The 57,671-nt window shown below is 37.1% G+C and carries 57 protein-coding genes and 1 pseudogene; 19 read left to right on the top strand and 39 right to left on the bottom strand.

The genetic code is table 11. From position 1 onward, the window contains the following. The first annotated feature begins 264 nt into the window (after positions 1-264). Complete coding sequence (locus tag ABH968_RS18705) at positions 265-762, top strand: RNA polymerase sigma factor (protein WP_370046369.1); 498 nt, start codon at positions 265-267, stop codon at positions 760-762. Next, complete coding sequence (locus ABH968_RS18700) at positions 749-1,681, top strand: hypothetical protein (protein WP_370046367.1); 933 nt, start codon at positions 749-751, stop codon at positions 1,679-1,681. Before ABH968_RS18705 ends, ABH968_RS18700 begins: the two co-directional genes overlap by 14 nt. A 95-nt stretch (positions 1,682-1,776) precedes the next feature. Here ABH968_RS18700 and ABH968_RS18695 read toward each other — a convergent pair whose 3' ends face one another. The 20 genes from ABH968_RS18695 to ABH968_RS18600 form a co-directional block, all read right to left on the bottom strand. Further along, the gene (locus tag ABH968_RS18695) at positions 1,777-3,252 is read right to left on the bottom strand and encodes an aldehyde dehydrogenase (protein WP_370046365.1); all 1,476 of its coding nucleotides are present in this window, start codon (positions 3,250-3,252) and stop codon (positions 1,777-1,779) included. Positions 3,253-3,267: 15 nt separating this feature from the next. Further along, entirely contained in the window at positions 3,268-3,462 is a 195-nt protein-coding gene (locus ABH968_RS18690) for a 2-hydroxymuconate tautomerase family protein (RefSeq protein ID WP_370046363.1), read from the bottom strand. 20 nt (positions 3,463-3,482) lie between these two features. Continuing rightward, positions 3,483-4,271: a 2-keto-4-pentenoate hydratase gene (locus tag ABH968_RS18685; protein WP_370046361.1), complete on the bottom strand. Its 789-nt coding sequence runs from the start codon at positions 4,269-4,271 to the stop codon at positions 3,483-3,485. A 20-nt stretch (positions 4,272-4,291) separates the two neighbouring features. Next, positions 4,292-5,293, bottom strand: coding sequence for a 4-hydroxy-2-oxovalerate aldolase (gene dmpG / locus ABH968_RS18680; protein WP_370046360.1), 1,002 nt, complete (start codon positions 5,291-5,293; stop codon positions 4,292-4,294). A gap of 14 nt (positions 5,294-5,307) precedes the next feature. Then, positions 5,308-6,192, bottom strand: a complete 885-nt coding sequence (locus tag ABH968_RS18675) for an acetaldehyde dehydrogenase (acetylating) (protein WP_370046358.1) — start codon at positions 6,190-6,192, stop codon at positions 5,308-5,310. A gap of 2 nt (positions 6,193-6,194) precedes the next feature. Next, on the bottom strand, positions 6,195-6,983 hold the full coding sequence (locus ABH968_RS18670; protein WP_370046356.1) for a 2-keto-4-pentenoate hydratase: 789 nt from the start codon (positions 6,981-6,983) through the stop codon (positions 6,195-6,197). 10 nt (positions 6,984-6,993) lie between these two features. Continuing rightward, the gene (locus ABH968_RS18665; RefSeq protein WP_370046354.1) at positions 6,994-7,473 is read right to left on the bottom strand and encodes a flavin reductase family protein; all 480 of its coding nucleotides are present in this window, start codon (positions 7,471-7,473) and stop codon (positions 6,994-6,996) included. 372 nt (positions 7,474-7,845) lie between these two features. Next, entirely contained in the window at positions 7,846-8,811 is a 966-nt protein-coding gene (locus tag ABH968_RS18660) for a catechol 2,3-dioxygenase (protein WP_370046352.1), read from the bottom strand. Positions 8,812-8,836: 25 nt separating this feature from the next. After that, positions 8,837-10,375 carry a 4-hydroxyphenylacetate 3-hydroxylase N-terminal domain-containing protein gene (locus ABH968_RS18655; protein WP_370046351.1) on the bottom strand — a complete coding sequence of 513 codons (1,539 nt, stop codon included), beginning with the start codon at positions 10,373-10,375 and terminating at the stop codon, positions 8,837-8,839. A gap of 428 nt (positions 10,376-10,803) precedes the next feature. After that, the gene (locus tag ABH968_RS18650; RefSeq protein ID WP_370046349.1) at positions 10,804-12,588 is read right to left on the bottom strand and encodes a XylR N-terminal domain-containing protein; all 1,785 of its coding nucleotides are present in this window, start codon (positions 12,586-12,588) and stop codon (positions 10,804-10,806) included. 580 nt (positions 12,589-13,168) lie between these two features. Next, the gene (locus ABH968_RS18645) at positions 13,169-13,957 is read right to left on the bottom strand and encodes an HAD family hydrolase (protein ID WP_370046347.1); all 789 of its coding nucleotides are present in this window, start codon (positions 13,955-13,957) and stop codon (positions 13,169-13,171) included. Between the two features lie 242 nt (positions 13,958-14,199). Further along, the gene (locus ABH968_RS18640) at positions 14,200-14,448 is read right to left on the bottom strand and encodes a DUF3006 family protein (RefSeq protein ID WP_370046345.1); all 249 of its coding nucleotides are present in this window, start codon (positions 14,446-14,448) and stop codon (positions 14,200-14,202) included. Then, positions 14,435-15,634 (bottom strand): MBL fold metallo-hydrolase, encoded by a 1,200-nt coding sequence (locus ABH968_RS18635; protein WP_370046343.1) that lies wholly within the window; start codon positions 15,632-15,634, stop codon positions 14,435-14,437. Before ABH968_RS18635 ends, ABH968_RS18640 begins: the two co-directional genes overlap by 14 nt. A gap of 156 nt (positions 15,635-15,790) precedes the next feature. After that, complete coding sequence (locus ABH968_RS18630; RefSeq protein ID WP_370046341.1) at positions 15,791-16,942, bottom strand: glycerate kinase; 1,152 nt, start codon at positions 16,940-16,942, stop codon at positions 15,791-15,793. A gap of 206 nt (positions 16,943-17,148) precedes the next feature. Continuing rightward, positions 17,149-18,654, bottom strand: a complete 1,506-nt coding sequence (locus tag ABH968_RS18625; RefSeq protein ID WP_370046340.1) for a coproporphyrinogen III oxidase — start codon at positions 18,652-18,654, stop codon at positions 17,149-17,151. 265 nt (positions 18,655-18,919) lie between these two features. Further along, positions 18,920-19,960, bottom strand: a complete 1,041-nt coding sequence (locus ABH968_RS18620) for an LCP family protein (protein ID WP_370046338.1) — start codon at positions 19,958-19,960, stop codon at positions 18,920-18,922. A 161-nt stretch (positions 19,961-20,121) separates the two neighbouring features. Then, complete coding sequence (locus ABH968_RS18615; RefSeq protein WP_370046336.1) at positions 20,122-21,042, bottom strand: stalk domain-containing protein; 921 nt, start codon at positions 21,040-21,042, stop codon at positions 20,122-20,124. A gap of 438 nt (positions 21,043-21,480) precedes the next feature. Then, positions 21,481-22,143: a ribonuclease H family protein gene (locus tag ABH968_RS18610; RefSeq protein WP_370046334.1), complete on the bottom strand. Its 663-nt coding sequence runs from the start codon at positions 22,141-22,143 to the stop codon at positions 21,481-21,483. A 299-nt stretch (positions 22,144-22,442) separates the two neighbouring features. Further along, entirely contained in the window at positions 22,443-22,787 is a 345-nt protein-coding gene (locus ABH968_RS18605; RefSeq protein ID WP_370046333.1) for a YlbF family regulator, read from the bottom strand. 17 nt (positions 22,788-22,804) lie between these two features. Continuing rightward, positions 22,805-23,947 carry a DUF445 domain-containing protein gene (locus ABH968_RS18600; RefSeq protein ID WP_370046331.1) on the bottom strand — a complete coding sequence of 381 codons (1,143 nt, stop codon included), beginning with the start codon at positions 23,945-23,947 and terminating at the stop codon, positions 22,805-22,807. A gap of 315 nt (positions 23,948-24,262) precedes the next feature. On the opposite strand from ABH968_RS18600, the gene ABH968_RS18595 reads away from it, so the two are divergent. From ABH968_RS18595 to ABH968_RS18575, 5 genes are all read left to right on the top strand, one after another. Further along, positions 24,263-24,466: a YheE family protein gene (locus ABH968_RS18595; RefSeq protein ID WP_370046329.1), complete on the top strand. Its 204-nt coding sequence runs from the start codon at positions 24,263-24,265 to the stop codon at positions 24,464-24,466. A 259-nt stretch (positions 24,467-24,725) separates the two neighbouring features. Then, positions 24,726-25,142 carry a hypothetical protein gene (locus ABH968_RS18590; protein ID WP_370046327.1) on the top strand — a complete coding sequence of 139 codons (417 nt, stop codon included), beginning with the start codon at positions 24,726-24,728 and terminating at the stop codon, positions 25,140-25,142. A 323-nt stretch (positions 25,143-25,465) separates the two neighbouring features. Further along, on the top strand, positions 25,466-25,606 hold the full coding sequence (locus ABH968_RS18585; protein WP_370046325.1) for a hypothetical protein: 141 nt from the start codon (positions 25,466-25,468) through the stop codon (positions 25,604-25,606). Between the two features lie 253 nt (positions 25,607-25,859). Continuing rightward, entirely contained in the window at positions 25,860-27,197 is a 1,338-nt protein-coding gene (locus ABH968_RS18580) for a hemolysin family protein (protein WP_370046323.1), read from the top strand. Between the two features lie 295 nt (positions 27,198-27,492). Further along, the gene (locus tag ABH968_RS18575) at positions 27,493-28,401 is read left to right on the top strand and encodes a cation diffusion facilitator family transporter (RefSeq protein ID WP_370046322.1); all 909 of its coding nucleotides are present in this window, start codon (positions 27,493-27,495) and stop codon (positions 28,399-28,401) included. A gap of 161 nt (positions 28,402-28,562) precedes the next feature. Here the strand turns inward: ABH968_RS18575 and ABH968_RS18570 are convergent, their stop codons facing one another. Both ABH968_RS18570 and ABH968_RS18565 read right to left on the bottom strand, forming a co-directional pair. After that, positions 28,563-29,303, bottom strand: a complete 741-nt coding sequence (locus ABH968_RS18570; protein ID WP_370046320.1) for an effector binding domain-containing protein — start codon at positions 29,301-29,303, stop codon at positions 28,563-28,565. Between the two features lie 70 nt (positions 29,304-29,373). Then, positions 29,374-30,294 carry a helix-turn-helix transcriptional regulator gene (locus ABH968_RS18565; protein ID WP_370046318.1) on the bottom strand — a complete coding sequence of 307 codons (921 nt, stop codon included), beginning with the start codon at positions 30,292-30,294 and terminating at the stop codon, positions 29,374-29,376. A 595-nt stretch (positions 30,295-30,889) separates the two neighbouring features. Between ABH968_RS18565 and ABH968_RS18560 the strand changes: the two genes are divergently transcribed. Continuing rightward, on the top strand, positions 30,890-32,008 hold the full coding sequence (locus ABH968_RS18560; protein ID WP_370046316.1) for a response regulator: 1,119 nt from the start codon (positions 30,890-30,892) through the stop codon (positions 32,006-32,008). 136 nt (positions 32,009-32,144) lie between these two features. On the opposite strand, the gene ABH968_RS18555 is transcribed toward ABH968_RS18560, so the two are convergent. Both ABH968_RS18555 and ABH968_RS18550 read right to left on the bottom strand, forming a co-directional pair. Continuing rightward, a complete protein-coding gene (locus ABH968_RS18555) occupies positions 32,145-32,792 on the bottom strand; it encodes a response regulator (RefSeq protein WP_132364071.1) in 648 nt (215 codons plus the stop codon). A gap of 11 nt (positions 32,793-32,803) precedes the next feature. Further along, positions 32,804-33,919 (bottom strand): GAF domain-containing sensor histidine kinase, encoded by a 1,116-nt coding sequence (locus ABH968_RS18550; protein ID WP_370046315.1) that lies wholly within the window; start codon positions 33,917-33,919, stop codon positions 32,804-32,806. A 194-nt stretch (positions 33,920-34,113) separates the two neighbouring features. On the opposite strand from ABH968_RS18550, the gene ABH968_RS18545 reads away from it, so the two are divergent. The 3 genes from ABH968_RS18545 to ABH968_RS18535 all read left to right on the top strand — a co-directional run bounded on the left by ABH968_RS18545 (position 34,114) and on the right by ABH968_RS18535 (position 37,993). Further along, positions 34,114-34,539 (top strand): disulfide oxidoreductase, encoded by a 426-nt coding sequence (locus ABH968_RS18545; protein ID WP_370046313.1) that lies wholly within the window; start codon positions 34,114-34,116, stop codon positions 34,537-34,539. Positions 34,540-34,593: 54 nt separating this feature from the next. Beyond that, positions 34,594-35,433 carry an RluA family pseudouridine synthase gene (locus ABH968_RS18540; protein ID WP_370046311.1) on the top strand — a complete coding sequence of 280 codons (840 nt, stop codon included), beginning with the start codon at positions 34,594-34,596 and terminating at the stop codon, positions 35,431-35,433. Between the two features lie 385 nt (positions 35,434-35,818). After that, entirely contained in the window at positions 35,819-37,993 is a 2,175-nt protein-coding gene (locus tag ABH968_RS18535) for a 5'-nucleotidase C-terminal domain-containing protein (protein ID WP_370046310.1), read from the top strand. A gap of 50 nt (positions 37,994-38,043) precedes the next feature. Here the strand turns inward: ABH968_RS18535 and ABH968_RS18530 are convergent, their stop codons facing one another. Further along, positions 38,044-38,874 (bottom strand): aldo/keto reductase, encoded by an 831-nt coding sequence (locus ABH968_RS18530; protein ID WP_370046308.1) that lies wholly within the window; start codon positions 38,872-38,874, stop codon positions 38,044-38,046. An 83-nt stretch (positions 38,875-38,957) separates the two neighbouring features. Beyond that, positions 38,958-39,134 carry a hypothetical protein gene (locus ABH968_RS18525; RefSeq protein ID WP_370046307.1) on the bottom strand — a complete coding sequence of 59 codons (177 nt, stop codon included), beginning with the start codon at positions 39,132-39,134 and terminating at the stop codon, positions 38,958-38,960. A 533-nt stretch (positions 39,135-39,667) separates the two neighbouring features. Between ABH968_RS18525 and ABH968_RS18520 the strand changes: the two genes are divergently transcribed. Next, positions 39,668-40,513, top strand: coding sequence for a VOC family protein (locus ABH968_RS18520; RefSeq protein ID WP_370046305.1), 846 nt, complete (start codon positions 39,668-39,670; stop codon positions 40,511-40,513). Positions 40,514-40,731: 218 nt separating this feature from the next. On the opposite strand, the gene trmL is transcribed toward ABH968_RS18520, so the two are convergent. Together trmL and queG are read right to left on the bottom strand one after the other, a co-directional pair. Beyond that, entirely contained in the window at positions 40,732-41,205 is a 474-nt protein-coding gene (gene trmL / locus ABH968_RS18515) for a tRNA (uridine(34)/cytosine(34)/5-carboxymethylaminomethyluridine(34)-2'-O)-methyltransferase TrmL (protein ID WP_053485736.1), read from the bottom strand. A gap of 14 nt (positions 41,206-41,219) precedes the next feature. Further along, positions 41,220-42,350: a tRNA epoxyqueuosine(34) reductase QueG gene (gene queG / locus ABH968_RS18510; RefSeq protein WP_370046303.1), complete on the bottom strand. Its 1,131-nt coding sequence runs from the start codon at positions 42,348-42,350 to the stop codon at positions 41,220-41,222. Between the two features lie 59 nt (positions 42,351-42,409). Here queG and ABH968_RS18505 point away from each other — a divergent pair, with 59 nt between their 5' ends. Beyond that, positions 42,410-43,099, top strand: a complete 690-nt coding sequence (locus ABH968_RS18505) for a B3/B4 domain-containing protein (RefSeq protein WP_370046301.1) — start codon at positions 42,410-42,412, stop codon at positions 43,097-43,099. 14 nt (positions 43,100-43,113) lie between these two features. Further along, positions 43,114-43,623: a hypothetical protein gene (locus ABH968_RS18500; protein WP_370046300.1), complete on the top strand. Its 510-nt coding sequence runs from the start codon at positions 43,114-43,116 to the stop codon at positions 43,621-43,623. 104 nt (positions 43,624-43,727) lie between these two features. On the opposite strand, the gene ABH968_RS18495 is transcribed toward ABH968_RS18500, so the two are convergent. Together ABH968_RS18495 and ABH968_RS18490 are read right to left on the bottom strand one after the other, a co-directional pair. Further along, positions 43,728-44,393, bottom strand: coding sequence for a hypothetical protein (locus ABH968_RS18495; RefSeq protein ID WP_370046298.1), 666 nt, complete (start codon positions 44,391-44,393; stop codon positions 43,728-43,730). Between the two features lie 756 nt (positions 44,394-45,149). Then, on the bottom strand, positions 45,150-45,317 hold the full coding sequence (locus ABH968_RS18490) for a hypothetical protein (RefSeq protein ID WP_370046296.1): 168 nt from the start codon (positions 45,315-45,317) through the stop codon (positions 45,150-45,152). A 474-nt stretch (positions 45,318-45,791) separates the two neighbouring features. Between ABH968_RS18490 and ABH968_RS18485 the strand changes: the two genes are divergently transcribed. Continuing rightward, complete coding sequence (locus ABH968_RS18485; RefSeq protein WP_370046295.1) at positions 45,792-47,378, top strand: catalase; 1,587 nt, start codon at positions 45,792-45,794, stop codon at positions 47,376-47,378. Between the two features lie 89 nt (positions 47,379-47,467). Here ABH968_RS18485 and ABH968_RS18480 read toward each other — a convergent pair whose 3' ends face one another. From ABH968_RS18480 to nagB, 3 genes are all read right to left on the bottom strand, one after another. Continuing rightward, positions 47,468-47,869, bottom strand: coding sequence for a cytidine deaminase (locus ABH968_RS18480; protein WP_370046293.1), 402 nt, complete (start codon positions 47,867-47,869; stop codon positions 47,468-47,470). A 50-nt stretch (positions 47,870-47,919) separates the two neighbouring features. Next, on the bottom strand, positions 47,920-48,822 hold the full coding sequence (locus ABH968_RS18475) for a S66 peptidase family protein (protein WP_370046291.1): 903 nt from the start codon (positions 48,820-48,822) through the stop codon (positions 47,920-47,922). A gap of 390 nt (positions 48,823-49,212) precedes the next feature. Continuing rightward, the gene (nagB, locus tag ABH968_RS18470; RefSeq protein ID WP_370046407.1) at positions 49,213-49,926 is read right to left on the bottom strand and encodes a glucosamine-6-phosphate deaminase; all 714 of its coding nucleotides are present in this window, start codon (positions 49,924-49,926) and stop codon (positions 49,213-49,215) included. A 188-nt stretch (positions 49,927-50,114) separates the two neighbouring features. Here nagB and ABH968_RS18465 point away from each other — a divergent pair, with 188 nt between their 5' ends. After that, positions 50,115-50,858 carry an arylamine N-acetyltransferase family protein gene (locus ABH968_RS18465; RefSeq protein ID WP_370046289.1) on the top strand — a complete coding sequence of 248 codons (744 nt, stop codon included), beginning with the start codon at positions 50,115-50,117 and terminating at the stop codon, positions 50,856-50,858. Positions 50,859-50,921: 63 nt separating this feature from the next. Here ABH968_RS18465 and ABH968_RS18460 read toward each other — a convergent pair whose 3' ends face one another. Together ABH968_RS18460 and ABH968_RS18455 are read right to left on the bottom strand one after the other, a co-directional pair. Continuing rightward, the gene (locus tag ABH968_RS18460) at positions 50,922-52,013 is read right to left on the bottom strand and encodes an S-layer homology domain-containing protein (protein WP_370046287.1); all 1,092 of its coding nucleotides are present in this window, start codon (positions 52,011-52,013) and stop codon (positions 50,922-50,924) included. Between the two features lie 113 nt (positions 52,014-52,126). Further along, on the bottom strand, positions 52,127-52,477 hold the full coding sequence (locus ABH968_RS18455) for a VOC family protein (protein WP_370046286.1): 351 nt from the start codon (positions 52,475-52,477) through the stop codon (positions 52,127-52,129). A 116-nt stretch (positions 52,478-52,593) separates the two neighbouring features. Between ABH968_RS18455 and ABH968_RS18450 the strand changes: the two genes are divergently transcribed. Further along, positions 52,594-53,154 carry an SGNH/GDSL hydrolase family protein gene (locus ABH968_RS18450; RefSeq protein ID WP_370046405.1) on the top strand — a complete coding sequence of 187 codons (561 nt, stop codon included), beginning with the start codon at positions 52,594-52,596 and terminating at the stop codon, positions 53,152-53,154. Continuing rightward, a pseudogene (locus tag ABH968_RS18445) lies at positions 53,150-53,705 on the top strand (SDR family NAD(P)-dependent oxidoreductase); the annotation flags it as partial. The gene ABH968_RS18450 and the pseudogene ABH968_RS18445, both read left to right, overlap by 5 nt. 228 nt (positions 53,706-53,933) lie before the next feature. Here the strand turns inward: ABH968_RS18445 and ABH968_RS18440 are convergent. The 4 genes from ABH968_RS18440 to thpR form a co-directional block, all read right to left on the bottom strand. Then, positions 53,934-54,218 (bottom strand): hypothetical protein, encoded by a 285-nt coding sequence (locus ABH968_RS18440; RefSeq protein ID WP_370046285.1) that lies wholly within the window; start codon positions 54,216-54,218, stop codon positions 53,934-53,936. Between the two features lie 213 nt (positions 54,219-54,431). Next, positions 54,432-55,106, bottom strand: coding sequence for an ABC transporter ATP-binding protein (locus tag ABH968_RS18435; RefSeq protein ID WP_370046283.1), 675 nt, complete (start codon positions 55,104-55,106; stop codon positions 54,432-54,434). Between the two features lies 1 nt (position 55,107). Then, on the bottom strand, positions 55,108-56,142 hold the full coding sequence (locus tag ABH968_RS18430; RefSeq protein WP_370046281.1) for an ABC transporter permease: 1,035 nt from the start codon (positions 56,140-56,142) through the stop codon (positions 55,108-55,110). Positions 56,143-56,286: 144 nt separating this feature from the next. After that, entirely contained in the window at positions 56,287-56,847 is a 561-nt protein-coding gene (gene thpR / locus ABH968_RS18425) for an RNA 2',3'-cyclic phosphodiesterase (RefSeq protein WP_370046279.1), read from the bottom strand. A gap of 229 nt (positions 56,848-57,076) precedes the next feature. Between thpR and ABH968_RS18420 the strand changes: the two genes are divergently transcribed. Continuing rightward, positions 57,077-57,397 carry a hypothetical protein gene (locus tag ABH968_RS18420; RefSeq protein WP_370046277.1) on the top strand — a complete coding sequence of 107 codons (321 nt, stop codon included), beginning with the start codon at positions 57,077-57,079 and terminating at the stop codon, positions 57,395-57,397. Positions 57,398-57,671 lie beyond the last annotated feature (274 nt).

Raw genomic sequence — 57,671 nt, 5'->3', positions numbered from 1 at the left:
ATCATCTTAACGTAGGGTTGATTTCCGTTCCGACTGGGCGCTTTCCTGGGGGCGTCCGATGAGCCGCTTCACTCGCGTTGCTCGCTCCAGGGTCTCATCTGTGACGCTGATCCCCAAGGAGTCGCCCAGCCTCCACTCCAATCAACTTATATACATAGTATACGTTTCAACAATGTCATACCTAATTTTTAATGAGGAGCTTTTTTTGGTAAAATGATACTTTTCAGAAAGTCACTCGTCTTTAAGAGAAAGGAGGTGCACATTTTGACGATTGAAGAGCTGTTTTACTTACATAATCAAACCATTTTTAAATATTTATACTACTTACTCAATGATGAGAAATTAGCGGAGGATTTCACACAGGAGACATTTGCCCGCTATTTAAAATATCAGCAGACAATCAAAGAAGATGCAGAGCTCGCTTGGCTTAGGAGTACTGCACGTAATCTAGCTTACGATCATTACCGCAGGAAAAGACTTATTCAATTTGTACCGTTTTTAAACGTCCATGAAGAGCTTGAGCCAACTTCACCACACCAATGGCTCATCCAGCAAGAAGATGCAAAGACCCTTTATCTTGCAATTAGTAGACTTAAGCTCACTTATCGAGATGTCATTATTTTACGTAAAATTGAGGGTTTATCCATTCAGGAAACTTGTGATGTACTAGGCTGGAATGAAGGAAAAGTAAAAAACACATTAAAACGTGCACTTGTCGCATTGAAAAAGCAACTTGGAGGTGAATTTGATGAGGAACAATGAGGAATCCTGGCAACATTTACGCGACCTCAAATTAACTAAGCAGCAGCAGGAAAAAATACTGCACAATATTACTACACCTACTACAATAGCAAAACGACCAATTAAAAAGTCTTGGAAAATGCCTGCAGTATCTTTGTTATTTATCACAGTTCTTTCTATTTTAATGTTGTCCTTTATCCAAGGGCCTGCTAACTCTCCACTGACAACAGATACAAACAAAACAATTTCTAAAGTTTATGTTCACAGCAATGAAAACAAAGAAACGTTCATCGCAAAAGCTTCATGCCTTTATGTACCTCAGGAATGCTATACAAATAAGCAACTTTTAAGTCAGCTACAAGAACAAATGGAACATGCACCTTCAGTTGCAGTAACAGCTCAACAGTGGGAAGCTAATGGTTACTTTACACCTCAAGATGTGTTGATTATCTATTCTGATGGAACTCAAGAGAAATGGAAGGTGCTTAATAATGATACTTTCTTTAATGTCGTAACAGAACAAGCAATTCAATCCGACAATGCATTTGATTCACTGGAGTACTACTATGATAATAAACTTTCCATCAAGATTCTTATTGCAAATATCTTCTTATTGCTTATGCATTTCACACTATGGCTTGCAAAAAAAAGAATGCCTCATATTGAACGACGTTTTGTTGCGGCTACAGTTGAACATGCAATCGCCAACGCTATTATGCTAGTCTTGTTTGCAGGTATTTTATTTGCTATCTATTTACTGATGCATTCTATACACGCTACGATTATATACGGCTTATTTACACTCTACTCTATTATGCAAATTTATTATCGTAAAAAAGCAGGTGAGCCCCGAGGTTACCTAGTAGCAAGTGCCGTTGTTCAACTATGTATTACAATAGCTTTTTCATTGTTATATTTTGCAAATTATATACACTTCTAGCTGTTCAATAAGTTATTGGACAGCTTTTTCACACCAAAAAAGTATCCCAGAAACACTTCTGAGATACCACCTCCGAATTAGACCAATGCTAGCCCTCACTTCAACGCTATACAAATATTTTTGGCTTCCGTGAAGAATTCTAAGCTATGGTGACCGCCCTCACGCCCTACGCCACTCTTTTTAAAGCCTCCAAACGGGGCACGTAAGTCACGCACAAACCAGCAATTTACCCAAATCGTACCTGCACGTACATTATGTGAAATACGGTGTGCACGCTGTAAGTTTTCGGTCCAAACAACTGCATTTAAACCGTACTCTGTTCCGTTTGCTATCGCAAGTGCCTCTTCCTCCGTATCAAACGGTATAATTGTAACGATAGGACCGAAAATCTCCTCTTGGCAAATGCGGGCTTGCGGATTTTCTTGTAAATAGATAGTCGGTTGTAAATAATAACCCGTACTTAAATGCACTGGTAATTCAGGACGTTCACCACCGTAAATAAGTGTAGAATTTTCATATTCAGCTATACTTAAATAGCTTGTTACCTTATTATAATGTGTTTCACTTACGACTGGTCCCATATTCGTTTTTGAGTCTTGCGGATCGCCAACGACTAAAGCTGCAGCCGCTTCTTTAAAGCGTGTAAGGAATTCATCTAAGATTGTACGTTGCACTAATATACGTGACCCTGCTAGACAAACTTGACCAGAATTCATAAATGCTGCTTGAATCGATACCGTGATAGCTTTTTCTAAATTCGCATCTTCAAAAATAATGTTTGCTGCCTTACCACCTAATTCAAAGGAAACTTTTTTCAATGAATCAGCACCGTTTTTCATGATCGCTTTCCCTGTTGTTGTTTCCCCCGTGAAGGAAACTAAATCGACTTCAGGATGAGTCGTCATAAATTCACCTGCTGATTGTACCCCAAAGCCATGAACAACGTTAACTACACCGTCTGGAATACCTGCCTGTTGTGCAATCTCACCGAGTAACGATACGGTTAAAGGTGTAATTTCTGCCGGCTTTATGACCGCCGTATTCCCTGAAGCTAAGCATGGACCAAGCTTCCACGTTGTTAGCATGAACGGTAAATTCCAAGGGGTAATTAACGCAGCAACCCCTACTGGCTCATAGCGTGTATAATTTAAATAAGCATCATCCATCGGGTATACTTCGCCGCCTTGCTGTTCCATAAAATCAGCAAAAAACTTCAAATTTTCTGCGGCACGAGGGATTTCACGTTCTAATGCTACTTGATAAGGTTTACCAACATCTAATGCTTCTAAGCGCGCTAACTCCTCTTTGCGTTCTAGAATAATTTCTGCCATCCGACGAATTTTCGCCAAACGCTCAGATAAAGGCATTGTACGCCATGGTCCTTCTTCAAAAGCTCGCCTTGCTGCTTCACACGCCCGATCCACGTCTTCAAAGCTTGCTTCATGGACTTTTGCAATAATCTCCTGAGTCGCAGGATTTTTTACCTCGAATAATGTTTGAGAAGAAGATTCAACATATTCCCCATTAATAAATAGCTTAACTTCTTTCAATTTCGTTTGTGTATTCCCCATAGTAGACACTCCTTATTATTCATTTTGTCGACGTTGGATGGACTTCCCTGCAATTCCCCAATGAGTGCTTGGGATTTCATTTAAGCACACACGAACCGTTTCAAGTGGTGCGTCTAATACAGATGACACGGTTTTGCTTAGTTCTTCAATTAACCGCTCCTTTTGTTCTGGTGTACGTCCCTCAATAAATGTTACTTGAATAAATGGCATTCCACCTTCCTCCTTCTCTATTACTCTACTTCAACTGTTAATGACTCCATTCCGTCAAAGCTTACAGTAAAGCAATCTCCTGCATGCATTGTTGCAGCGCCTGTTAACGCGCCACTTAGCACAACATCTCCAGCTCGAATGTGTTGTCCACGAGCGATTAATTTATTTGCCATCCATGCAATGGCACGTGCTGGATGCCCCATTACTGAACCTGCTGTACTCGTCGCAAAGATTTCATCATTGTGCGTGAAAATGCAGCCCATATTCACAAGATCCACTTCGTTCACCGCATACTTTTGTGAACTCACTATGTAACGCGAAGAAGAAGAGTTATCAGCAATTACATCTGGTAAGGTAAAATTGAAATTTAAATAACGACTATCGATCATTTCCATGGCAGGTGTAATATAATCAGTTGCTTTCAAAACTTGCGCAACGGTTGCAATTGGACCCCGTAAATCCTCTTTAAATACAAAGGCAATCTCTGGCTCAATTTTCGGATGAATTAAAGATTTTAAGGAAATCGGCAGTTGTGGATTTAACGCCATATTCGCTAATAGCACGCCGTAAGATGGCTCATGTACACCCATCATTTGTTGCTTAGCCTTACTCGTTAAGCCAAGCTTTAACCCTGAAATGGTTGTTTGCTCATGCATACGCTTGAGTTCAATTAGTTTGGATTGAATGTCATAGGCTGTTTCCACCGTCAGCTCTGGATATTGATCGACAAACTTCGTGACCTCAGACACATCTCGCTCTGCTTTATACAACTCATACGCAATTTGATCTAGCGTATCGGTTTTCATCATGGCTTATCCCTCCGTTTCTCCTAGACTGTCTTGGCTATCTTACGAGCAATTTCTGCAATTAAATCCTCTTGCCCACCTACCGCTTTCATTTTGCCGAGCTCCACTAAAATTTCACGTTCATCTACGTTATATTTTTTCGCTGCTTCTTGCGTAAATAATAAAAAGCTAGAGTAGACACCAGTGTAGCCCATCATTAAACTAGAGCCTGTTATTTCTTGCGGACGTGGCATAATTGGGGCAACTACTTCATTAGCAACATCGATTACACTATATAAATCAATCCCAGTTTCATAGCCAAGACGATCAAAAACTGCAACCATTACTTCCGTTTGTGTATTACCACTACCAGCACCTAAACAACGTAAACTACCATCCACATACGTAGCACCTGTTTCGATAGCAGCTATCGTATTTGCCAAGGCAAGCGATAAATTATTATGAGCATGGAAGCCAATTTCACAAGAGACATGCGACTTTAATGCAGCTACACGTTCCTTGACCTCATGAGGGAGCATGGCACCTGCTGAATCTGTCACATAAATAATTTCAGCACCGTATCTCTCAAATAACTTCGCTTGTTCTACTATTACGGACGTTGGAGCCATATGCGCCATCATTAAAAATCCGACTGTTTTCAACCCTAGCTCTCTACTTAAATAAATATGTTGTCCTGCAACATCGGCCTCAGTAACATGTGTTGCCACACGAGCCATTTTAGCCCCAGCCTTCACTGCATTTTTTAAATCTTCCTTTACACCTATACCAGGTAAAATTAAGACCGAAATAGCCGAATCACCACATTCTTCTCGTGCCGCTTCAATTAACTTCAGTTCATCTACTTTTGAAAAGCCATACTGCAGAGAAGAACCCCCTAATCCATCGCCATGTGATACCTCAAAATATTTCACCTTTGCTTTCCTTAAACCACGAGCTACATCTCTCACTTGCTGCTCTGTAAATGCATGGCGCATTGAATGACTACCGTCACGCAATGTGACATCTAAAACTGTTAATTTTGTCATTTACTCACCTCCGCTTAGTTCGCCTTCACTGTTTCATGATGCTGTTTAGCAATTTCATTTCCTACTTGTACTGCTGCAGCCGTCATAATATCGAGATTTCCTGAATAGGTTGGGAAAAAATCTCCTGCTCCCTTCACTTCTAAAAAGATTGATACTTGTTTACCATTAAAAATAGGAGCACTCGTCATGCGATATCCAGGTACATATTGCTGAACAGCTAGCACTATATCTTCAATTGCTTCGATAATTTCGTGTTCCTTGTCACCTTCATTCACTAAAACATGCACAGTATCACGCATGATAATCGGCGGATCAGCTGGATTTAAAATGATAATAGCCTTTCCCCTATTCGCTCCGCCTACATCCTCTATTGCATTGGCTGTTGTTCGTGTAAATTCATCAATATTAGCCCGTGTTCCAGGTCCTGCGCTTTTACTCGCTACCGTTGCAACGATTTCCGCATATTCAACATCAGCTACTTGGTTAATCGCATAGACAATTGGAATAGTCGCTTGACCACCACATGTCACCATATTGACATTATCGGCCGTCGCGAATTTTTCCAAATTAGCACACGGCACAACAAATGGGCCAATAGCTGCCGGCGTTAAATCAATGATCTTTTTACCCAGAGCAAGCACTCTCTCACTGTGCATAGAATGTGCCTTTGCCGTTGTAGCATCAAACACAATGTCAAAAAGCTCAGGACATGCCACTAAGCCATCAATTCCATTCGTGATTGTATGATAGCCACGAGCCTTTGCACGTTGAATCCCCTCTGAAGCAGGGTCAATTCCTACCATGACACTCATCGTTAAGTAATCACTACGCTCAATTTTGTACATTAAATCTGTACCAATATTACCGGAGCCTAAAATCGCAACTTTCAACTTTGCCATCTTCATTTCTCCTCCTTCAACCTAAACGTAGCCGACACAGCACCTAGATGGGCAAACTCTGCCGTGAACGTATCTCCATCCTCAATTGTGACTGCTGCTGTTAATGCGCCTGCTAATATAAATTCACCTGCCTGCAAACTGATATGATATTTACTAAGTTTATTAGCTAACCATGCAACTGCACGTAATGGATCACCCATGACAGCGGCAGCGGCTGCACTATCAAACAATTCACCATTGCGGTAAACATTCATGCCAATATGCGGTAAGTCTACATCTTTCAATTTTGTAGGTGTTCCACCAATAATCACCATGGCAGAGGAACCATTGTCTGCGACTGTATCTTCAAAACGAATTTTCCAATCCACTATGCGACTATCAATTACTTCTAATGCAGGGACAATGTAATCTGTCGCCTCCATAACATCCTCCACTGTAATATTTGGTCCATTTAAGTCCTTCTTCAAAACAAACGCAATCTCAAATTCCAACTTTGGTTGAATGAAATGGTCGAGTGAGATCGTTGCACCGTCGACTTCTACCATATCCGATAAAATATGGCCGTAGTCTGGCTCCGAAACTTTAAATTGCTGTTGCATCGCTTTACTCGTTAAACCAATCTTTTTACCGACAATTTGCTTCCCCTCTTGTTGCTTTGTAGCAATTTGAAGTAATTGAATAGCATAAGCGTCATCTACAGTTATGTCTGGGACAGTAGATGATAGTGGATCGATCGGTTGCTTCGTTGCCTCAGCTTCCTGTAATTTCTCTGCATAAAGTTGTCTATCCATACCTAACCTCCTAGACCTGTAGCGTTGTCGCTGCTGATAATGCACCATACTGCCCATTAAAGAATAGCAATGGCTCCCCATCTTCTAGATGAATGTTTTTCACTCGTCCGATAAATAACGTATGATCACCTTCTATATAAGTGCTAGCTACCTCACAGCTCACCTGTGCAATAGCGCCTTCAATTGTAGGGGCACCTTGTAAATCGCCGAATGTTACTTGACGCTTATCTTTTATTTGTCCGGCAAATAGCATTGATAGCTCTTGCTGCTGTGCTGATAAAAAATTAACAGTAAATGTTCCGCTTTGTTGGATATACTTCAGCATAGAAGCTTTTTCACCGATAGAGATGACAACTAATTTCGGATCAAGTGAAACAGACATGAACGCATTTGCAGTCATACCATGGATACTGCCATTTACTTTTGTTGTAATTACTGTGACACCTGTTGCAAATTTCCCCATCGCAGTTCTAAACAGACGATCCTCCATTACATAACCCCCTCATAATATAGTGCTGTCTCAAATACTCTGAAGTAGTATTTAAGACAGCGATTTGGATTTTTTTACAGATAAAAATACTGACTAGCTTATCACCATAACGTGGGGTTGATTTCCGTTCCGACTGGGCGCTTTGTAGTTGCTGTCGCTTCGCTTTCGCACAGAGCAAAGCTTCCTAGGGGCGTCGGGCTAACACGATGTTAGTCACGAAGGCGTTATCACAGGACGTGATGCTTTTAGCCTTCGTTCCTCTATTGCTAATCCCCAAGGAGTCGCCCAGTCTCCACTCCAATCAACTTATATAAATTGCATACGTTTTAACAAATGTCATCGCTAACTTTTGGTGATGAGCCCTACTATTGTTTATTTCACTGGAACCTTCACTGCTCGATCTGGGGTACCATATAAGAAATACTCATTTGGTAGTGGAGAGCCATACCAAATAATCGCTTCATCTAATTCATTTTCACGCCATGTTATTGGCTTCCAATCAGGATCGAAAATTAGGTAACCTGAATCGCCAAATAATTCAACTCGGTTGCCACCAGGCTCCATCACGTACATGAAGTACGCTTGACTCACACCATGCTTGCCAGGTCCCGCTTCTATTTGAATACCGTTTTCTACAAAAATATCTGCTGTATCCATCAGGTGCTGTGGATAGCCGTACCAAAATGCAATATGATGGAAGCGGCCACTGTTGCCAGTTTGATCGTTCATTAACGCTACCTCATGTACAAGTGGGCTAACACTCATCCATGCACCAATTTCTTCATCATTGTTTAAAACAATTTGTTCACGTAATTTGAAGCCTAAATGCTCGGACATAAACTCACGGTTTTTTGCCACATCCTTACACATTAAGTTGATATGATCTAAACGGCGTGCCGGAACACCCATTATTGGCCGCTTTTGTGGACGACTTTTTAATAATGTTTTTTGGTCTTCAGCTGGCTGGAAATAATCTACTTCCCACAAAATCTCTTGATTATGTCCATCTGGTGTGACGAATTGGTAAGCACGACCATGACCTAAATCACCATCAATCCAACCTTTTCCGTAACCGCTTTTTTCTAAAGATGCGACACGACGCTCTAGCGCTTCAGGTGAACTTGCTCGCCATGCAGAATGTCCAAGACCAGCTTCTTTTCCTTCCGTAAGCTTTAGAGTGTGATGATAAAAATCTTCATAGCCTCGTAAATAAACAGATTGCCCCTCGCGTGCAGTAATTTGTAGTCCCATATAATCTGTGAAGAACTTTAAAGATTCTTCTGGCTTTGGTGTAAAAAGCTCCACATGCGCTAATTGTGCTACATCAAAATTTGACATCAAACATTCCCCCTAATTGTTTTCATTATTTATTGGTAAAATAATTCACATCATCTGGATTAACCCACGTAGGGTCTGTCCACCCTGTTAAATCGTAATCTGCCATACATTGCTCAGCAAACGCTATAAACTCATCTGTTTTACCGCTGCCTTGTGCTCCAAACAATGTCTGTAATCGAATATCTTCATGATTTCCAGCATAATTACGTTCGTATAATTCACCTCGGCCGCCAAACTCAGTACCAATCGCATCCCAAAGTAGCTTAATTGTTTTAATTTTTTCAAGGGCTTCAATACCATTTGAACCACGATAGAGCTTATCTAATGTCGGACGGAATTCTTCGTTTAAAAAATCTCTTGCACTAGATGGCTGAACGATTAAATTCCCTGCCACAATCTGCTGAATGATGCCTTTAATCTTCGGCCAACCTTCCTGTAAAAATACGCGATATGCTAATCCACCATTTAAATTCGGAATAACGATGCCATTTTCTTTTTTCTCAGGATTCAGTGCCATCGCATCACTTAATGACCAGAACATATGACGCCAAGCTATAATTTCCCCGATATGCACCTGTACGCCACGGAATTGATCAGTGCCCGCTGTCTTTAATGCTTTCAACAATACACCAATAATAAAATCTAATTTTACCGCTAAGCGCGTGACACCTTGGAAAGTAAAGCGATTAATGAAACCGCTTTCTACAAAGAATGAAGTTGTCTTTTGCATATCTTCATAAATTAAAATATTTTCCCATGGAATAAGTGCTTGCTCGAATACTAGTACTGCATCATTTTCATCGAAACGGCTACTTAGCGGATAATCAAATGGACTCCCCATAATGGCAGAAGTCATTTCATACGATGCACGACTAATAAGCTTCACACCAGGTGCATCCATTGGTGCAATAAAGACAACAGCAAATTTTTTATCTTTGATTGGTAATCCATATGTGCCAACAAAATTGTAATTAGTAATAGCTGAACCAGTAGCCACCATCTTTGAACCACTAATAATCAAACCTTCGTCCGTTTCACGTTCCACTTGGATAAAAACATCGCCTACTTCATGGACATCTTTATGTCGATCTACAGGTGGATTCACAATTGCATGATTAAAGAACCAATTGCGCTCCTGTGATTCTTTGTACCAACGCTTTGCATTTTCTTGGTAAGGTGAATAGTATTCAGGATTCCCACCGAGAGTTGCAAGGAATGAAGCTTTGTAGTCTGGTGTCCGACCCATCTGCCCATATGTAAGGCGGGCCCAAGCAACAATAGCATCTCGTCCTTTAATTAAATCATCCGCGCTACGTGCTGCTCGGAAATAACTATGGGTATAACCACCACTACCCGTATCCGTTTCACAAGTTAAAATATCTTTGTATTTTGGGTCATGCATGGCATCATATAAACGTGAAATCGATCGTGCCGAATTTCGAAAAGCTGGGTGGGTCGTGACATCTTTTACACGTTCACCATGTAACCAAATTTCCCGACTATCCTTTAAACTTTCTAAATATTCCTGCCCTGTCAATGGCTTCGTACCTTGCTTTACAACCATCCTCTTCCCTCCTACAATTATTTTTTCTTGTTTGACATGTCTATTTAACTGTAATAGTTTTTGAATTTTTAGATAATTTATAAAAAGTATGGTATTCTGTTTCTTTTCTTTAAAATTTGAAAGGAAAATATGCGAAGAATCAATTATGCCTCGGCATAATTGCGTCCGGAATCGGCTTTGTGCTTAGGCCTGCGTGATGCAGGTCAGTTAGCCGTTATCGCATGGATGCGATGATTTTAGGCTAACATCCTTTAAGAACTCCTTTCCGATTCCGTGACATCCGCCGGAGGCTTTGGGCCAACGTGATGTTGGTCACTCAGTCGTTGCCACAGGACGTGGCGTTCTTAGACTGAGTTCCTCTATTTCAGCGGATGTTTGGATACCCGCTGAAAGAAGTTAAAAAAAGCCAGCAATTCCGCTGACTTTTCTTACTTCTTATTTTCTAATGTTTTAATTACATAATAGATTTTCAAGGCTAACTGGCATCGGAAACGCCCATCTCCTGTCCGCAAATCTTCTTGCAATAAAGATTCAATTTTTTCCATTCGATAACGAAAACCAGGAATGGATAGATTCAAAGCCTTCGCTGTTTTATTGACGTTCCCACTGTGGTTTAAAAAAACTTCTAATGTATGGACAAGTATTGCATTATTTTGCTCATCATATTTTAATAGATGACCAAGTACATCTTCATAAAACTGTAAAAGCTCCTTTGGATTTGTCGTCTTTAAAAATAGCATAATGTGCTGAAAGTTTTCGTAAATAGCAGATTGTGTTTGTTCAGGTGCTGCATATCGCAAAAATTGACAAATCAGTCTTGCCTCATTGTGACTGCTCCCTATTTCCTCTAACTTCTCAGCATTTTTCCCAACACCAATTTGAAATATAGATTGTTTAAATCGCTCTTTTAAGCGTTTCGATAATACGCTAACAAAGTCTGACATATATTCGATATCTTTCTCACAATCCTCTAGAATAAGTAGAACCTCTTGATTTTTAATAAAGCACTCCACATTTAAATACTCTGTCATTAAAAAGCTGTGCAATATTTCCGGGTCCTCATGCTCAGTTGTTATGACAATTACACGATTGTTTTTACTCGGATCAAAGTAGAAAATACTACGTGCCTTTTTAATGAGTTCCTCTGAGGAAGATTGTTTACTCATGACTTCATCTAAAAAATCAGACTTTCGTTGCCACTGCGATTGAGCAATTTGCATCTGCGTATATAAATAAATTGAGAAGACCGTTACAGCGCGTTCTATAATCATTTCCTGCTCACGCGTTAGATCATTATGACTAAGAATCACTAAAGTCCCCAATTGTTTTTTCATGGTCATAATCTCATATTCATGTCGAAACTCTTTTTTCTTACGATTTCCTTCTATATAAAGTTGCTCATCTTCCTTATGCATAAAATAATAGCCAATTGGCTTCATTAAATATCTACGTTCTATCGTTACACTACATTGCAAAGCATCACTTAATAGATGTAAAAGTTGATTCAACGTATAGCCTTCAAGCATAGCATGTGTCATTTGCTTATGGATGGTGTCAGAATGTAGGATAGAATTATTCAATGTTTTTAACTCATTATAAGTAGCGTCTAATTCGTCAGCTAAGGAGGTTTCTTGAAAATATCGTATTATATCGAGTTGCTCTGCTGTAGCATGCTCCTTTGTTCGTACGACAAATTTACAATAGTCATCGCATTTACCACGACACTTTTCTTCAAAAACGACAATCTCCTTTGGATAGGTTTTTGCTAGAAAACCCGCTACATAACCGACCAGTGTCCAACATACACTTTCGTCACTAAAACCAAAATGGCGGACATGCTCCTCCGCCTCATAAGAATGAAACCACTTACCTTCCATTTCAAATTTCTCGTCACTTATTTCTAATACATCAATTTCTACACTAACAACGCCCTCTAATGTATGGATCGCTGCGCCAGCTCTTATCAACTCTTTTAACTCTTTCCAATTGTACATCTTCTCAATAGAGCCACCAGCACTATAACCACATGCCCAACCATAGCGTAATAAAAAGCCTTTTGCTCGCTCCATATTCAACGTTTGAATAATATCACGCCTAAAAAGCCCAAGTGCCTCAGCTGATTTTAAGATCATTCGATTCCCATTGAACTTGATGATGCCTGAACGTGGATTAATATCAATTGAATTTTCAAACACTAAACGATTTGCTTTCATCATATACACCCCTATAAACATGAAGTCCTATATATTTTTTCTTACAACAACAAGGCTTGTACATTTTCCCCAAATCGAAATCACTAGATTGAAAGTATTTACTTTTATTTGCAATAATAGTATAAAATATTTTTTCTGATAATTCACTTAATTGCAACAACAAAATGTTTCGACATATTACTTCGATAAAATAAAAAAATGTACTGACCCTTGATGAATCAGTACATTTCAGACTGTAGACAAACACTATTTTGTTGGTATAAAACTGTAGAGAAAATTAATTGAAAGACACCGTTTAGCATTATTTTACTCCAGAAGTCTATGCAGTGAAGCCTGTCTTGCGTAGTATTTTAATCATAGCTATTATACTATTTTGTTTCAGCTTGTCTTCTCACACTAATGATGAGGAACCGTTGATTTTTCACGGAGAGTGGCGACTCCTGCGGGATGAGCTTGAGCTGAAAGCCCCGCAGGAACGTAGTGACGAGGAGATTGAAGCCAAGCCCGCGGAAAGCGCCAACTCGGAGTGAAAATCAACCCTTGTTTATTGATACGCCTTAATTTATATTTATCCTTTTGCTTATAGCTTATTTACAAGTTCTAATAATGCAGTTAAAGAATCAACCTCATATGTTGGAGTGACAACGCCATTTGGTACATTGTTTTCACGGTTTATCCAAACGTTGCGCATACCAACACGAGATGAGCCTAAAATATCAGTATTTAAGTTATCTCCAACCATAATCGCATCGTCTGCTGTACTACCTGCTTTCTCCATTACATGCTCGAAAATAGAGGCATCTGGTTTTCCTTTACCAAAGTCCCCAGAGATAATAATATGGTCAAAATATGGTGCGATTTCTGGTGTTATTTCTAGCTTTAAATTTTGTAAACTTGGTGCTCCGTTTGTTAGTAATACGAGTTGATACTTTCCTTTCAGCTTATCTAGCACATCAAAAGTATCTTCATATAAGAATGGAGATACTTTACGCTCTGCCACAAAGCGCTCCCCTAGCTCCGCCCCTAGTTGTGCATCCTTAATACCAAGAGCTGCTAAGCCATTTGTCCATGCTTCTGTACGGTAGCCTGGTACGATATTTTTCATTTTTTGGAAAGAATCTGTTGGATCATCGAATGTTCCCCAAAGTCCTTCGAATGGGTTAATGCCGATTAACACCGTATAATCATATGTTTCATAGCCTTCGTAAAGTGCACGGGCTTCTTTACGCACAGCTTCCTCAAGCTCAGCCGGATTCACATTATGTATTGTTGCTACGTATTCACATGTTTTTTCAAATGCTGTTTTGACGGATTTTTTATCCCATAATAGCGTATCATCTAAATCAAAAATAATTGTGTTAATTGACATTGTGTCAGCTCCTAGCTTCCTATTAGTATAATTATTTTAGCATATATTCAAAATATTTAGCATAGCGTTTTAGGCATTTTCGTGCTCAATTTGGCCAATTAAATAAAGGCTCATCACATAACGTGGGGTTAATTTCCGTTCCGGCCGGGCGCATTCCTGAGGGCGTCCCTGTCGCAACGGAAATCATAGCAAACGAATGCCGTCCCCAACTTCTAGTGATGAGCCTATTCTTCATTTTGTGACTACTGATTTTTCCTACGTAATCTATCCATTAAGCTTTGTATTTCTTCCTTTTTCTGTTCGGTCTCTTCTTTTAAAATTTCAATTTGGTAGATGCCGTCCATTTCTTCAATTAGCACACGATCGCCAACCTGTACTGGTTTATTCATAGCTGATTGTAAAATGATTAGCTGTTCCTCTTCCTCTGGGTACTTCAAAAAAACTGCATATCCATCTTCAATACGGTCTAAGGTGTATTTAGTCGAGTTCACTAACGATATCCCCTTTCGCATTACGTAATTGCGCAGCATCCCCATCATTCAACCAAATCTGTTTCTTTGTCCACTTTAAATAATTTTGACCTTCTCGTGCATTTGAGCCACTTGTGACATACATCGTTTTCCCTGGCTGTAATGTCACATTTGGGAAATTAAAAACTTGATGCCCTTCAATTGATATAAGCTGCCAATCCTTTAAGGACACTGCTTCATTACCATTGTTTTTAATACCTACAATTTCTTCTATTAAATCCTTACTAACAATTTCAATACTTGCACTAGTTGTTGCTGGTGCTGAGGCACTTGTTTGTGGTGTTGAGACACTTGGTGGAGACCATTCCTTCGAATTCACTTCATAGTTTACCCCATCTGTTGATACGATAATAGTTCCCGCTTCTGCAGTAGAGTAAATTTCACTGCCAATTGCTTGTAATCGCTCAACTACTTCAGCATGAGGATGACCGTACTTATTGCCCTCTCCATAGCTTAAAATTGTCACTTCAGGATGTACTTTCTGAATGAACTCCGCAGAGCTACTCGTGTTAGAGCCATGATGGCCTGCCTTTAAGATCGTTGCTTTCACATCGTCCTGCATCATCTCTTTTTCTAACGCTATTCCCGCGTCGGCTGTTAATAAAAATGATACATTACCATAAGCAAGTTTTAAGACAATGGAGGCATCATTATTATCTGTTGCATTTTCATTGGCGTTTAACACCTTCACATTAATATCATCATCAAACGCTATACGATCGCCTGTTTTTGGAACATTATAAGAAATATTCTTCGTATCAATAAGTGTCAGCATCTCTTCAAAAGTTTGAGATGTATGTACCTTCCCTGAATCATAAAATTGTCCAATATCTACCGAATTTAACACAGGGATTAAACCACCAATATGGTCTGCATCAGGATGGGTTGCGACCACTATATCAAGCTTGTTCACACCGAGCTCCTTCAAATACGAAACAACCTTTTGACCGGCTCCTTTAACGCCTCCATCAACAAGCATTGTTTTACCGTTTGGCGATTCAATAAAAATCGAATCTCCTTGTCCTACATCAATAAAATGTACGCGCATTTCATGTCCCGCAGTGACAGATACTTTCTTCGTATTTGACGTCTCCGTACAGCCTGCTAGTAAAAAAATACAAAGGAGCATTACTAATAATTTTTTCATCTCTAACTTCCTTTCTTTTTCTATTATACAAAAAAGATAGCTAACCATGGGCTGAGCGCTTTCCTGTCTTTGGCCAAAAGGATGTTGGTCTCGAAGACGTTATTATCTGTGGCGCTGTGATCCCCAAGGAGTCGCCCAGCCGGAACGAAGATCAACTTATGATGGGGCAAAGTTATATCCATTTTGTATATAATTCTCAAACATTTTCTTTGTTTTCATGCGAATAAAATAATAAGGTTCCTGCATTGCCTGCTGAATACTAATATTTTCATCTACTAATGATTCAACAACAGTAAAGTAATTGAGTAATTCAGGTTTATCATTTTCTTCTATTGCACCTGACAATAAGATAGCTTGTACATTCGCCGATGTTGCAGCCTTCGCTACCCCTAATGGTGCTTTCCCATGTAATGTTTGACGATCCGATTTACCTTCACCTGTCATAACAAACCCGGCACCTTCTAAATGCTTTTTTAACTGTACTGCATTCATCACAATCTCAATACCTACATTAAAAGTTCCGTTTAAAAATGCTATTAATGCGCCTCCCATTCCACCTGCAGCGCCTGCCCCTTTGTAGTCGTGCAGTCGAATGCCAATTTGCATTTCAACAATGTCTGCAAACTGCTTTAAGCAGCTATCAAAATAAGCAATTTGATGTTCTTTTACACCTTTTTGACGTCCAAAAATAGCTGTTGCCCCACGCTCTCCAATCAATGGATTATCAACATCACATGCAATAATAAATGTTGCTTCAGCCAATCGGGGATCTAGCTGACTAACATCAATTGAAGCTAAATCTAATAGTGCCGAAACCTCATCAGCAATTAATGTGCCATCTTCTTTTTTCAATTGCAGTCCAAGTGCCTTTAACATGCCAATACCAGCATCATTTGTAGCACTACCGCCAATTCCGATAATAAATTTCCTAAACCCTTCATCAAGAGCAGCCTTGATTAGCTGCCCCGTCCCATACGTCGATGCAAGCTCAGGATTTTTTTCCTTATCCTGTAGCAGCATAATACCGGATGCCTGAGCCATTTCAATAACGCATGTTTCATTATCACCAAGCACACCATATCTCGCTTCAATTTCTCTCCCCAATGGGTCCAACACATGTTGTGAAATATATTGACCATCTGTTGAGGCAACCAGTGATTCTAAAGTACCTTCTCCACCGTCTGCAACTGGTAAAATGACTGTTTCAATCGATGGATTAGCATCCAAGATTCCTGCTTGCATTGCATTAGCCACCTCGATGGCCGACAAAGTCCCCTTATAGGAGTCTGGACTAATAACGACTTTCATGTTATACCTCCACTCATTTAAGTTAGGTTCTTACAATCATTATAATTCAGACTAAAAACATTCCTGAGATTTTATCGGAATGTTTTTTAATTTTATCGGAACATTTTGTAGTTTTATCGGAATGTTTTCCAACTTTATCGGAACATTATCGAGATTTATCGGAATAAAAGAGGCAATCTGAACATCACGTCAGATTGCCATCTTTTTTATGCCTTATATAATTCATCTAAAAACTCAATCTTTTTACCGATAGCCTCTTCAAACGTCATGATGTAGGCAGCCGGATCCTTGGGATTATGGAACTGCGTAATCTTCCCTGTTTCAGGATGCACAAATTTAGAGGAGGCTCCACAGCCAATTCCTAAAATAGTCTGTACTTCTTCCATTATGACAATATTATAGATGCTTTCTTCTCCAGCTTTACTGTAGCCTACATTTTCTAAATTGCCTAAAATATTTTTTTGACGATATAAATAGTATGGTGCATAATTATTTTCCTTCGTCCATACTTGTGCCATATGCATCATTTTTGCAACAGTATCACGGTCTGCTACCTTGTACTTATCTTTATTACGTGTCATTTCCGATGCACGCTTAAATGATAATGTGTGTACCGTTAGCGATTCTGGCTGCATTTTTGCAGATTCATCTAATGAATGCTGGAACTCCTCAATCCCTTCATTCGGTAAACCAATAATTAAATCCATATTAATATTATTCATGCCTGATTCACGTGCTAACCAAAACTTATCAATTGTTTCTTGTACCGTATGATGACGACCAATTGCTTTAAGTGTTTCATCTGTATACGATTGTGGATTAACACTTATTCGGTCAATGCCCCATTTTTTTAACACTTCTAGTTTTTCAGGCGTAATCGTATCAGGTCTGCCCGCTTCGACAGTTACTTCACGGATTGTCTCAGGATGCGGGAAGGAGTCATACATCGTCTGATACAATGCATCCATTTCATGTGCCTCAATAGATGTTGGTGTACCACCACCCCAATAAATGGACGTGATTTTCATATTATTTTCCTTCAGCCATTTCCCCATTTCACGTAATTCAATATGCAGCCCATCTAAAAAAGTAGCAACACGCCCTTGCTTTCGATTGCTGCCAATCGCATACGCTGGGAACGTGCAATAAGCACATTTAGTCGGGCAAAAAGGGATACCGATATAAATACTCATTTCTTTACCGATTTCATCTATATCAGGAATCGTCACTAACTGACGAGCAACTATTTCTTTTAGTAACGCTACCTTTTCCTCTGACAAGCGGAAATCACGAATAAGAATATCAGTAATTTCTTCCTCGCTCTTACCCGCCTTTCGGAATTTATGGTAAAGCTTAGTTGGACGCACACCCGTTAAAATTCCCCATTGCTGATGCATTCCCGTATGTTGCTCTAACACATCTAAAAATACGTGAGACAAAGCACGCTTCATACGAATATTTAGCTCACGTCCTTCAGCCTCAGATTCGTATTGAATACGATAGTCATTCGTATAACGCTTACCGTCTACCTCAAGTGCAGCTTTTGTAGAAATCGAGAAATCATCCCCAACGTTATATTCGAATGATACTGCCATATCTGTTCCTTCAGACTCTACTTTTAGCTTGGAATCCTCAAAAAATAAATTCGCAATATGATTTAATACGCGAATCCAATCCTCAGGATATTTTTGATCTATGTGAATAAATTTCATTTTCTTCGCTCTTTTCTCTCAATAATTACAGCACCAATAGTTTAACAAATTTTCATAACGTTAAGCAAAGCTACAATGAATAATAGAACATTCTGTTTAATTTTTTTCAGCGGGTGTCCAAACATCCGCTGTAATAGAAGAATTCAGTCTAAAAGCGCCACGTCCTATAGCGAAAGCAAAGCGGCAGCGACAATTATGCCGAGGCATAATTGCTTAATATAAAAAATCCATTTTGAAAAAATTTATCAAAATGGATTCTTATTTATTAATTTTCTATTGCCGCATTTGTTTTGAAATTTTCTTCTTTTAATTTAAGAATTTTTCTTAATTCCATGCTTACTTTCTCCAAGCCTTCCATATCGGGTATAAAATAAGAAACATCGCCGATATACCGATCTTCTCCTTTTATTTCTAACGTTTTCGTAGATATATTTTTGGAATTCAAATATTGCTTTTGGAGTGCGTAGATTTCATTAGGGTTTAAATCTGTTTCTACGTTTTTTCCTAAAATATCTGCAATTTGACCAATTTTAAATATTGTATTCGTCGATTTTGCTTGATTAATTGTTGCAGTCAAAAATTGTCTTTGTCTCTCTTCGCGTGAGTATGAAGCATTAACAGGTCTGTATCTCATTCTTACAAATGCAAGTGCCTCTTCCCCGTTTAAATGTGCCTCTCCTTTATGAAATTCTATCCTTTGTTTTCTATCGTAAATATTATCTTCCCAGAAATCCTCTTTTACATCTACTGTTACTCCACCTAAAGCATCGACAATATCTCTAAAGCCATCAAAGTTTACTGCAATAAAGTTATCTATCGGTATATTAAGGAATTTTTCAACTGTCTCTAATTGAAGCTTAATTGCCCCATAGCCTGTAATAGATCCGTAATTATAAGCAGCATTGATTTTATGTATACCTGTATATTCCCCTGCATTTTCTATTTTAACCCTTGCATCTCGAGGCACTGTAATTAAGTTAATTTCAGATGTATCCGGATCCAAAGTAATGACCATTTGAGTATCTGCCCGACCATCCTTCGCCTTACTAGAATAATTTTCAACACCTAATAATAGAATTGAGATTGGATCTTTTGTAAATGAAACATCCTCTTCCCTAAGTTCTGATTTATTTCCATCTCTATTTAAATCGACCTTTGAACTATCATAGGCATTTTTAAATTTAACAAACGCATAAGCTCCGTAACTAGTTGCGGTTAATAGTAAAATTACAATTACTAGTAAGGTTATTTTTATTACTTTATTTTTAGGTTTCGCTTTTTTAGAGCTTCTTGTTTTTCTTTCCAAATTAAATCCTCTCTTCTGTTTGAATTCCTGAAGTAAAGTCATTCTCTCTGTTAATTAAGACGTTGTTTGTTCTTTAAAGTTTCCTGTAATGAATATATTTGGAAATAAAATTTAAAAAAATCCCTGTAAAGGTTAATCTACCTTTACAGGGATTTTTAGAATTATTTTAAGTATTCCTCTACAAATTCAACTGGTACATAGGTTTTATTACCTTCTAACAAAGCAGGGGATGCATGAAGTGGGCGTAATGCTTTGTTATAACCAAACATTTTTTCTCCACGAGTAATTGTGTAAGATAAATTACCTTTTGATACAATTGCACCTTTACCTGTTGACTCCACTTTATAGCCAAGCTTTTCGGCAATCAAACGCAACGGAACCATCTTTGTTCCATCGACTTCATAATAATCTGTCGCGATTATTTTTGCTATTTCCGCATCTACAGTATTTTCTGTTGTATTTTCTGATTCGTCATCAAGAACAATTACTTTCGAAGGGGTTGTTTGAGCTGGGATACTTTTTGTTGAAGCTGTATAGAAGACAACTAAGTTCTTCTCTGTTAAATCTTTAGCTGCAACTTTCTCTCCCTTCGTATTTAAAAGCTCCGTATTTTCACCAATGATTAATTTTAACATATCATAAGTATTTGTTAGGTTTTCAAAGAAGTAATCAACTTCAACAAATCCAGCTTCCTTAGTTTCAACAATAACAACATCGGGACCGAATTGTGGTGGATAAATTAATTTTTGTGGCTTGTTCGCAAATGTATAAGCTACTATTTTATCCCCTTCTTTAAGATCCACTTTTTTACCTGTATTATCGAAAACAAGTGTATCTTTTGTTATCTCTAAAATGTTTGTTTGATCGCCATCTTTTACTGTGAAATATGTAATTTTTTCACTAGAATTGACTTTTTCAACTGTTCCATAAGTAGTATTGAAAATGTGAACAGGATCAATTTGAATTTGTGGTACTTGTTGTTCTGTCTCTGTCGGATTTTCTTTTGCCGAAGCAGCTGGTATTACTACACTTCCGAATAATAATGCTGTCATTGCTGCAGGCGCAAATTTTTTCATGTTCATAAAATCTCTCCTTATTATTAGGTTCATAGTAGTAGTAGTTTTAAAATGGTAAAAGTTTCATTGAAAATAAGAAAATTTGTGATAAAAACCATTTACCAGTAAATATTTCTTATGATTAGCAATCAAGAACGGAATAATTATTTTATCGATAAGTTAATAATTCGGACCAACACCAGAGCGTAAGGGAGATTTTCGTACCGGCTGGGCATCTTTCTGGGGTGTCGAGGCAATAGATATTTTTTGTGCGAAAGCGTAGTGCAACGTAACGGCAGCAACAAATGTTTTTTTTCGAAGCGAAGCGGTAAGATCCTTGGTCAAAAAATTTAACATAAGAAAAGTGCGAGAAATCAATGTTTCTAAAATTGATTTCTCGCACTTTTTAAAGTTTTGACTAGTTTTGTCCTAGCCTCTTTTCTTTTGGAGCGTCTAATACCGTACCTACTCCTTTACCATTTCCCTTAATCCTGTAATATCGATACCGTTTAATGCTTGAGTTGCAAGGCGATCAGCTTCTGAATTTTCTTTACGTGATATAAGCTTGTACTCTGGCTGGATACTGAGCTCCTCTAGCTTTGCATCAATTTTATCTGCCCAGCTAGATAAATTCTTTTCAAGTGCTGGCCATTCCCCACTCAATTGATTGATAACGACTTGGGAATCGCCAGTGAAACAAACTGGCAAATGGTGAACGTTCATTAGCTCAAGCTCGACTAACCCTAAATAAAGCGCTGCGTATTCTGCCTCATTGTTAGATTTTAGCTCTGCCGAAAAAGAATTTTGTCTTAATCGATATGGTTTGCCATTTTGCTCATAATAAATCGCACAGCCTAGCCCCGATTGTTTTGTTGCAAGATCAAAGCCACCATCGAAATAGACTGTAATATTGTGTGGTTCAGTGTCAATTTCCTTTAAATATGCCTTGAGTTCCTTCAAAGACCAATTTGTATCTTGTCGATCGATACAATGCAGTGATTTTACTCTCCCTGTTCGCTCCATGTCCTCTGCAAGTAGTAATGCTTGAGCTGCTGGCATTTCTTCTGAACGTAAAACAGTTTCCGCACCCTTTTTCGCTTTATAGGTCCATTCAATGATTACATGCATAGTATAACCTCCAATAGATATTGAGCCATAAATTGAAAACGTGCTCCGGCTTGCGGAAACACGTTTTTCTTCTTACTTGTTATATGTGCAACTATTAGTATTTTTATGCCTAAGAATGCGGTTTGATCAGCTCGATGATAGCATCTGCTTTTTCGGGACTCTCGTTTGCAACGCTAGAACCTGTTGTTCTGCTGCTTGGATGCTGAACTTCGCCGCTAAATCATGCTTTTCCGCCGCTTGGGTGCTGAACTTCGCCGCTAGATTATGCTTTTCCGCTGCTTGGATGCTCTTCTTCGCTGTTAAAATTCTTCATACAATGCTTGAATAGGTTTTATTAAAATGCGGTTTACTTCTTCAATTATCTTACTTACATTCATTTCTGCCTCAAGCATTGCAGAAATTTTTGCATTTTGCTGTGCAAGCTGTGCCGCTTTTTGTGCGTATACAAGCTCATCTTCCAATATATCTTCGCCATTTAATTGCTTTTTCTGTAAGTCAATTTGAACCTTACGGAAATTTTTGAATAGATTTAATGCTTCTTCATCTTCCTTAACCACTGTCACAGCTTTATTTAACGCTTCAAATTCAGGTGTTTTACGAAAAGTTGCCTCTAACGTATTAATTTCATTGTAAATATTAATCATAAACATAATTCTCCTTTTTAAATAAAGTAAACTATTAACCCTTGCACAATCCCAATCAATCCACCAAGAACTGCACCAAGTACTGTAATCATTTTAAACTCACGCTTAGAAATACCTAGTACAAGTTCCTCTAATTTCTCTACAGGGAAAGAATCAACCTGCTCACGTACTATTTCTTGTAAATTTAAGCGTTTCAACACATCTTCTAATTTCTCTTCAGCTTTTACAAAAGCTTTTTCAATGGCTTGTGGAATCACTGTTTCCTTCATCCATGAATTACCTTCTGGCCAGTAATGTGAAATGGGATAATTTAAGCGCTCTTCAACTGCTAATTGTTCTTTTACGTAAGTTTGCAATCTCGATAATATTTGTTCAAAACGAATATCCTGTAAGAAATCCATTGCTGGGCGATCTTTTAATTTCTCCAATTCCTGAGTAAAAATTTTCGTTAATAATGCTGATGTTCCTGGTTTCTGTAAAAATTTTATTAGCTCACGCTGAACCTTTGTCATGAGCGACGAAGAATCACCTAAAAACATATTAATCATTCCACCAAGTGATCCTTTTGACGATAAGAAGTCATCAATCATCGCCTTAATTGTCAGTTCTCCTTCAGGTGATAAAAAATAATCCTCACCTTTTTCTAAAATATGATCTACCGCTACTGGAATCTTTGCATCAATAGTATTTTGAATATCTGCTGATAATAGTGTACGAATTGATTTCGTTGATAGTGTATTCTTAACTGACTCAAATTGTCCCTCAACAATTGCGTCTACCTTCTGTTCAATTGTTGCTGGCATATTGGAGAATCCAGCTAATGATAGCCAATCCTGAATTGTTTTATCATTTGTAAAAACCGTTTCTTCTACCTTTGCTTGTACAAACTGTTCTACCTTTTCCTGAATATCCTTTGAGAAAAATTTCTTTCTAAAAGTTTCAGGTGTTAATAAATAATTCACAACCGTTAGCCCAAGTTGCTTTGCTAATTCGTCACGTCGTTTCGGAATAAGACCTGGTGTGAATGGCACGCGCCAATTTTTAATATATATAGCTTCATGTGGTCGGAAAAGCATTTTAATAGCTAGGTGATTCGTTACACCACCGATTGCAGCACCGATAACGGCCATAAATATTAATGTCACTAGAAAATTATCCATTAGTATCCTCTCATTTCAATTGTATTCACTATTGGCGTATTTTGTCGCCTGCTGCACTAATTATAGCAGAGCAATGATTTTCTACGAAAGAAATATCCTCTATTAGATTAACTATTTTTATCCATCTTTATTAATTTAAAAATACTAATTTCCGCTAAGGGCTACGCGCTTTAATGCGGGATTCGAGTAGTATAAGCAAAATATCAACAAAAAATCCTTCTTCATCTCATTACGATAGGAATGATATTTGGAGTTGCAAAATTACCACTATCCTTGAATAATATTAACTACATATATAAGAAATGGGGTTTGGTTATGATTCAGCATTTTAGCTTTAAGCCTTTATTTGAAAATTCTCAGCTTCCAGGTTGGTCTATTTCGTTCTTTTATCAACGTGAACGTTATTCAGCGGAGTACTTAAAAGATGGCGTTATACAATGGAATGGACCTATCCCTCCAAACGAAGAGGATGTAAAAAAAATGATTCACGAGCTAATGTTGTACCATGTTTACGATTGATCAATTTCACCTCAGCGTAATTGTAGCTGTCGCCTTGCTTTCGCTACAGAAAAAATTACTGCTGTCGCCACAAAACATTTTCTGAATAAAGATAAAAGTAGTATTTTTCTGTGCTAACATTGCATAAAAACACCTATTTTTTACTAATTTCAGCACTGCTATTAGCTTAAAATTGTTTATGTATATTGAAATTCCCTTATTTTTCTTATACATTTATGTTATTAAGTATTAAGGTTTTTTTATGCAGGAGGCTATTTCAATGAGTAAAGTCACTCTTTCTGATGACTTAAACAGTTATAATTCAAAAGCATTAATTCGTGCAAAAGTAAAAGAAGTTTTTTCCGAATTTTCGGCTGAAATTTTTGAGTTAGCGAATGAGGCTGAAGCTATTGATAGTAAAAAATTCGAGGCTCTTTCTGGCTTTAAAAGCGATTTCTACAATGAATACTGCAGTCAATTAAAAGGATTTTTCAATTCATCTACTAGTACTTTCGGAAAAAGATCTGTAAAAAATATGTATTTAACGTATAAGGGCAAAAATTATATTTTTACACAGCAAGGTATAACAGAAAAAGCACCTGTTACAATTTCACTTTACTCAGGTGAAATACCGTTCAAAGAAGCGCTACACGATGTGGAAAAAGCGTGCTTGAAATTACGTTTTCAACAACAATAAATAATTAAAGTAGAAGGAGCCGTCTCATATGAATGAGACGGCTCCTTTTTTGTGCTATTAAAATAATTCATTTAAAAAAATCCGCAAGTATAGCTCTTGAGATTTTTGACGTGTCGTTTTATATGAGATGTAAATGCTTCTTTCTCTAAACAAACTATCTTCTTTGCTACATTTAAAGTTAGCATAACAAATTTTTATTTTCAATCTTTTGGTGTTTGAAATTATTTAATTTCTTCAATTTACGGTGTGAAAATCAAATCAATTATGCCTCGGCATAATTGCGTCCGGAATCGGCTTTGTTCTTAGGCCTGCAGATGTTTTTTGTGCGAAAGCGCAGTGCTAACGTAGCGGCAGCAACAAATGTTTTTTTCGCGAAAGCGAAGCGTCAGCAGCAGATGTTTTTTGTGCGAAAGCGCAGTACTAACGTAGCGGCAGCAACAGATGTTTTTTGCGCGAAAGCGTAGCGGCAGCGGCAAGATGTTGGTCACTCAGTCGTTGCCACAGGACGTGGCGTTCTTAGACTGAGTTCCTCTATTTCAGCGGATGTTTGGACACCCGCTGAAATAAGTTAAAAAAATTGTTGTCAATATTTGTGTTTTGCTTGTAAATATTTTATGATTAAACCATTCAACAATTTTTTTAAATCATAGGAGGTGTACACTTTGTTTACCTCCCTCATTCGGGCGGGGACAAAGGAATTATTTGGACGGAGACATAATGGAAATAACCATAAGGTTGGCGGCATTTGCCCTACTAATAATAATGACAGGATTTTTCGTTGCAACCGAATTTGCAATTGTTAAAGTAAGATCTACACGCATTGATCAATTGCTTGCAGAAGGAAATAAAAAAGCAAAAAATGCAAAACGTGTTATTTCAGATTTAGATGAATACTTATCTGCATGTCAGTTAGGTATTACGATCACTGCCTTAGGTCTAGGTTGGCTTGGTGAGCCTACATTTAAGATTATCTTGAATCCAGTGTTTGAATTTCTAAATTTGAGTGAGAATTTTACTACTGTCCTTTCATTCATACTTGCATTCTCAATTGTTACTTTTATGCATGTTGTTATAGGGGAATTGGCGCCAAAAACACTTGCCATCCAAAAAGCAGAATTTGTAACATTAAACTTGTCGGGCCCATTAATTTTTTTCCACAACATTACGTATCCAATCATTAAGCTGTTGAACGGATCTGCACGTGGCTTAACTGGTCTTTTCGGCTTGAAAATGATGTCAGAATCAGATGTAGCCCATACCGAAGAAGAGTTACGTATGATTTTGTCGGATAGTTTAAAAGGTGGAGAAATTAATACTTCAGAATATGAATATGTGAACAGTATTTTTGAGTTCTCTGATCGTCTTGCAAAAGAAATCATGGTCCCACGTACTGAAATCGTCGGTATTGAAAAAGAACTAACGATTAGAGAAGTTTTCGATTTAATGGGCGTTGAGCAATATACCCGTTACCCAATTATCGATGGTGACAAAGACCATATTATCGGCTTAGTCAATATGAAACACTTATTAACTGCTTACATTAAAGACCCAGCAAATGGCGATAAGCTAGTGATTGACTATATGCAGCCAATTATTCGCGTAATGGAAACAACGCAAATTAACGACTTGTTACTAAAAATACAGCGTGAACGTATTCATATGGCCATTTTAATGGATGAATATGGCGGAACATCTGGTCTAGTTACGATTGAGGATATTATTGAGGAAATTGTCGGCGAAATTCAAGATGAATTCGATGAAGATGAAATTCCAGAGGTTCAGGAAATTGCAGAAGATCACTTTATTTTAGATGCGAAGATGCTAGTTGAAAGTGTTAATGATATGCTAGGTACTGACATAGAAGATGATGATATTGATACAATCGGTGGTTGGTTTATGACGAAGCGCTTTGATGCGGTCGAAGGAGACAGTATTGAAGAACAAGGTTATGAATTTATCGCAAAAGAATTAGATGGTCACCATATTTTATACTTAGAAGTTCTGAAATTACCTGAACGTGATTTATCAAATGATAACGATGAAGTAAATGACTAAAAATCAATTATGCTTCGGCATAACTGCATTGCGTCTGAATTCGGCTTTGTACATGCACTATTTCAGCAGATATTTGGACAAGCAATGAAAGAAGGATAAATTGCCTTATCGTATTTGCCGTGGTACGATTAAGATCACGCTTGTATGATTCAGACGATAAAAACAGTATTTTGCTCACAACCTATAATGGCAAGAGCTTCTACTGAAAAAAATTAATATATACGCAAAAACGACTCCCTTACACGAGAAGGGGGTCGTTTTATAATGCCCGAAAGTTTTGCTAGGAGGAAACAAAATGGAGCTCTATACAAATTTACGTCAAGGGGAAAAAGGTGCATGGTTATCCATTGGTACTTATTTAATACTGAGCTCAATAAAACTAACGATTGGCTATATCGGAACATCGGAAGCACTAAAAGCAGATGGACTTAACAATACTACTGATATTATTGCTTCCATTGCAGTATTAGTTGGATTACGGATTGCCCAAATACCTCCTGACTCTAATCATCAATACGGACATTTACGTGCTGAAACCATTGCTTCACTTGTTGCATCATTTATTATGCTAATTGTTGGCTTACAAGTACTCATCAATTCGATAAAAAGTCTATGGGAGCCAACTGGCGCAGCACCATCATTATTAACAGCCTATGTGGCAATCGGCAGTGCAGTAGTGATGTATATCGTTTATCGCTATAATTTAACACTATCAAAAAAAATAAAAAGCGCTGCTATTAAGGCTGCAGCCTATGATAATCGCTCAGATGCTCTTGTCAGTATCGGTACAGCGATCGGGATTTTTGGAGCTATTTTTGGCTTCCCCATTATCGATGCAATAACAGCTCTTCTCGTCGCACTTCTTATTATTAAAACAGCTGTAGAAATCTTTTGGGAAGCAGTTCAAAGCCTCACAGATGCCTTTGATGTTGAAGAGGTCGAAACATTATCCGTCTTAATTCGCAATGTTAACGGAGTGATCGAGCTCATAGACTTTAAGGGCCGTGCTCATGGCAATATGCATTTTATAGACGTAACAGTGACCGTCGATCCTTACTTAAATGTCTTTGAAAGTCACCGAATCACAGAGGAGATTGAAAAAACCATTACTCATGAAAATTCCTTCTGTCAGGTACTCGTGCATATTGAGCCAGAAATAGCAATAATTCCTCCAGCAAATGACGACAAGTCTCCTACCGATTGATTGGTAAGAGACTTGTTTTTTCTGTAAACCAGAAATATAATGATTTTCGATTGAAGCGATTTAAAAATAAAATAAATGAACGCAAATGTCATCCACAACTTGTGGTGATGAGCCCAAACAAGCCTCCTATCAATCATAGATAGGAAGCTTAATTTGTTTAATTATTTGATGGCAATATAAATATCGACTTGAGCTTCTTGCGGGTTGGCACATCGTTCATCGTACATTTCAAAGTCACCTGTGTATGTTCTCTCTACATCTGAGCTTGTGAACCAGGCCCAGACATCTTGCCAAGCTTTTACGACAACTTCTTCAAATGGACCTTTGTCAGAAGTAAAAACTAAATATTTTGCAGCTGGCACTGTTTTTATGACCATACCTTCAGGAATTTCGTCGGCAGCTACTACTTCCACCCCAAGTGTAATTGAATACTCTCCATTAACATCCGTTTCGTAATCAGAATACAGACCATACGTTACTTGATTTATTGCATTAGCTACTTGTCCTACAACATCTTGCTGATAAAAATCCGACCATAATTGTGGGATTTTTGCTTGAGCAGTAATTTCATTCGCATTGCTCGTTCGTGCTGAGATTCCTACGATTTGAAAAGATTCTTTATTCATCAAAATTGGTTCTTTTATTTCATGTTTTCTCCATCTCTTTAAGCTTGGTAAAAAAGACGTCATCATTTGGCGTGCTTCCTCTTCCGCCATACCATCTTCCTTTAAGTGCGGTACACAAATTTCAATCATTTCTTGAACTGTTAGATTTGGCTGCTTGAACTCTCCTAATTCATAACAATATGTGCAATAATCCTGACTTTTGTGTCCTTCTTTTTCTGTACCAAGTAATGCCTCATCCACTAATGGCATTCTACAGCTTTGACAATAACTTTGCATTATTAAATCCACCCTTCGTTCTATTTGTTTTGACTATAACAAAGGAAACTTGACATCTGTATGTCATCAATTAAAGTTCTTTATACAACTCAACAATTTCCTGTGCTCGTTTTAGCACAATCTCACTTATATGAGGTGGTTCTAAAACTTTTAGGCGATGACCAAAGCTAAGAAGAAAGCCATATAGCCATTCATCCTCAGGCAAAGAAATTTTAATAGTTGAACTCTCAATATCTACATGATCAGCGCCAAATGATTCTTCTACTAATGTCGTTATTGTAGAATCGAAAGATAACGTAAGGTTTACTATATTTTGAGGGCGATGCCACTCTTTATCCCATGGGAGTTCAGATAAGTTGACTTCTTTGCGCTGGAATGTCGTTTTCTCTTCTTTTATACCCTTCATTCTTGAAATTTTAAATAAGCGAAAATCTTCTCTCAATGTGCAATAGCCATAAACATACCAAACTTTTCCCTTTTGTACTAAAGTGTGTGGCTCTAATAATCGTCTTGTTATACGACCATGTGTAGTAGAATACGTAAAGCTTATACAATGCTCGTGTTCAATCGCATTTTTTAATAACGTAATCTGTTCTTTAAAAATAACATTTGGCCCCCAAGGACTAAGGTCAATAAATAGTTGATCGATAGATTGTTTAACTTTTTCATCCGCAACACCTGTTAATTTTTCTAGTACTGCTTCAGCATGTGCATCCTCGTACGTTGTTAGTGCACTTTTAATGGCAATAGAAAGTGATGTAAGCTCTTCCTTCGTCAACACCTGCTTATCCACACGATAGCCCTCAATTAAACTAATCCCACCATTAACCCCCTGCTGGCTAATAACAGGAACCCCAGCACAGCTCAATGTTTCAATATCTCGATAAATAGTACGAACTGACACATTAAATAAATCGGCAAGCTCTTGGGCTGTCACCTTTTTACGATTTATTAAAATCATTGTCATCGTTAAAAGACGCTCTAATTTCATATTTGTACTCCTTTACTAATTACGTCGTTTTACTTACTAATTCCCTATCTACTTTAAGTATTTTTTAAGTACTTTTTGAGTTTTATTTAAGTCAAATGTACTATAATAGCGCCTAACAAATTATTACATTCATTATACTATTTTTACAATATAAGAAAAAACAACTTAGGTACTTATAATCTCTACTTTAACTACGTTGTTTTTAACAATAAACGCTTAATTATTTCAATTCTCTTATCACAACATATAAAACTTCTATCCTCTATATAAGGACACTGAAAACTATGAAGTAGATAAACTTTATAGTAACTATTTGTGGAAGTCCTAATTTCTATGTAAAAAGGTTTAGCACAGAGCACGAGCCATCATCGGGAAAAAGCTAAACAGATAAATCCTGTACGAAGAGATAGCGTATGAGGAGATCCGACACTAACTTATGGAAAATGGAATACAAAGTGCTAAATTTTGGTGTCAAATTTTTAATTTTATGTGGAATTTACTTTTTAGTGCCCACCCTATATTCGAAAAGCATTTTCAAAGACAACAAACTAGAGTTTAATGGTTTTCAATTTAATTGTAAAAAGGAGATTTTGACGTGATTCGAGCCGTTTTAATAGACAATGAACCTTTAGCTTTACACTATTTTCAAAGTAAACTACAAGCATTTCAGCAAATACAGGTAATTCAAACTTTTACAAGTGTAGAAGTATTTTTAAATGAGCTTCCAATAATAGAATTTGACGTCATTTTTTTAGAGGCAAAGCTGAATGAACTGACTGGGCTTGAATTAGCTGATATTATCAAAACTGATCGTCCACATGTTAGTGTTATTTTTATAACTTCATATAAAGAATTTGCTTTACAAGCATATGAAATTGGTGGTCTTGACTACGTACTTAAACCAATTAGTCATGCTCGCTTAGAAAAAACTGTTTCTCGTATCGAGCATGAATATTCCATTCAGCAAATGATTAAAAAAGCTTCGAAAACTATGTTAAACGTACAATGCTTTAATCAATTTGCCGCATATAGCAACAACAGCTTAGTTGCCTTCAAAACCGAGAAAACAAAGGAGTTATTTGTATATTTCATATTACATCCAAACATTCCTATTCATCGTGATTATTTAATTGAAATTCTATGGCCTGATTTAGACTATGTACGAGCAAAATCGAATCTTCATACCGCACTTTCTTATTTAAGAAAAACCTTAAATAATATAGGTTATGCAAACTGTATTATTTTTTCAAACAAATACTATATCTTCGAAAAACCGAACATCCTTTGTGATTTATATGACTTTCATAGATATTATGAGGATTTCACGAAGTTAGAATTCCCACCAATTTCTTTGATCAATCAAAGTCTCTCAATTTATAAAAATGGACTACTCATTTATGATGATTATGAGTGGGCTACTGCCTATAAAGATAAGCTGACGAAATCATACATAGATTTATTAGAAAAAGGTTTTCAAGCAACATTACTAACGGATATTGATAAGGCATTAAATTTTTTAAATAGACTATTAGAGTTTGATCCATATAATGAACAAAAACTTGAGCACTATTTACACATTTTAATAAATACGGGATTTCATGAACAAGCATACAAAGTATTTCTCGCTTATGAACAGAAGCTAAAAGATGACCTATCGATTTCGCCAAGCTCTACATTAATTGATATTTCAAACAAATTTTTTATTCAAAAATAAATAAAGGTTTCATTCATTAAAAAACGACGAGTTCATAGGAACTCGTCGTTTTTTAATAATCCAGTCTCATCATCATAACTTGGGGTTGATTTTCGTTCCTACTCCTGGGGACGTCCGATGTGAAATCAATTAACCTTTATACACCACTACCCTCTGTCAGTCCGTGCTTCACTGCATAAAGAGCCGCCTGCGTACGATCCTGCACTTGTAGCTTCGTGAAAATATTAGAAATATGAGTCTTCACTGTTTTTTCTGTAACGAATAAAGAGGACGCAATTTCTCGATTACTTTTCCCTTTTGTAAGCTCTGCAAGTACATCCTGTTCACGAGGTGTTAGAGGGTTTAAAACATGAGGTGCATTTTTTGATTCTTGACGGTCCATTTCCAAAGTCGTTGTCGCTTCTGGATGTAATGTATTTTCGCCTCGCATAATACGGCGAATGGATAATACCAACTCATCAGGTTCAATATCTTTCAACTGATAGCCTGCAGCCCCTGCCTCCATAGCTGGCACCACATGATCACGGTCTGAAAAGCTTGTCAGCATTAGAATTTCTATTTGCGGAAACTTTGCTTTAATGCGCTTTGTTGCCTGAATCCCATCCATCTCAGGCATGACCAAGTCCATAAGTATAATATCTGGCTGTATACTTTCTGCTAAAGCTACTGCCTCTAATCCATTTTTCGCTTCTCCAACAACTTCAATATCTTTCTGTGTTTTTAAGAAAAATAATAATCCACGACGCACTACATGATGATCATCTGCAATTAAAACACGTATCATACTCTTCCCCCCTAATATGGCAAGCGGATTAATAGCTCTGTTCCTTTGCCAATTTCACTAACCCAATCAGCTTTGCCACCAACTGATTTTGCACGATCCTTTATGGATTGCAAGCCTATCGAAAGTAGCTTAGTGTTATTATCGATGACGAAGCCTCGTCCCTCATCACGAATAACAAGTAAAATATCTGTAGAAGTGACCGTAATATAAAGTGCAGCCTCTAGCACACCAGCATGACGACGAACATTATTAAGTGCTTCTTGGGCTACCCGAAATAATGTTTCTTCGATACGTGATGGGAATTGCAGTACACCTGAGACCGTTACATGAAGCTTCAAGCCAAGCATTTCAGCATACACTTTTATCGCTTCAAGTAAACCATTCTCTAATCCTTTTGGACGGAGCTGCCAAATGAGAGCACGCATTTCTGTTAAGGCATCCTGTGTTAAGTGCTGAATCTCCTTGAATGTTTCTTTCACATCACAATCGTTTGTCATTTCAATACCAGCTCTCGCCGTTAATGTAACAGAAAAAAGTAGCTGATTCACGGAATCATGTAAATCTCGGGCTAGACGATTGCGCTCCTTCACAAGTGCCATTTCTTGCTCCTGCTTTGTCAGTAAAATACGCTTAATAGCTGATCCCATCTGAAATGCAACCGATTCAAGTAATGCTAGCTCTTCCTCTGAAAAACGCACGGTATCCTTCGATGCAACATTTAAGACACCAAAACGCTCTTGTCCAGATTGAAGTGGCACTGTTGCATGGTGTGTAATGCCTTCGTGATCGCCAACATTTGCTGCAATTGCACTTTCAATACGTTGACATTCAATAATATTTGAGGCTTTTTTTAATTCCTCATTACGATAGCGAGAAACACACCAACAGCCTCCCTTTTTTAAATAATGGCAATTTTTATACTCCAGTGCCTCTGGTAAATTGACATGAACCATAAGCTCTGACCGTCCTTTTTCATCAATAAAAAAAATCCAGCCTGTTTCAAAATTTGTGCCATTTAAAAATTTCACAAGTGCTCCTTTTAACATCGACACAATTTCAGTTTCTTCGTTTAATAACTCTGCAATCTCTTTTAAAATACCAATATTGGAATGATCGTTCTCCCTCACAAAAACACCTCTTCTTTGGCATTACTAATTTTAATGATAACATTTCAAAGTCTGGAACGTCTGCCTCAGCCATTCATACTTTTGACTGAAATTTTTTATAAGAGTATACCTTATTTTGGGTAAGTTAATTTACATATAAAACTAGAACAACTATAATCGAACAAGTACATGGTTATACTAAGGAGAGAATTTATATGTCTAAAAAAGAAGAGAACGGCTTATTACTTATTTGGATTGTCTCTGTCGTTGCAACATTGGGTTCATTATACTTTTCTGAAATCCGTCATTATGAACCTTGTAAAATGTGTTGGTACCAACGAATTTTCATGTATCCAATTGTTATTATGACGACTATTGCCTTTATTCAAAAAAATGCACGTATTGCTGTAACAACTGCTGTTTTTGCCATTATGGGGGGCAGTATATCACTTTACCATTATGGTATTCAAAAGCTTAGTTTTTTAGCTGATACTGCACCATCTTGTGGTCTTGTTTCATGTACTGGTCAATATATTAACTGGTTAGGTTTTATCACAATCCCATTTTTAGCGCTAACTGCATTTATTTTAATTGCAGGGGCAAGCTTCTATGTAATGAAGGCTGCTAAAACAGCAAATTAATTATGAGACCGTGTTCTACATTCGGAATACGGTCTTTTCTACGGAGGAAGATTTATGTTTCACTATGAAATAAATACGAATAATTTGACAGTCGAGGAACTATTACGCAATCATTGGCGACTTGGTAAAAAGCTTGTCCATGAACTGAGAATGGCGAAGGCTATTACAACAATGGACGGAGAGCCTATTCAGTGGAATGATCCACTACAAGTAGGAACAATCATAAAATTCACATTCCCGATTCCGACATCCAATTATCAACCGACACCAGTTTGTGCAATTGATGTCGTCTATGAGGATGACCATTGTTTGATCGTTTCTAAACCAAAAGGCATGTCGACACATCCAAATGATGAACGTGATACCCACACTTGTATGAATCATGTTATGGCTCATATTAAAGAGCAAGGTGGCACTTATGCGGAGCATGTCCATCGTTTAGATAAAGGGACACAAGGTTTGTTACTTGTAGCAAAGCATCCTTTAGCAAAGTCAATCTTTGACCGTATGATTGAGGAAAAATCCATTATTCGAACATACGCTGCAGAGGTGCAAGGGAATTTACGCTCTTCATCCGGCACGATTTCTGAAGCAATCGGAAAAGACCGACATCATGCAACAAGACGTGTCGTTTCAAAAACTGGACAGCATGCAGTTACACACTATGAAGTTGTAGCTCGCTATAAAAACTCTTGTGTTGTCCATCTAATTCTTGAAACAGGAAGAACACATCAAATTCGCGTACATTTAGCACATATCGGTCATCCGATTATTGGAGATACAATGTATGGAGCAAGAGAAACGGCAAGTGATGATTATGAGCTCCATGCTATTCAATTGGAATTCGAGCATCCATTTTTAAATAAGCAAATCGTTGTAAAGGATCAGCAGTAATTATCGTACTGCACCTTGAATTGTTGCACATAAGCTAACAATTCGAGGTGCAGTTTTTGTATGCTCAAATTTGCATTGAAGACATTGTATCTTCGAGAAAAGTATTATTCCTTTACTTATAATTGGCTCATCACCATAACGTGGGGTTGATTTCCGTTCCGACTTATATACATAGTATACGTTTCAATAAATGTCATACCTAATTTTTTGTGATGATCCTTATAATTCTAAAAAAGTATAAATATATTATTTAACATTTCTTTAATATATTTTTTACAGTAATTTTAATATACATTTCCATTATTGGTAATGACGGTGGTTTTTTTTCATGATAGAATAGAGTAAATTGTCAGTCATCTGACATATTATGAGGAGGAATTCATTGATGAAATGGGTTAAAAGTATTGCAGCAACAACTTTAGCTGCTAGTTTACTAGCTACACCAGGTTTTGCCGCACATGCAGCGGAAGCAACACCAACAGCTAAGAAAGATGGTTATAAATTAACAATTCTACACTCAAATGACACGCATGCACACGTTGAGGACGCTCCAAAGCGCGCAACAAAAGTAAAAGAACTTCGTGCTGCAAATGCAAACTCACTTCTTTTAGATGCTGGTGATGTTTTCTCTGGTACTTTATACTTTAACGAATTTGCTGGAGAAACTGATCTGAAGTTAATGAACTTAATGGGTTATGATGCCATGACTTTTGGTAACCATGAGTTCGATTTAGGATCAAGCCCAGAAGGACATGCTGCACTTGCTAAATTCGTTAAGGGCGCAGAGTTCCCATTACTAGGATCCAATCTAGATTTTTCAAAAGATTCTTTATTCGATGGCTTACAGTTCAAAACAGTCACAAAAGACTTTAAAAACGGTAAAATTTATGACGGTATCATTAAAGAAATCGATGGAGAACAAGTAGGTATTTTCAGCTTAACAACAGAAGAAACACCTACGATTTCAAGCGTTGCTAACGTCCAGTTTGCAAACTATATCGACTCTGCGAAAAAAGCAGTAGCAGAACTTGAAAAGCAAGGTGTGAACAAAATTATCGCATTAACACACATAGGCTTCGATGACTCCGCTGATTGGGATAATGACCAATTACTAGCGAAAGCTGTAGAGGGTATTGATGTGATCGTAGGTGGCCATACACATACACCATTAAACAAGCCTGTGAAAGCTGAAACAACATTTAAGAACCCAACAATTATTGTTCAAACAGGTCAATATAGCGAAAATTTAGGTGAATTAGATTTAACATTCAACGATAACGGTGCCGTTGTTGACTATTTCGGTCAGTTACATGCTTTAAATGATAAAGAAAAGCCTGTAGAAGCTGACGCTGAGGCTACAGCACTTTTAGCTCCATATAAAGAGAAAATTTCAAAAATCTTAAATCAATCAACAGGTAATACAGCTGTTTCACCGCTAAATGGCGGTCGTAATCTTTGGGGCGTTCGTGCTGGTGAAACAAACCTTGGTAACTTAATTACTGATGGTATGCTTGCTGGTGCTAAGAAAATTGATCCAGAAGTACAATTTGCATTCCAAAACGGTGGAGGTATCCGAGCTGGTATTGACGCTGGTGATATCACTGTTGGCGAAGTTATGACAGTTATGCCATTCGGTAATGCTCTTGGTATCGTAAAATTAACAGGTGCTGAAATCTATGAAATTGCTGAACATAGTGTGAAAGAATTCCCGAAAGAATTCGGTGGCTTCCTACACTTCTCTGGTTTACAAGTAGAATTTGACGGTAAAGCACCAGCTGGTAAACGTGTAAAATCTATTAAATTAAATGGTAAAGAGCTTGATAAAGCAGCCTATTATAAAGCGGCAACAAATACATTCACTGCTAAAGGTGGAGACGGCTACGATACACTGAAAAAAGTTTATGAGGACGGCCGTGTAAGTGAACCTGGTACGATTGACTATGAAATGTTTATCGAACACTTAGATACACTGAAAAAAGTTGATTCAAAAGTAGAAGGGCGTATTATCGCAACAATTCCATTTAAAGATATCGCAAAAGGCTCAGAAACAGAAGGCTTTGTTCGTGATCTTTATTACCGTGATTTAACTAACGGTACTTCTGCAACAACATATTCACCAAACGCAAACTTAACTCGTGCACAAGCTGCATCATTTATCGCACGTGCCTTAAAACTAGAAGCAAAAGGTCAAGCAACATTCTCTGATATTGCTAATGTAAATCCTGCAACACAAAAAGAAATTACAGCACTTGCTGAAGCTGGAATTGTTCAAGGTGTGAATGGTAAATTCAATCCTAATACTAAAGTAACTCGTGCTCAACTTGCATTAATGTTTGCTCGTGCATATAACCTACAAAACGATGCAAAAACTGGTTTAAAAGCTGATTTCAGTGATATTTCTCAATACAACGCTGAAACTCAAAATGCTATTGCACTTATGAAAGACTTAAAGATTGTTAGCGGCGCAAATGGCAAATTCATGCCTGGTAACAATGCAACACGTGCACATATGGCAAAAATGCTTTCTAACTACATTCCTTTTGTAAAAGAATCTAAATAATACATTTGAAAATCCCGCTTCTCAAATTAGAGAGCGGGATTTCTATTGCACTAAAAATTAAATTTAAAGTTATCTGGGTCCTGCCCAAATCGTTCATTACGATTTAACGCAGCTATTTTATCCATTTGAGCTAGCGTTAATTCAAAATCAAAAATCTGTGTATTTTCCTCAATACGACTAGGTGTCACAGATTTTGGAATAACAAGTGTATCATTTTGTAAATGCCAGCGCAGCACTACTTGAGCAGCTGTCTTCCCTATTTCGCGACCAATTTCCATAATCGTTGGATTTTCAAGTACTCCACCACGACCTAATGGAGACCATGCCGTAACAGCAATTCCATGCTCACTACAAAATGCTCGTAATGCGTCTTGCTGTAAATATGGATGCACCTCTACTTGATTGACCATTGGTGCTATATTTGCTTTAGCTAATAGTTTTTGTAGATGATGCTCATGGTGATTTGAGACACCTGTTGCACGAATTAATTTTTCATCATATAAACGTTCAATTGCTCTATACGTTTCTTCAAATGTTTCTGGTACTGCCCAATGAGTCAAATATAAATCTAAATAGTCCATATTTAATTTTTTCAATGAAACTTCAAATGCTCGTAATGTTTCATCATAGCCTTGATCATTATTCCAAACCTTTGTCGTCACAAAAACATCCTCACGTTTAACGCCTGAATGACGAATAGCTTCGCCTACCTCAGTCTCATTACCATAAAGAGAAGCCGTATCTATAGCTCGGTAGCCATATTTAAGAGCTTTATTAATAGCTTGCAAAGTCTCATCACGCTCTGTCATTTTATAAACACCTAAGCCAAAGCGAGGCATTTCCACACCATTTGCTAATGTTTTTGTTGATTGTAAATTCAAGAATAACAACCCCTTTCTTTTCCTAGTTCCATTATACAAAAAATTGGTTTTAAGAAACATAAGGAAAATTTCCGGGGAATTTCTTATTGTTCGTTTGCTTCCTCTTCATAATCATCTACTTGGATAGGGTCTGGAATTCGATTGTCTTCTACAAGCTCTTGACCATCACGTAAATGCTCCATCTGCTTTCCTAAATCCTGTAAATCTTTAAAATTTCTAGCCATTGTACCGTTTTCGATATTTGGAACCTTTTTTTCCACTATCATCACCTCTCTTATAGTTTTCCCTAAATAGTTATTTCTGAACCATTTCTGACATATTTTATTCCGCTACGTCGTTTCATTTTTATAGTAGATAGGCTATACTAAAAAGAGATGTCTTTATAAACATGAGGAGGGTTCTTCCATGAGTTTAATATTAATTATTGGTGTAACTGTAGCGTTCTTAACTGCTATTTTCACTGCTGGTTACGAAGGCGACTACAGATCTGACAAATAATACCTCAAGAAAATCACTAAGCATGAATATATGCTTAGTGATTTTTTTGTTGTTGAAAAAATATTACGGCAAAGGGAATAAGTTTCATATAAATAAAGTTGGGTCTTTGGCAAAGTGAGGGTTGATTTCCATTCCAACTGGGCGCTTTCCTGGAGTGTCCGATAATCCACTTCGGTTGCTTCTCTTTTTTGGGGGAACAATATATTTACTTGACATTCTGTACTTTATAAAATAAACTTACTTACATAAAGTAAGTTGATAATTAATCATAACTTAAATTTGGAGGTAATTTACTATGCATTTTCATGAAAAACCTAACACATATGTCACAAATGTTGAAATTAAAGTGAGCGATTTACAACGTTCATTAACTTATTATCAGGAGGTAATTGGCTTTAAAGTTTTACATCAGGAATCTCATAGAGCAACTCTAACAGCTGATGGCAAAACAGCTTTACTGACAATCGTCCAACCCGAAACAGTAGAAGAAAAAACGAGCTTAACAACTGGACTTTATCACTTTGCAATTTTACTGCCTACTCGTCGTGATTTAGCGAATATTATTACTCATTTCCATAACAATGGCGTGTACTTTGGAGCATCTGACCATGATGTAAGTGAAGCACTTTATTTAAATGATCCTGATAATAATGGTATTGAGGTTTATGCGGATCGCCCTGAAAATGAATGGACTTGGCATTTCGACCAAGTGCATATGGTGACTGAACCTCTTAAAATCCATTCTATCTTAGAGGAAGGCGATGGTAGATGGGATGGCCTACCAGCTGATACGGTTATGGGACATATTCATTTATCAGTTTCTAATTTAGCTGCTACAGAGGAATTTTATACAAAAGGATTAGGATTTGAAATTGTCACTCGCTATGGAGCACAAGCATTATTCATCTCAACTGGCCGCTATCACCATCATATCGGTTTAAACACTTGGCACTCTGAAAACGCACCAAAACTTGGTGAAAATCAGGTTGGCTTACAAACATTTTCACTGCGTCTAGATAATGAAGAGCAAGCAGCAACAATGAAAGAAAATCTTCGTGCTATTGGTGCACCTGTTATTGATATAGATGGAGGTTTCCAAACAGAGGATCCATCAGGTATCGTTGTTTTATTAAAATTTTAAGAGTGATGTGACGTACTGTCCATCGGGGTGAGGATTGTATCCGTCGCTTGACGGGCTTTCCGTCACTTGACGGGACTCTTTCCGTCGCTTGCGGAGTTCTTTCCGTCGCTTGCGAGGTTCTTTCCATCGCTTGCGGAGTTCTAACCATCACTTTTCGAATCCCTTCATGTCTAATAAAAAAGCAAAAGCAGTTCTCCTCTATGGGAGAACTGCCTTTTTTAATGTAATCCTGGATATCCTTGTTGACGCAATGCCTCATAAATAACTATGGCTGCTGTATTCGATAAATTGAGTGAACGAACATGCTCACTCTGTGGAATTCTTAAGCACATATCTCGACGCTCATAAGCAAAATCCTTTGGCAAGCCAGTCGTTTCTTTTCCAAACATAAAGTAAATATCACGATCTTTATCACTAAAATCATGTGTCGTAAATGGCTCTTCACTATATGTTTCAATTAAATAAACGTCGCCATTTTTGGATGCCTCTAAAAAATCCTCTAGCGAATCGTGATACACGACATTGACACTATGCCAATAATCTAAGCCGGCACGTTTTAGCATTTTATCGTCTGTGGAAAAGCCCAGAGGACGAATTAAATGTAGTGACGTATTTGTTCCAGCACATGTGCGTGCAATATTTCCTGTATTTGCTGGAATTTCTGGTTGATATAAAACGATATGCAATGGCATAACGGTACACTTCCTTAACTAAAAAATTGTAAACCTTTATTAATTTCAACGAGCACTTCCTCGTCTTGTTCTTGTGCTTTTGCCTCAAGTAATGCAGATTGGGCCTGCTCCCCGCCTATCTTGCCTAATGCCCATGCTGCCGTTCCTCGAATAACAGGGCGTTCATCCTTTTCAAGAAGTGCTACTAAATCTGGTATCGCAGCTTCTTCTTTAAAGTGCGCAAGTGCCAAAATAGCATTGCGTTGAATTGGCTTTTTCCCCCGCCATGAACCAGAAACATGTCCAAACTTTTCTTTAAAGTCACGATTTGAGATCGTTAAAAGTGGTACAAGTAATGGCTTTGCAAGCTCTGGATCAGGTTTAAATTCCTCATGTATCCAGTTAATCTTTCCTTTATTCTTTGGGCATACGGTCTGGCATGTATCACAGCCATACAAACGATTACCAATATGGGTACGAAACTCATCAGGTAGCATTCCCTTAGTTTGCGTTAAAAAGGCTATACAACGCTGAGAGTCTAGCTGTCCTCCCTCGATTAACGCGCCTGTTGGACAAACATCTAAACATAAGCGGCAATCCCCGCATTCATCCTCCATAGGCTTATCAGGAGCAAAAGGGATATTCGTGATTAGCTCTCCTAAATATACATAGGAACCGAACTCTGGCGTAATAATCGAGCAGTTTTTCCCGCTCCAGCCTATCCCTGCACGCTCTGCAACTGCCCTATCGACAAGTGCACCCGTATCAACCATGGATTCAATACGAACACCTTTTATGCGTTCCTCAAGCCAGGCTGATAATAATTTCAATCGCTCACGTAATGCTGTATGATAATCGATACCCCAGGAAGCACGGCAAAAAATCCCGCGTCTTGCGCCCTTCTTGCCTACAGGTGCATTTTGCATACGCGACGGATAGGCTACAGCTATCGCCACAATGCTCTCTGCTTCCTCTAACAATTGTAGGGGTTCGGTACGTTTTTCTATATCGCTTTCTTCAAAGCCAGACTGATAGCCAAGTTCTTGCTGACGGCGCAGTCTATTTTTTAATTCTGTAAATGGAGCTGCTGTTGTAAAGCCAATTTTATCTACACCAATGGACATTGCATAGGCCACAAATTCACGTTGTAGGTCATGTATGTTCATTTTATTTCCAACTCCTTACATGGTACAATAATAGAAATAGATAAAGTAGGTGATGTTTTATGGACATTTCAATTAATCAATCTCTATTGACACAACATCCCGAGCTTAAAATCGGCATTATTCATTATACCAAAATTGTCGTTACAGAATCGCCTCAAATGATTAAAGGACGCATGCAATTGTATCAGGAAAATCTCTTTTTAGAAATGCAAGATAGTCCTGTAACGCAACGAGAGGGTATCGCAGAATGGCGACAACTATGGAAAAAGCTTGGTGCAGATCCGAACCGCTATCGTCACTCAGCAGAAAGTTTAATGCGCCGAATTAGTAAGCAAAATTATTTAACACCACTTCACTCAGGTGTTGATTTAAATAATTTCTTCTCCCTCCAATATGAAATTCCAGTAGGCTTATATGATGTAGCTAAACTAAAAGGAAATATAGAAATTGCACTTGGCAACGAGGATACTGGCTATGAGGGCTTAAATGGTCGTTTTAATTCATTAAAAAATATCCTTTATAGCTGTGATGCTGAAGGCGCATTTGGGTCACCATTTGTCGATTCTAAACGTACGTCTGTTTCAGAGGAAACAGCCGAGGCTCTACATATCTTCTACCTCCGCCCATCATTGTCAGAAGAAAATGCGGAAGAGCTTCTTGCATCTGCCGGTAAGATGTTTAACCAAATTCATGGCGGCGAATATAAAATGGCCCTATTAACAAACCCAGCACCATCTACTACATTTTAAAAGGACGTGTTTTCATGATTAATCTTGCTGAAGCTGTTAAGCTAAAAAGTATTTTAGCAAAAAAAGTTCAGGAGCTTGTTAGCGAATTACATCGTAGCGCTTTTGTAACTGTTGAAAAAGGACAAGCACCCAAAACAAGTAATCGCGCAATGAAAGTAATTGAAGCTGAATTAGCTCAAGTACGTCTCGATATTCGTACATTAGATCGTTTAGTATATGAAGCAAATATTAAAAACTCAGTAGACTTTAATGGTGAAAAACTAGCATTAGTTGAAGCCATTGAGCTTGCAACACAGCTCCGTGCAAATGCTGAGCTGTGCAAACAGTTTAGTATGCATGAAAAAGAGAGTGTACGCATGGGTTATGGTGAAAATACAATGCTTTATGAAATTGCTATGTATGAGCCAGATGAGTACCGTGAACGGGCTATTACACTAGAAAAAGATGCCCATAAATTATCGAATCTTATCAATGCAAAGAATTATAGTGTTGAAATTAACTTTGATGATTCTCGTTATTTCTAATCAGATCGTAAATACTGAAAAAAAGCATCCTTTTTGAACTGCACCTCCAATTGTTAGATTGTGTCTAACAATTGGGGTGCAGCTCATTTAGAGATGCTTTTTTTCTACTTTGTTAAATCAAAATTAATTCCAAATTTCCCTAAATCCGAATCAGCAATAAGGAAAGTTACATTATGATTAGTATTAGAATCAGTATATGTATGAGTACCTTTATTCTCATCTCCAGCTTTTTCTAATTCATCAATAAATTTATCTATATTCAATCCTAATGTAATAGCAATTGATACAGCGGAGGCAAGTCCTTCTCCCCATTCATCTGCATCTTCATTTACTTCGTTTTCTGGCATTGCTTCTATAGAAATACCATACCCAATTATTTTTTTATCATTATTATATTTAGCTTCTACTTTATAATGACCCTTATATTGTTTAAAATCAGTTTCCAATAAGATTTGTGAGAAAATATTATTCTCCTCTTTATTCAGTTCACTAGTTATTGGTTCTGAAATCTTGTCTATTTCGATTGGCTCTTCCACATCCTGTTTTAATACATCAACTCTGACATTATATTTTTTAACAAACTTTTCAACAGTAGCCTTTGATTCAGAATCAACCTCTTCATATTTTACTGGAACGACTTTCTTTTCCTCAGCTGGTTCTTTCTTTACAACATCTTCTTTTTTTACATCTTCCTCTTTTTTCTTCTCTGTTCCTTCTCCAGAACATCCAACTAGCATAATGGCTAGTAGTAATAATAAAGCTTTCTTCATTACCTTTTCCCTCCGAATGCATATCCATAAAAAATATACTTTACTAGATTCAATGAAATAGAATTACAGTGCAAAAAGTCCCTTAATTACTATTTAATATCCTCTTATTACAATTCTGTCAAAACGAGGTGTATATTTCCATAATTATCATTCGCCATTTTTCGACATTTTGGTAAAATAAAAACTTTATGTTGTACATTGAAATAACTAAAAAGGTATTCTATACGCTCGATTGTATCGAAGAAACCATCTATAAAAAATCAATAAAGCCTTTTATATCAAGGTTAAGACTATTAAAAAATAGGAAAAATGTGTACAGGAATAAACAAATTCAAATATGAAAAATTTTTACATTTATCTACAACATGTCACTGAGAATCTTTCAAAAATTTGTAACAAACACGAATTTTTGCTCGTTATTTGAATACCAAAACGTATGTAATTTATTGGTAATGACTTACAGTTCATACATACTGATGAATCAGAGCTTTTCATATCATTGGGAAATGTATACAATAGATTTATGGAGTCGATGAGACTTCATATCGAATTGGATGTGCTGTTTTCAAAACTAGCTTTTTGGAGCTACCTTAAACAAAACCAATGACAAGTTACCTGTTACTGTATGACCAATGACTAATAACCAACTATAAGCAATGGCCATACTCAAACAACTTGACAATTATTTGAAAACGCCATCCAATAGCTCTCTTACATCTTGTGTGTAGGAGAGCTCTTTATATACATGTAATTACCTCATCTTACTTTAACGAATAAAGAAGCAATATAGAAAATAAACCCTATTACAAAAGCAATTAATTGATCCAATAATAATTCATCATGGAAAAACCATCTTAACAAAAAGACTCCACCGAAAATTAACATGATTAAAAATCCAACATATTTTAATCCATTATGTAGCATTTTCTATCTCCTTTTTAAGTCTTCCAGTAACTCTCTTAATAATGAGCAGAAAAGAGTGTTAATTTTCACTCTCCTTTAATTATTTCTTTTAATTCTTTTATCTCTTTCTCTAATTGCAATAGCTTTCTCTTTAAAACATCAGTTTGTGAGGCTGTATAAATTGCAAAAACCTAATCCTATCATAGCAATTGAAAATACAAACATTGTCGACACAATTTACACCCCTTAAAAGTAATTACCAAAGCCTACAGTAACTAAAGTAAAAATGTCGCTGTAATCTCCATATATCATAAAATACTAACAAGAATTTCAAAACAGTCAAATCAACTTTTCCTGATTTTTAGGCATATTTTGATAATTTCCTTTAAACGGAATCTAAAGAACTTTAAAGATACCACATGCAGGAGGGTTTTTCATGTCTAGTTCTCCCCTAACCTGGACAGAATGACTATATCCAAAGAAAGGGGTTAAACAATGACAAACCAACATGATTCCACAAACGAGCATGACATGACTTTGACAAATCGACAAGGGCACCCTATTACTAACAATCAAAATATACGAACTGTCAGTAATCGAGGACCTGCAACTCTTGAAAACTATGATTTTATAGAAAAAATAAGTCACTTTGACCGTGAAAGAATTCCTGAGCGCGTTGTTCATGCGCGAGGTGCTGGGGCACATGGCTATTTTGAGACATATGGTGTTGTTGGGAATGAGCCTATTTCTAAATATACAAGGGCAAAAGTATTTCAGGATAAGGGTAAGCAGACGCCTGCTTTTGTGCGCTTCTCAACAGTTATTCATGGTGGTCATTCACCAGAGACATTACGTGATCCAAGAGGCTTTGCTGTAAAATTCTATACTGAGGATGGTAACTGGGATTTAGTCGGCAATAATTTAAAAATCTTCTTTATCCGCGATGCTATGAAGTTCCCTGATATGATTCACGCCTTTAAGCCTGATCCTATTACAAATATTCAAGATGTTGAACGCTTTTTTGATTTTTGTGCAAGCTCACCAGAATCCTTCCATATGGTGACATTCGTTTATTCACCATGGGGTATTCCTGCTAATTATCGAATGATGCAAGGCTCTGGCGTCAATACGTATAAATGGGTCAATAGTGAAGGCAAAGCGGTCCTTGTAAAATATCATTGGGAACCTTTACAAGGCATTAAAAACTTAACACAAAAAGAAGCAGAAGAAATCCAAAAGAAAAATTTCAATCATGCCACACAGGATTTATACGATTCGATTGAAAATGGTGTTTATCCTGAATGGGAGCTTAACGTCCAAATTATGGAGGACGGTCCACATCCAGAGCTTGATTTTGATCCATTAGATGATACAAAGCTTTGGCCTAATGATCAATTCCCATGGTATCCAGTTGGTAAGATGGTGTTAAATAAAAATCCAGAAGATTATTTTGCTGAGGTTGAACAGGCTGCTTTCGGTACAGGTGTGCTTGTGGACGGATTGGATTTCTCGGATGATAAAATGTTACAAGGTCGAACCTTCTCTTATTCTGATACACAGCGTCATCGTGTAGGTGCAAACTATTTACAACTTCCTATCAATGCTCCTAAAAAACGAGTGGCAACCAATCAAAATGGTGGTCAAATGATGTATAAGCGTGATTTAGCTCCAGGGCAAAATCCTCATATAAACTATGAACCCTCGATGTTAAATGGTTTAAAGGAAGCTACCCAAGCGGCTAAGGAACATACGCCACTTGTGGAAGGCAATCTCGTTCGTGAATCAATTGATCGTCAAAGTAATACGAAGCAAGCTGGAGAAACATATCGCAATTTTGAACAGTGGGAGCGAGATGAGCTGCTTGAAAACTTAATTCGTGATTTAGCAGTCTGTCATATAGCCATTCAAGAAGCAATGATTGCATTAGCACAAGAAGCAGATGAAGAATACGGTCGTTTGTTAAAAGAAGGATTACAAAAAGCTCGAAATGATTCATCTTCATCAAAGCCACTTGGCAATATTGATGGTGATGAAGCTCCTAAAAAAGCTGTAGATAAAGGTCATGGCGCAGAGCCTTATTAAAGCAAAAAGACATTACATATTTTCACAACAAATATGTAATGTCTTTTTTTAGCAGCATCGCAAATCACAATAGCAAAAAACCTTTTCAATTATTTTTCGTATGCTTTATACCAATGATATGGTTGTATTTCTTTCAGTGTTTTAAATATCAATTCACCATTCGGATTAGTGATAGCCGCTTTTACATTTTCACCCCAGTAAAAAAACCTTTCTTGACATACACCACAAGGAGTTAACACAGTAAATACAGAATTTTCGTTTTCTCTGGCAACACAAATACTATGTGTAACCTTCGTATTAAGTTTATGTGCTTCAAGTATTGCACCAGTTTCCATGCACAATTCAGTAGAGGCATTAATAACGTCTGGTGCTACGCTCGTTAAAATTTGACCATCTTCAGTATACAATGCTGCAGCACCACCCCAACCAGAAGGGTATCTTTTTTCGATCAATTCTACCGCCGACTGATATAATTTTTGCTCAATATCCATCTTCTTCACCCTGTTTATAATCAATTTAACATAACATAGAATTCTTCTTTTTAATGCACACCAGGCAAAATCTTCAGTACCTTTTCCTGTGCATCTAAAATAGCATCTACTCCTAATGGAATAGCAATATTCGTTGAATCATGGCCAATTTTAAAGCCCGCTACAACCGGAACGCCTAAATCCGCAAAATAATCCTTCATTAAAGCTAATAGTGCCGCTTCATCTGCTTCTGTTTGTGTAAAGGAACCGATAACAACACCGGCTAACTGCTCAAACTTTCTCGCCTGCTTTAATTGCTGCAGCATCGAATCGATTGTTGGAATAGTTTCTCCAAGCTCCTCAATCAATAAAATTCGACCTTCCGTGCGAACTTCAAATTTTGTACCTAATGTGTTAACAAGACGACGTAAATTTCCACCAATAATCTCTCCACGAGCTACACCAGGTGCAATCGTTGTTAATGGAGAAATATCCTCCGTATACTGTAATTCCATCGGTGAAAATAGCTGTAAAAACATTTTCTTTGATAAATCATCTATTCTTCCTACAGACATAAGTAGCGGTCCATGAAACGTCACTAAATTAGCATATTCGTTAATCGCGCAATGTAAATATGTAAGATCAGAGAAGCCCCAGAAGATTTTTGGATTTTCCTCAAGTAGTCCGTAATCAATCTTTTCCGCAATTCGTGAAGAGCCATAGCCCCCCTTAACACAAAAAATTGCCTTCACCTCCGGATTACTCACCATCTCATGAAAATCAGCCAGACGCTCCTCATCACTACCTGCTAAATAATCGTTCTTTGCCTGAATGGTATTCCCAATTATATAGTTAAGACCTACTTCTTCAAGAAAGGCTATAGCATCTCCTAGCTTTTCGGGCTTTACTTTACTTGATAAAGCCACAAGACCAACTGTATCGCCCTTTTGTAAATGTGGTACGGTGCTTTTCACCCTAACCCCTCCTATAAGTTTTTCTTATTCTAGCATATAGATAATATTGTAGCATTGATTTATAAGGAAGCTAGTGTCGATAACATCTAACTTCCGGGTGAATGTTCCTCTCTTTGATGTCTCTTTGATGTCTCTTTGATGTCTCTTTGATGTCTCTTTCCATCGCTCTGGCTCTGCTATCCGTCACTTTGACTCTTCTTTCCGTCGCTCTGGCCCTGCTATCCGTCGCTTTGATTCCTTTACGTCGTTTCGGCTCTTCTTTCCGTCGCTCTGGCTCTTCTTTCCGTCGCTTCGGCTCTTCATTCCGTCATTCCATTAATTCTATCCGTCTCTTTAAATTCAAAATAAAAAAGCGTAGACTTCAAATAATATAAAGTCTACGCTTAATTCCTATTTTGTTCCGCCGTAAATAACCGTTACATTTGGATGATTTAATAATTGGCTTGCTGGGAAATCTTCAGTGACGATACCACTTTTTAATTTTTCCATAGCCTCTAGCTTTTTTTCACCAAATGCAATTAACACGATTTCTTTGGCATGCATAATAGATTGAATGCCCATTGTAATAGCATGTGTCGGTACATCCTTAGAGTCATCAAAATAAATTGCATTTTCTGTGCGTGTAGATTCAGTTAACTCTACAATATTAGTTGGTGAACCAAAAGGTGTGCCTGGTTCGTTAAAGCCAATATGTCCGTTAACGCCTATGCCTAGTAGCTGTAGATCAATTCCACCCGCTTCCTTGATTCGAGCATCATAAGCCACACACTCAGCATCTAAATTCTCTGCCTTACCATTTGGTAAATGTATATTTTCTTCCTTAATATCTACATGATTGAATAAGTTCTCATGCATAAATGTCCAATAACTTGCCGGACTTGATTGATCGAGACCTACATATTCGTCTAGGTTAAAGGTCATCACGTCGCTAAAAGATATATTTCCAGCTTGTTGGTATTTCACTAATTCCTTGTACATCCCTACAGGAGAACCACCAGTTGCTAATCCTAAAATACTTGCTGGCTTTACTTGTAATTGTTTAGTGAAAATATCCGCTGCTACTTCGCTCATTTCATCGTATGAATTTACTTCTATCCATTTCATTTCGCTTGTCATTCGTATACCTACCTTACAATCATTATTATTAACTAAAATAACAGGAAATATTATAGTAGCTAATATTTTCATTTTACAAGTTATTTACCTACTTTTCTATTATTTTCTTTCTAATATTCACGTGTATTCTCAAGCCATTTCGGTTATGTTATTTAGTAAGGAAGTGAGGCGATTTTATGAATTTACAAATACAGCAATATTTAAAGCTTATTCAATTTCAAGGATCTTTAGAGCCATCTATTAAGCTACTTGGCCAGCTCCAAACAAGACATCTACATATCATTCCTTACGAGAACTTAGATGTTGCCTTGAAACATGGCATCTCCTTCGCTATCCCTGACCTTTTTCAAAAAATCATTATTCGACATCGCGGAGGCAATTGCTTTGAACTAAATATTTTATTTAGTTGGCTACTTCGCGAACTCGGCTTTTCTGTAACTAATCGCTATGCACAGTTTTGGCGCAACATTGAAGCAGATACTCCTGTTGGGGATGTACCTATGCATCAACTATTGCTGGTCAATTTCGCTGGCCAATCATATATTTCAGATGTTGGCGTAGGCGCACTAGCTCCTTGTATGCCAGTTCCACTAATAACTGGGCATCAACACCGTGAAGGTAATGAACTTTATAAAATTGAACGAGATGAAGCGAACGGCTGGATGCTGTACGAACAAACAACACATAATTGGCGTTTACTTTATAGTTTTTTCGATGACGCTAACGATGCAAAGTTTGCACCAAGACTTTCTAAACAAAAAGATAGAATCGCTATGATTCGTACTCCTCGCGGACGACACACAATGCTTAACAATGAGTTCGGAATATACGAGGGACAATCCCTAACAACCTATACAACTCATAACGAAAAGGAATGGCGACAAGCACTTCATCGTTTTTTTCATATTTCATTAGATTAGATGCTTCATGACAAAAAGCAAGCCTCCTCAATATTAGGAGACTTGCTTTTCCCGTGCTAACAATTAATTTGCTGTACGATCGAGTAACTCATAAATAACAACATCATTGTAAAGCTCCTTAACTAAACCGATCCCATCTACAAAATAATATGTTGAAACTCTATTACTGTAAACTGATGTTTGTTCTAGAACAATAGCATTGTTATACTTAACACCACCTGCTTGAACAGTGCCATCTGTTGCTTTAACAGTAATTCGGATACCTGAAATTATCCCGCCATCATCCTCATGTTGTATCACGCCAATTCTAAGGGGTAATCCGAAGTATAAATCGTAAAATAAATCATAATCACGTGCAAATCCTTGTCCATAAACCTCACCATCGCTAAATAAAAGCTCATCATTAAACACCTTATTTGAATTCAAATCGGTTACTGTCCACACATCACTCTTATCGTCATTATGACTATACTGATACTTTAATGTATAGCTTTTTTTATCACTCAACGAATAATGCGAATACGTGTAGTCATACGCAGTATCTTTTAATAGATTCGGATTCGATAGCGTTAATGCACGAGCCAAAAATGCTGAAAAATGGGCTCGCGTTAAAGGTAAATTTGGCTTAAATGAACCATCATCATATCCTCTTACTATATTATTACTGAAAATTACCGATATTTCCTTATAGCCTCTTGTCTTAGCTGAAACATCAGTAAAATAGCTCGACTCAGATCCCTTTAATTTAAACGCTCTTTGCAGCACAATCGCCATATCTCCTCTTGTAAGAGTTGCAGTCGGATTAAATTTCTGTGCCGTATCGAAAATTCCAGCATTTTGTACTGCCGTAATTTCTTTATAATAGGGATGTGTAGTAGGTACATCCTGATACTTTGGATCTTTTACATTCGTTGTTTGTAATCCTAAAGCACGTGTTAACATGACAGCTACCTGTGCTCTCGTTACATATGTATTTGGTTTAAATAGATTATTAGGATAGCCGTTAATAATTCCTTTTTCCACTAAGTAATCAATTTCGGTTATCAATGTGTTATCCTTGGATACATCTTTGAAGCTCGCTGCATGTACACCTTCAATCGGTATTAAACAAACAGCTATTAATAGCGCACATACTATTTTCAATATTTGTTTCATGTCTTTCCCTCTCTTTCTCCACTATTCATAATATACTTTTTTAGATATTATTTCCAATATGATTTATTAACAAAAAAGCCTCCGCAATCGTTTGCAGATACTTATTAATTAGATTATTTGTTTTGAATTAAGCCGAAGCCAAGCCCAGTTGGATCTACCATATAGGCAAGATAAAACTCATCGAACTCCATTTTGTCACGAACAATGATGGCACCATTCTGTTTAGCTGTAGAAATAGCTTCATCGATAGAATCAACTTCAATTTGAATACGTGTACCAAAAGGATGGTCATGTGGCCCTTTTGCAATACCGCCGTTAATCCCTGATTTTTCATCATCCCCGGTTGTTACAGCCCAATATTCCCAATTAGGTGCAGCTACCTCCCAACCAAAAACCTTAGCATAAAACTCAGCCGCTTTTTCAGGCTCCTGACTATTCAATTCAAACCCTATTACTCTCCCCATATAATTCCCCTCCTGATTTTTGAAGTATAATTTATAATTCAAAAATTTAATGGATATTTTTCCATTAGTTTCATCACCATAACGTGGGTTGATTTCCGTTCTGACTGGGCGTTTAAATAAAAATTGCATGTATAGGAGACAGCTTAACAGAAGGTCGACCAGGTGTTTCATTTTTAAAACTACTAACAGCAAAACATCAACATATCGAATTTGATAATCTCGGTAAACCAGGTGAGACAGTAAAAAGCTTACACACTCGTTTAGAGAAATCGAAGCTAGCTACTTATTATGACCTTAGCTTTCTTTGGATTGGTGTCAATGATGTCTATGCTAAACTTTTGAAAGTTCAGGCACAGCCAGTTACAAAAGATCATCAAGAATTTAAAGATTACTATGTAAATTGTTTAGAAATGATTTTAGCATCCTCTAAACATGTTGTTTTAGTAACACCAGCTTTAATAGGAGAAACAATAAAAAACACTTCAAATATGGAATTAAAAGAGCTCTCCTCCATTATTCAGTCCATTTCTTCTAAGTATACAAATGTTAGCTTTTTAAATATGCAAGAGGTGTTTGAGCATCACTTGGAACCAGTTAATAGTTCGGATTATATGAACACCAATGTTATGCGAGTAATGAAAGATGTACTGTTTTATAAAAACCCTTTGCGAAAATAATGCTGGTATAGCTATGTATGGTGAAATTTATGATATGTCGATGGACGAATGGAAAGACATTGTGGATATTAATTTATGGGGCGTTGTATATGGTACTCAAGTTGGCTATCAAATCATGAAGGAACAAGGTTTTGGACATATCATCAATACGTCATCAGCAGCAGGGTTGGGGCCATCTCCTATATCTGCAGCATATTCAACTACGAAGCATGCTGTTGTGGGCTTAACGACATCACTACACTATGAGACTGAGGAATTTGGCATCAAGGTAAGTACGCTATGTCTGACTTTTGTGGATACACCTATTTTTGATAAAGCAACAGCTATTAATATCGATAAATCAGTGATGTCCAAACAATTGAAAAAGCAAAAAATGATGTCTCCACAGCAACTTGCAAATCACTATTGCAGGCGTACACAAAAATAAGCCAATTATTTGTCCTATGCCAATGCGTAAACCAATGGATGTTGTCTTTACGATCTTCCCTTCGTTACACAGGGCATTAATGGGAATGGTCTGTAAAGTAAGCCGAAAAGCTCGATTCACATAAACATTCTAAATGGTAAAAAACCGCTATGCTTTTCCGCCGGCAAGGCACGAGCCTCATCATGGCAAAAAATAGGATCTTGGACACGAAGGTGTATGTCTCCTTCGCTACATTTTTATTTACACTTCATCGCAAAAACAATTTGTAGGAGTCTCGCGGCTTTTTACCTTTATATTTAAGATAACTAAAACAACTGAACGGAATAACCCCTTTTCAGAGACAAGTAGCTAGTTATTTATGCCCTGCTTCATCTTTCTTATAAATACCTAAGATTAATACAATAAGCCCTATAACAAAAATTAAAGGAGATAAAAACATCATAATCGATGCTGCCCAACCATTACTAACCATCATTCCATACACTACGCCAATTACAAAAGATAAGAATGGTGCAAACGCAATCATTGTAATGATACCCCAAATGATATATTTCCCTTTCTCTGACCTTCCTTCGGTTAATTGGAATGCCGCTATTAAACCTACTAATACAATCAATAAGGCAATGACAAACGCCATTTCAAATCACCTCCCTCTTTCCTTCTACAATATGCTCCATTAGTTTAGTGATTTGGTAACTTTACACTAGGCTTATTAAAAAAATTCATAATTGCGCCCAGTTGGAACGGAAATCAGCCCCACAATATGGCGAAGAGCCTGTTTCATCAAAAAAATACCACAACCATCAAAAAATGTGGTTGTGGCTTTTTACTGCTCAATCTAAATGACATCTTACAAAATGACACCGTCGCTCATTTTAATAATACGATCCGTATAAGCAAGCATTTCTTCATCGTGTGTCACCATTAAAGTAGTAATGTTTAACGTTTTAGTCAACTCTCTAATTAGTAACATAACCTCTTTTGATCTTTGTGAATCTAAGCTTGCAGTTGGTTCATCTGCGAATAAAACTTTCGGTTTATGAATGATTGCTCGGGCAACCGCAACACGTTGCTTCTCCCCACCTGACAATGAAGAAGGATAAGCCATTTTTCGATGATCCATCCCTACTAATTTTAGTATTCGATCAACTTCATTTTTTTGTTCCTGCTTTTTTAATTTTGATTCAGAAACATCTAGCATTAACAGCAGCTGCTCCTCAACTGTAAGAAAAGGTACAAGGTGTGCAAACTGAAAGACAAACCCAAATTTACTTGCTCGCACTTTTCGAACCTCTTCTGGGCTCATGATGGACATATTTCCCCCCTCAAATGTAACATGCCCATCTGATGCCGGTTGAAGTCCAGCAGCTATTGTCAGAAGTGTACTCTTACCAGATCCAGATGCGCCGACCAATGCTATTATTTCTCCTTCTTTTAGAGACAGATCTATTCCCTTAAGTATTTCCTCTTCTATCTCGCCATTCGTAAACGTTTTTCTAACTCCATCGATTTCAAATAAAGTCATATTAAGCCTCTCCTTGCTGTATCGCTTGTAATGGTTCGATTTTTTTAATTTGGATTCCTGAAATTGTAGCGCCAATAAATCCGATAATTAAAAATACAATCGATAATTGAATGGTTGTCGCGATCGTTAAAGTGAATGGCATTCCTTTTGGCGCTATTAAATTAAATGCCTGACTTAAGGCTACAGACAAAACAAGTGAAATAACTGTAATGATGGCCATCTGTGTCCATATCATTTTGAATAACTTGCTTGTTTTCAAACCAATGGCCTTTAAGATTCCGTATAAGCCGATTTTTTGGACATTCATCATATAGAAGAAGATTGCAAACAGCATCCCACTAATGACTACTAAAAACCACACAATCATATTTAAAGACATTTGTTCTGCGTTATAGCTTGGAATTGTATTAAGAAACTCTTTATTTGAAAATGATTGTAATCCAGCAATTTGTTTTGAAGAATCATCATTCGGTACGAAAATCAGCTGCATTTCGTCATCACGGTAAATTTCTTTATAATCTTCTTTATTAATATAAGCAACTGGGGCATGACTATATTTCTTTTGCTCTACAAATCCCTTTACTACAAATTTGCCATTAAATTGATTATTCGTTAATGTATCTCCTGCTTTAATTCCTTTGTCCTTCAAGGAGCTGTCCAATATGACCTCCCCGTGTTTCACATTTTCAAATAACTCTGAATCAGTCGATGTAACAAACGCAACACTTTGCTGCTTATTATCCTTATCATTTAAAAAGCCCATTTGTAGTGAAAAAGCTACTGCATCCTTTTCTGTACTCAATATTTTATTTTGAGTACTGCTATCTATTTTTGACAGATTATAAGTTTGATCTGCATCTTCATTCATATAAAATTGTCCTTGCGGTAAATCTTTAATTAAAGCAGCATTATCTTGTGATAATCCGTTCGCCAAACCAGAAATAATAAAAGTTAATAAACTAACAAGAAAAACAATTGAACCTAATATTAAAAATCTTACTTTATTTTTCTTAATTTCTTTCCAGGCAAGATTCATCGTTAACTCCTCCATTCCTTTCTACATCCTTAGCATAAAATCCTTAAATGAACGGAAGATGAACTAATTGTTAAAAATGAAACGTTTTTAACAAAAAAAGCTCATAAACCTTTTCTTTATTAGGTTTACGAGCTGATTGTAATATTATTGGCCATCTAAACGAATGACAGCTTTTTTATGATATTTTGGCGTTTCCTCTATTTTGGACTCGTACAAAATCACTTCTTCTACTAGAAATTTTGGAAGCTGAAAATTTTCTTCTAGCAATGCTTCGAACGGAAATTCCCCGTATCCTTCATCCCATTTTCTTGCAACAGTTATATGTGGTAAAAATGGCTTCTTATCTAATTCAAATCCTGCCTTCATACAATCACGGTATATTATGTCTCTCACCAAATTTAATTGCTGAGATTCGAGCAGATCAACCCACAAAATTCTTGGATACTCCTTTCTTCCAAAAGTATTGAACCCCTGAATTTTTAATTCGAATGGAGAAACATTCAAAAGATTTTTTTTTGCTTTATCCATTACAGCCTGTAATTGCTCTTCATCCGCATGACCTAAAAAAGCCAATGTAATGTGATAATCTTCCTGATGAACCCATCGTTTAAAATGAAAATTTGTCTTCATTTCTTCACATCTCACTTTAAGAGCTGCTTTAATATCTGAAGGAAGTGGAACTGCAATAAAAAAATGTCTGTTCATAATCATACCCTCTCTATTCATCGTAAATGCTACTTATCAGGAATTATGTCTTTTCCTACTATAATTTAATCATTACTATTCACACTAAAGCGGCGAAGACTACCCAGATCAAAGGAAAATATTCCTTCCATTTAAATAACCCACTTTGCTTTTTAGCTGAGTGGGCCATAACCTTCATTTCTATATTCTTTCTCTTTACAATGATAACATGTAAAGTGAGGTGGTCTAAATGGAACAACCAGATTATTACCAAAATCTGCTGAAAAGACTTTGTAAAGCGCACAATATTTCTCCTCGAAAACCTAGATTTATTGAAGTTGAAGATGTGGTTACTATTAATGTTAAAAATCATTTGAAAGAAGGAGTAGATTTGGAATGTTTTAAAATTCTAAATCTTATTTATCAAACGGTTGGACCTTTAGGTATAAAATTTAATCAGCAATTACTTTTATACCCGGGTGGAAATAGATTGGATAGAGTAACAGTAACCTTTTCCAAAAAGGATTATATAGCTTTAAACAAAAAATTAGAAACCGGTGAAATGAATTAATGGGTAGCCTAATGCTATCTTTTATTAATAATACTAACTGGACCAACATACAAATCAATCTTCGCTGGTTTTCGATCATATGATATAAAAGAGTTATAGACTAATATTGTTAAAAATTCTTTACTGTGTATACGCAATCTATGATGCATATAAAAAAACCTCTCAAAAAACACCTTTTGTGAACTGCACCCCAATTGTTAGACACATCTAACAATTGGAGGTGCAGTTTTTCTATGGCTAAATATACTGTAGAAGATAAATTACAAGCAGTTGA

Source organism: Lysinibacillus sp. RC79, assembly GCF_041262405.1.
Classification (GTDB): domain Bacteria; phylum Bacillota; class Bacilli; order Bacillales_A; family Planococcaceae; genus Lysinibacillus.
This window is presented reverse-complemented; position numbering and strand designations above follow the sequence as displayed.

What these genes read in the sequence shown, in the direction of transcription:
- ABH968_RS18435 (WP_370046283.1), bottom strand. Translation starts at nt 55,106, where the DNA reads ATGACTTTATTTGAAATCGATGGAGTTAGAAAAACGTTTACGAATGGC.
- dmpG (WP_370046360.1), bottom strand. Translation starts at nt 5,293, where the DNA reads ATGACAAAATTAACAGTTTTAGATGTCACATTGCGTGACGGTAGTCAT.
- ABH968_RS18460 (WP_370046287.1), bottom strand. Translation starts at nt 52,013, where the DNA reads ATGAAACAAATATTGAAAATAGTATGTGCGCTATTAATAGCTGTTTGT.
- ABH968_RS18455 (WP_370046286.1), bottom strand. Translation starts at nt 52,477, where the DNA reads ATGGGGAGAGTAATAGGGTTTGAATTGAATAGTCAGGAGCCTGAAAAA.
- ABH968_RS18565 (WP_370046318.1), bottom strand. Translation starts at nt 30,294, where the DNA reads ATGAAATTAGAGCGTCTTTTAACGATGACAATGATTTTAATAAATCGT.
- ABH968_RS18480 (WP_370046293.1), bottom strand. Translation starts at nt 47,869, where the DNA reads ATGGATATTGAGCAAAAATTATATCAGTCGGCGGTAGAATTGATCGAA.
- queG (WP_370046303.1), bottom strand. Translation starts at nt 42,350, where the DNA reads ATGAACATACATGACCTACAACGTGAATTTGTGGCCTATGCAATGTCC.
- ABH968_RS18570 (WP_370046320.1), bottom strand. Translation starts at nt 29,303, where the DNA reads ATGCAAAGTTATTGTCAAAGCTGTAGAATGCCATTAGTGGATGAGGCA.
- ABH968_RS18490 (WP_370046296.1), bottom strand. Translation starts at nt 45,317, where the DNA reads ATGCTACATAATGGATTAAAATATGTTGGATTTTTAATCATGTTAATT.
- ABH968_RS18630 (WP_370046341.1), bottom strand. Translation starts at nt 16,942, where the DNA reads ATGAAAGTCGTTATTAGTCCAGACTCCTATAAGGGGACTTTGTCGGCC.
- ABH968_RS18555 (WP_132364071.1), bottom strand. Translation starts at nt 32,792, where the DNA reads ATGATACGTGTTTTAATTGCAGATGATCATCATGTAGTGCGTCGTGGA.
- ABH968_RS18495 (WP_370046298.1), bottom strand. Translation starts at nt 44,393, where the DNA reads ATGAAGAAAGCTTTATTATTACTACTAGCCATTATGCTAGTTGGATGT.
- ABH968_RS18665 (WP_370046354.1), bottom strand. Translation starts at nt 7,473, where the DNA reads ATGGAGGATCGTCTGTTTAGAACTGCGATGGGGAAATTTGCAACAGGT.
- trmL (WP_053485736.1), bottom strand. Translation starts at nt 41,205, where the DNA reads ATGCCATTGCATATCGTTTTATATCAACCAGAAATTCCAGCAAATACA.
- ABH968_RS18535 (WP_370046310.1), top strand. Translation starts at nt 35,819, where the DNA reads ATGAAATGGGTTAAAAGTATTGCAGCAACAACTTTAGCTGCTAGTTTA.
- ABH968_RS18500 (WP_370046300.1), top strand. Translation starts at nt 43,114, where the DNA reads ATGATTAATCTTGCTGAAGCTGTTAAGCTAAAAAGTATTTTAGCAAAA.
- ABH968_RS18690 (WP_370046363.1), bottom strand. Translation starts at nt 3,462, where the DNA reads ATGCCATTTATTCAAGTAACATTTATTGAGGGACGTACACCAGAACAA.
- ABH968_RS18625 (WP_370046340.1), bottom strand. Translation starts at nt 18,654, where the DNA reads ATGAAATTTATTCACATAGATCAAAAATATCCTGAGGATTGGATTCGC.
- ABH968_RS18580 (WP_370046323.1), top strand. Translation starts at nt 25,860, where the DNA reads ATGGAAATAACCATAAGGTTGGCGGCATTTGCCCTACTAATAATAATG.
- ABH968_RS18600 (WP_370046331.1), bottom strand. Translation starts at nt 23,947, where the DNA reads ATGGATAATTTTCTAGTGACATTAATATTTATGGCCGTTATCGGTGCT.
- ABH968_RS18700 (WP_370046367.1), top strand. Translation starts at nt 749, where the DNA reads ATGAGGAACAATGAGGAATCCTGGCAACATTTACGCGACCTCAAATTA.
- thpR (WP_370046279.1), bottom strand. Translation starts at nt 56,847, where the DNA reads ATGAACAGACATTTTTTTATTGCAGTTCCACTTCCTTCAGATATTAAA.
- ABH968_RS18610 (WP_370046334.1), bottom strand. Translation starts at nt 22,143, where the DNA reads ATGCATGTAATCATTGAATGGACCTATAAAGCGAAAAAGGGTGCGGAA.
- ABH968_RS18655 (WP_370046351.1), bottom strand. Translation starts at nt 10,375, where the DNA reads ATGGTTGTAAAGCAAGGTACGAAGCCATTGACAGGGCAGGAATATTTA.
- ABH968_RS18590 (WP_370046327.1), top strand. Translation starts at nt 24,726, where the DNA reads ATGAGTAAAGTCACTCTTTCTGATGACTTAAACAGTTATAATTCAAAA.
- ABH968_RS18595 (WP_370046329.1), top strand. Translation starts at nt 24,263, where the DNA reads ATGATTCAGCATTTTAGCTTTAAGCCTTTATTTGAAAATTCTCAGCTT.
- ABH968_RS18520 (WP_370046305.1), top strand. Translation starts at nt 39,668, where the DNA reads ATGCATTTTCATGAAAAACCTAACACATATGTCACAAATGTTGAAATT.
- ABH968_RS18430 (WP_370046281.1), bottom strand. Translation starts at nt 56,142, where the DNA reads ATGAATCTTGCCTGGAAAGAAATTAAGAAAAATAAAGTAAGATTTTTA.
- nagB (WP_370046407.1), bottom strand. Translation starts at nt 49,926, where the DNA reads ATGAAATGGATAGAAGTAAATTCATACGATGAAATGAGCGAAGTAGCA.
- ABH968_RS18605 (WP_370046333.1), bottom strand. Translation starts at nt 22,787, where the DNA reads ATGATTAATATTTACAATGAAATTAATACGTTAGAGGCAACTTTTCGT.
- ABH968_RS18540 (WP_370046311.1), top strand. Translation starts at nt 34,594, where the DNA reads ATGTTTCACTATGAAATAAATACGAATAATTTGACAGTCGAGGAACTA.
- ABH968_RS18545 (WP_370046313.1), top strand. Translation starts at nt 34,114, where the DNA reads ATGTCTAAAAAAGAAGAGAACGGCTTATTACTTATTTGGATTGTCTCT.
- ABH968_RS18660 (WP_370046352.1), bottom strand. Translation starts at nt 8,811, where the DNA reads ATGTCAAATTTTGATGTAGCACAATTAGCGCATGTGGAGCTTTTTACA.
- ABH968_RS18650 (WP_370046349.1), bottom strand. Translation starts at nt 12,588, where the DNA reads ATGAAAGCAAATCGTTTAGTGTTTGAAAATTCAATTGATATTAATCCA.
- ABH968_RS18440 (WP_370046285.1), bottom strand. Translation starts at nt 54,218, where the DNA reads ATGGCGTTTGTCATTGCCTTATTGATTGTATTAGTAGGTTTAATAGCG.
- ABH968_RS18485 (WP_370046295.1), top strand. Translation starts at nt 45,792, where the DNA reads ATGACAAACCAACATGATTCCACAAACGAGCATGACATGACTTTGACA.
- ABH968_RS18670 (WP_370046356.1), bottom strand. Translation starts at nt 6,983, where the DNA reads ATGGATAGACAACTTTATGCAGAGAAATTACAGGAAGCTGAGGCAACG.
- ABH968_RS18675 (WP_370046358.1), bottom strand. Translation starts at nt 6,192, where the DNA reads ATGGCAAAGTTGAAAGTTGCGATTTTAGGCTCCGGTAATATTGGTACA.
- ABH968_RS18635 (WP_370046343.1), bottom strand. Translation starts at nt 15,634, where the DNA reads ATGAAAAAATTATTAGTAATGCTCCTTTGTATTTTTTTACTAGCAGGC.
- ABH968_RS18575 (WP_370046322.1), top strand. Translation starts at nt 27,493, where the DNA reads ATGGAGCTCTATACAAATTTACGTCAAGGGGAAAAAGGTGCATGGTTA.
- ABH968_RS18420 (WP_370046277.1), top strand. Translation starts at nt 57,077, where the DNA reads ATGGAACAACCAGATTATTACCAAAATCTGCTGAAAAGACTTTGTAAA.
- ABH968_RS18645 (WP_370046347.1), bottom strand. Translation starts at nt 13,957, where the DNA reads ATGTCAATTAACACAATTATTTTTGATTTAGATGATACGCTATTATGG.
- ABH968_RS18695 (WP_370046365.1), bottom strand. Translation starts at nt 3,252, where the DNA reads ATGGGGAATACACAAACGAAATTGAAAGAAGTTAAGCTATTTATTAAT.
- ABH968_RS18465 (WP_370046289.1), top strand. Translation starts at nt 50,115, where the DNA reads ATGAATTTACAAATACAGCAATATTTAAAGCTTATTCAATTTCAAGGA.
- ABH968_RS18685 (WP_370046361.1), bottom strand. Translation starts at nt 4,271, where the DNA reads ATGATGAAAACCGATACGCTAGATCAAATTGCGTATGAGTTGTATAAA.
- ABH968_RS18505 (WP_370046301.1), top strand. Translation starts at nt 42,410, where the DNA reads ATGGACATTTCAATTAATCAATCTCTATTGACACAACATCCCGAGCTT.
- ABH968_RS18615 (WP_370046336.1), bottom strand. Translation starts at nt 21,042, where the DNA reads ATGAACATGAAAAAATTTGCGCCTGCAGCAATGACAGCATTATTATTC.